The 56,362-nt window shown below is 56.9% G+C and carries 58 protein-coding genes (1 of these 58 cut by a window edge); 17 read left to right on the top strand and 41 right to left on the bottom strand.

What is annotated here, in order from left to right; genetic code table 11:
• On the top strand, window positions 1–185 hold a 185-nt coding region (locus INF68_RS23295; RefSeq protein ID WP_227412903.1), incomplete at its 5' end, for a hypothetical protein.
• A 22-nt stretch (window positions 186–207) separates the two neighbouring features.
• Entirely contained in the window at window positions 208–966 is a 759-nt protein-coding gene (tam, locus tag INF68_RS17895; protein WP_126787353.1) for a trans-aconitate 2-methyltransferase, read from the top strand.
• A gap of 4 nt (window positions 967–970) precedes the next feature.
• Here tam and INF68_RS17900 read toward each other — a convergent pair whose 3' ends face one another.
• From INF68_RS17900 to INF68_RS17925, 6 genes are all read right to left on the bottom strand, one after another.
• A complete protein-coding gene (locus INF68_RS17900) occupies window positions 971–2,161 on the bottom strand; it encodes a cytochrome c biogenesis protein/redoxin (protein ID WP_126787352.1) in 1,191 nt (396 codons plus the stop codon).
• Window positions 2,162–2,296: 135 nt separating this feature from the next.
• Window positions 2,297–3,595, bottom strand: a complete 1,299-nt coding sequence (locus tag INF68_RS17905; RefSeq protein WP_126787351.1) for an ATP-binding protein — start codon at window positions 3,593–3,595, stop codon at window positions 2,297–2,299.
• Window positions 3,592–4,332, bottom strand: a complete 741-nt coding sequence (locus INF68_RS17910; protein WP_109844165.1) for a response regulator — start codon at window positions 4,330–4,332, stop codon at window positions 3,592–3,594. Before INF68_RS17910 ends, INF68_RS17905 begins: the two co-directional genes overlap by 4 nt.
• 44 nt (window positions 4,333–4,376) lie before the next feature.
• Window positions 4,377–5,372 carry an alpha/beta fold hydrolase gene (locus INF68_RS17915; protein ID WP_126787350.1) on the bottom strand — a complete coding sequence of 332 codons (996 nt, stop codon included), beginning with the start codon at window positions 5,370–5,372 and terminating at the stop codon, window positions 4,377–4,379.
• A gap of 145 nt (window positions 5,373–5,517) precedes the next feature.
• Window positions 5,518–5,958: a GNAT family N-acetyltransferase gene (locus INF68_RS17920; RefSeq protein ID WP_126787349.1), complete on the bottom strand. Its 441-nt coding sequence runs from the start codon at window positions 5,956–5,958 to the stop codon at window positions 5,518–5,520.
• A 12-nt stretch (window positions 5,959–5,970) separates the two neighbouring features.
• Complete coding sequence (locus INF68_RS17925) at window positions 5,971–6,441, bottom strand: GNAT family N-acetyltransferase (protein WP_126787348.1); 471 nt, start codon at window positions 6,439–6,441, stop codon at window positions 5,971–5,973.
• 117 nt (window positions 6,442–6,558) lie between these two features.
• Here INF68_RS17925 and INF68_RS17930 point away from each other — a divergent pair, with 117 nt between their 5' ends.
• Window positions 6,559–7,107: a GNAT family N-acetyltransferase gene (locus INF68_RS17930; protein WP_126787347.1), complete on the top strand. Its 549-nt coding sequence runs from the start codon at window positions 6,559–6,561 to the stop codon at window positions 7,105–7,107.
• Here INF68_RS17930 and INF68_RS17935 read toward each other — a convergent pair.
• From INF68_RS17935 to sad, 9 genes are all read right to left on the bottom strand, one after another.
• A complete protein-coding gene (locus tag INF68_RS17935; RefSeq protein ID WP_063409653.1) occupies window positions 7,095–8,009 on the bottom strand; it encodes a bestrophin family protein in 915 nt (304 codons plus the stop codon). The two genes, INF68_RS17930 and INF68_RS17935, sit on opposite strands and share 13 nt — an antisense overlap.
• A 200-nt stretch (window positions 8,010–8,209) precedes the next feature.
• Window positions 8,210–9,661 (bottom strand): tagaturonate reductase, encoded by a 1,452-nt coding sequence (locus INF68_RS17940; protein ID WP_126787346.1) that lies wholly within the window; start codon window positions 9,659–9,661, stop codon window positions 8,210–8,212.
• A gap of 118 nt (window positions 9,662–9,779) precedes the next feature.
• Complete coding sequence (locus INF68_RS17945) at window positions 9,780–10,307, bottom strand: GNAT family N-acetyltransferase (RefSeq protein ID WP_023311796.1); 528 nt, start codon at window positions 10,305–10,307, stop codon at window positions 9,780–9,782.
• Between the two features lie 82 nt (window positions 10,308–10,389).
• Window positions 10,390–11,355, bottom strand: a complete 966-nt coding sequence (locus INF68_RS17950) for a sensor domain-containing diguanylate cyclase (RefSeq protein WP_126787345.1) — start codon at window positions 11,353–11,355, stop codon at window positions 10,390–10,392.
• 119 nt (window positions 11,356–11,474) lie between these two features.
• Complete coding sequence (locus tag INF68_RS17955) at window positions 11,475–12,914, bottom strand: GGDEF domain-containing protein (RefSeq protein WP_126787344.1); 1,440 nt, start codon at window positions 12,912–12,914, stop codon at window positions 11,475–11,477.
• 113 nt (window positions 12,915–13,027) lie between these two features.
• Window positions 13,028–13,384 (bottom strand): DUF4186 domain-containing protein, encoded by a 357-nt coding sequence (locus INF68_RS17960; RefSeq protein WP_045354969.1) that lies wholly within the window; start codon window positions 13,382–13,384, stop codon window positions 13,028–13,030.
• Window positions 13,384–14,310, bottom strand: coding sequence for a glutaminase B (gene glsB, locus INF68_RS17965; protein WP_023311792.1), 927 nt, complete (start codon window positions 14,308–14,310; stop codon window positions 13,384–13,386). The genes INF68_RS17960 and glsB overlap by 1 nt, the downstream gene beginning before the upstream one ends.
• Before the next feature lie 62 nt (window positions 14,311–14,372).
• On the bottom strand, window positions 14,373–15,962 hold the full coding sequence (locus tag INF68_RS17970; RefSeq protein WP_126787342.1) for a methyl-accepting chemotaxis protein: 1,590 nt from the start codon (window positions 15,960–15,962) through the stop codon (window positions 14,373–14,375).
• 111 nt (window positions 15,963–16,073) lie between these two features.
• Window positions 16,074–17,462 (bottom strand): succinate-semialdehyde dehydrogenase, encoded by a 1,389-nt coding sequence (sad, locus tag INF68_RS17975; RefSeq protein ID WP_126787341.1) that lies wholly within the window; start codon window positions 17,460–17,462, stop codon window positions 16,074–16,076.
• A gap of 98 nt (window positions 17,463–17,560) precedes the next feature.
• On the opposite strand from sad, the gene INF68_RS17980 reads away from it, so the two are divergent.
• Window positions 17,561–18,439, top strand: a complete 879-nt coding sequence (locus INF68_RS17980; protein ID WP_109844174.1) for a LysR family transcriptional regulator — start codon at window positions 17,561–17,563, stop codon at window positions 18,437–18,439.
• On the opposite strand, the gene INF68_RS17985 is transcribed toward INF68_RS17980, so the two are convergent.
• The 3 genes from INF68_RS17985 to INF68_RS17995 all read right to left on the bottom strand — a co-directional run bounded on the left by INF68_RS17985 (window position 18,393) and on the right by INF68_RS17995 (window position 20,567).
• On the bottom strand, window positions 18,393–18,875 hold the full coding sequence (locus INF68_RS17985) for a GNAT family N-acetyltransferase (RefSeq protein WP_126787340.1): 483 nt from the start codon (window positions 18,873–18,875) through the stop codon (window positions 18,393–18,395). The two genes, INF68_RS17980 and INF68_RS17985, sit on opposite strands and share 47 nt — an antisense overlap.
• A gap of 84 nt (window positions 18,876–18,959) precedes the next feature.
• Window positions 18,960–19,751, bottom strand: a complete 792-nt coding sequence (locus tag INF68_RS17990; protein WP_109844175.1) for a PhzF family phenazine biosynthesis protein — start codon at window positions 19,749–19,751, stop codon at window positions 18,960–18,962.
• A gap of 27 nt (window positions 19,752–19,778) precedes the next feature.
• A complete protein-coding gene (locus INF68_RS17995; protein WP_126787339.1) occupies window positions 19,779–20,567 on the bottom strand; it encodes a PhzF family phenazine biosynthesis protein in 789 nt (262 codons plus the stop codon).
• 177 nt (window positions 20,568–20,744) lie between these two features.
• Here INF68_RS17995 and INF68_RS18000 point away from each other — a divergent pair, with 177 nt between their 5' ends.
• Window positions 20,745–21,941 (top strand): sugar transporter, encoded by a 1,197-nt coding sequence (locus INF68_RS18000; protein WP_126787338.1) that lies wholly within the window; start codon window positions 20,745–20,747, stop codon window positions 21,939–21,941.
• Window positions 21,942–21,984: 43 nt separating this feature from the next.
• Here the strand turns inward: INF68_RS18000 and INF68_RS18005 are convergent, their stop codons facing one another.
• Window positions 21,985–22,650 (bottom strand): MarC family NAAT transporter, encoded by a 666-nt coding sequence (locus INF68_RS18005; RefSeq protein ID WP_109844177.1) that lies wholly within the window; start codon window positions 22,648–22,650, stop codon window positions 21,985–21,987.
• Window positions 22,651–22,905: 255 nt separating this feature from the next.
• On the opposite strand from INF68_RS18005, the gene marR reads away from it, so the two are divergent.
• The 3 genes from marR to marB are packed head-to-tail and all read left to right on the top strand — an operon-like array spanning window position 22,906 to window position 23,992.
• A complete protein-coding gene (gene marR / locus INF68_RS18010; protein WP_008502236.1) occupies window positions 22,906–23,340 on the top strand; it encodes a multiple antibiotic resistance transcriptional regulator MarR in 435 nt (144 codons plus the stop codon).
• Between the two features lie 20 nt (window positions 23,341–23,360).
• The gene (gene marA / locus INF68_RS18015) at window positions 23,361–23,741 is read left to right on the top strand and encodes an MDR efflux pump AcrAB transcriptional activator MarA (protein WP_008502237.1); all 381 of its coding nucleotides are present in this window, start codon (window positions 23,361–23,363) and stop codon (window positions 23,739–23,741) included.
• Between the two features lie 32 nt (window positions 23,742–23,773).
• Window positions 23,774–23,992, top strand: coding sequence for a multiple antibiotic resistance protein MarB (gene marB, locus INF68_RS18020; RefSeq protein WP_029741246.1), 219 nt, complete (start codon window positions 23,774–23,776; stop codon window positions 23,990–23,992).
• Window positions 23,993–24,024: 32 nt separating this feature from the next.
• On the opposite strand, the gene eamA is transcribed toward marB, so the two are convergent.
• On the bottom strand, window positions 24,025–24,927 hold the full coding sequence (gene eamA, locus INF68_RS18025; protein ID WP_126787337.1) for an O-acetylserine/cysteine exporter: 903 nt from the start codon (window positions 24,925–24,927) through the stop codon (window positions 24,025–24,027).
• A 193-nt stretch (window positions 24,928–25,120) separates the two neighbouring features.
• Here eamA and ydeE point away from each other — a divergent pair, with 193 nt between their 5' ends.
• Window positions 25,121–26,314, top strand: coding sequence for an efflux MFS transporter YdeE (gene ydeE, locus INF68_RS18030; RefSeq protein ID WP_063441504.1), 1,194 nt, complete (start codon window positions 25,121–25,123; stop codon window positions 26,312–26,314).
• A 46-nt stretch (window positions 26,315–26,360) separates the two neighbouring features.
• On the opposite strand, the gene zinT is transcribed toward ydeE, so the two are convergent.
• The 8 genes from zinT to INF68_RS18070 form a co-directional block, all read right to left on the bottom strand.
• Window positions 26,361–27,002, bottom strand: coding sequence for a metal-binding protein ZinT (zinT, locus tag INF68_RS18035; protein WP_126787359.1), 642 nt, complete (start codon window positions 27,000–27,002; stop codon window positions 26,361–26,363).
• A 52-nt stretch (window positions 27,003–27,054) separates the two neighbouring features.
• The gene (urtE, locus tag INF68_RS18040; RefSeq protein ID WP_126787358.1) at window positions 27,055–27,753 is read right to left on the bottom strand and encodes an urea ABC transporter ATP-binding subunit UrtE; all 699 of its coding nucleotides are present in this window, start codon (window positions 27,751–27,753) and stop codon (window positions 27,055–27,057) included.
• A 9-nt stretch (window positions 27,754–27,762) separates the two neighbouring features.
• On the bottom strand, window positions 27,763–28,560 hold the full coding sequence (urtD, locus tag INF68_RS18045; RefSeq protein WP_126787336.1) for an urea ABC transporter ATP-binding protein UrtD: 798 nt from the start codon (window positions 28,558–28,560) through the stop codon (window positions 27,763–27,765).
• Window positions 28,560–29,633 (bottom strand): urea ABC transporter permease subunit UrtC, encoded by a 1,074-nt coding sequence (gene urtC / locus INF68_RS18050; RefSeq protein WP_063441508.1) that lies wholly within the window; start codon window positions 29,631–29,633, stop codon window positions 28,560–28,562. The genes urtD and urtC overlap by 1 nt, the downstream gene beginning before the upstream one ends.
• A complete protein-coding gene (gene urtB / locus INF68_RS18055; protein WP_126787335.1) occupies window positions 29,633–31,207 on the bottom strand; it encodes an urea ABC transporter permease subunit UrtB in 1,575 nt (524 codons plus the stop codon). Before urtB ends, urtC begins: the two co-directional genes overlap by 1 nt.
• A 22-nt stretch (window positions 31,208–31,229) precedes the next feature.
• Entirely contained in the window at window positions 31,230–32,501 is a 1,272-nt protein-coding gene (gene urtA / locus INF68_RS18060) for an urea ABC transporter substrate-binding protein (RefSeq protein ID WP_023311766.1), read from the bottom strand.
• Between the two features lie 202 nt (window positions 32,502–32,703).
• Window positions 32,704–33,807 (bottom strand): cobalamin-independent methionine synthase II family protein, encoded by a 1,104-nt coding sequence (locus tag INF68_RS18065; RefSeq protein ID WP_126787334.1) that lies wholly within the window; start codon window positions 33,805–33,807, stop codon window positions 32,704–32,706.
• A gap of 156 nt (window positions 33,808–33,963) precedes the next feature.
• On the bottom strand, window positions 33,964–34,377 hold the full coding sequence (locus INF68_RS18070) for a rhodanese-like domain-containing protein (protein ID WP_126787333.1): 414 nt from the start codon (window positions 34,375–34,377) through the stop codon (window positions 33,964–33,966).
• A gap of 73 nt (window positions 34,378–34,450) precedes the next feature.
• Between INF68_RS18070 and ftrA the strand changes: the two genes are divergently transcribed.
• Window positions 34,451–35,458 (top strand): transcriptional regulator FtrA, encoded by a 1,008-nt coding sequence (gene ftrA / locus INF68_RS18075; RefSeq protein WP_126787332.1) that lies wholly within the window; start codon window positions 34,451–34,453, stop codon window positions 35,456–35,458.
• Between the two features lie 40 nt (window positions 35,459–35,498).
• Complete coding sequence (locus tag INF68_RS18080; protein WP_126787331.1) at window positions 35,499–36,035, top strand: dihydrofolate reductase family protein; 537 nt, start codon at window positions 35,499–35,501, stop codon at window positions 36,033–36,035.
• A gap of 163 nt (window positions 36,036–36,198) precedes the next feature.
• Here the strand turns inward: INF68_RS18080 and INF68_RS18085 are convergent, their stop codons facing one another.
• Window positions 36,199–36,561, bottom strand: coding sequence for a hypothetical protein (locus tag INF68_RS18085; protein WP_109844188.1), 363 nt, complete (start codon window positions 36,559–36,561; stop codon window positions 36,199–36,201).
• Window positions 36,562–36,804: 243 nt separating this feature from the next.
• Between INF68_RS18085 and INF68_RS18090 the strand changes: the two genes are divergently transcribed.
• Window positions 36,805–37,035, top strand: a complete 231-nt coding sequence (locus tag INF68_RS18090) for a DUF2554 family protein (RefSeq protein WP_109844220.1) — start codon at window positions 36,805–36,807, stop codon at window positions 37,033–37,035.
• Here the strand turns inward: INF68_RS18090 and INF68_RS18095 are convergent, their stop codons facing one another.
• Together INF68_RS18095 and INF68_RS18100 are read right to left on the bottom strand one after the other, a co-directional pair.
• Window positions 37,036–39,000, bottom strand: coding sequence for a U32 family peptidase (locus tag INF68_RS18095; protein WP_193525384.1), 1,965 nt, complete (start codon window positions 38,998–39,000; stop codon window positions 37,036–37,038).
• Window positions 39,001–39,080: 80 nt separating this feature from the next.
• Window positions 39,081–39,608 (bottom strand): helix-turn-helix domain-containing protein, encoded by a 528-nt coding sequence (locus INF68_RS18100; RefSeq protein WP_126787330.1) that lies wholly within the window; start codon window positions 39,606–39,608, stop codon window positions 39,081–39,083.
• A gap of 92 nt (window positions 39,609–39,700) precedes the next feature.
• Here INF68_RS18100 and INF68_RS18105 point away from each other — a divergent pair, with 92 nt between their 5' ends.
• A complete protein-coding gene (locus INF68_RS18105; RefSeq protein ID WP_126787329.1) occupies window positions 39,701–40,867 on the top strand; it encodes a benzoate/H(+) symporter BenE family transporter in 1,167 nt (388 codons plus the stop codon).
• Here the strand turns inward: INF68_RS18105 and INF68_RS18110 are convergent.
• Complete coding sequence (locus tag INF68_RS18110; protein ID WP_032657103.1) at window positions 40,847–41,719, bottom strand: helix-turn-helix transcriptional regulator; 873 nt, start codon at window positions 41,717–41,719, stop codon at window positions 40,847–40,849. The genes INF68_RS18105 and INF68_RS18110 overlap by 21 nt on opposite strands.
• Before the next feature lie 174 nt (window positions 41,720–41,893).
• Here INF68_RS18110 and INF68_RS18115 point away from each other — a divergent pair, with 174 nt between their 5' ends.
• On the top strand, window positions 41,894–42,790 hold the full coding sequence (locus INF68_RS18115) for a DMT family transporter (RefSeq protein WP_126787328.1): 897 nt from the start codon (window positions 41,894–41,896) through the stop codon (window positions 42,788–42,790).
• A 34-nt stretch (window positions 42,791–42,824) separates the two neighbouring features.
• Here the strand turns inward: INF68_RS18115 and INF68_RS18120 are convergent, their stop codons facing one another.
• Window positions 42,825–43,499, bottom strand: a complete 675-nt coding sequence (locus tag INF68_RS18120; RefSeq protein WP_033145514.1) for a DUF3313 domain-containing protein — start codon at window positions 43,497–43,499, stop codon at window positions 42,825–42,827.
• A 134-nt stretch (window positions 43,500–43,633) separates the two neighbouring features.
• Entirely contained in the window at window positions 43,634–45,229 is a 1,596-nt protein-coding gene (locus tag INF68_RS18125) for an ABC transporter substrate-binding protein (RefSeq protein ID WP_126787357.1), read from the bottom strand.
• A 111-nt stretch (window positions 45,230–45,340) separates the two neighbouring features.
• Here INF68_RS18125 and pepT point away from each other — a divergent pair, with 111 nt between their 5' ends.
• Entirely contained in the window at window positions 45,341–46,570 is a 1,230-nt protein-coding gene (gene pepT / locus INF68_RS18130) for a peptidase T (protein WP_126787327.1), read from the top strand.
• Here pepT and tehB read toward each other — a convergent pair.
• A complete protein-coding gene (gene tehB, locus INF68_RS18135) occupies window positions 46,567–47,160 on the bottom strand; it encodes a tellurite resistance methyltransferase TehB (RefSeq protein WP_126787326.1) in 594 nt (197 codons plus the stop codon). The genes pepT and tehB overlap by 4 nt on opposite strands.
• A gap of 133 nt (window positions 47,161–47,293) precedes the next feature.
• Between tehB and ydcK the strand changes: the two genes are divergently transcribed.
• Window positions 47,294–48,274, top strand: a complete 981-nt coding sequence (ydcK, locus tag INF68_RS18140) for a YdcK family protein (RefSeq protein ID WP_126787325.1) — start codon at window positions 47,294–47,296, stop codon at window positions 48,272–48,274.
• Here the strand turns inward: ydcK and rimL are convergent.
• The 4 genes from rimL to INF68_RS18160 form a co-directional block, all read right to left on the bottom strand.
• Window positions 48,269–48,817, bottom strand: a complete 549-nt coding sequence (rimL, locus tag INF68_RS18145; protein WP_126787324.1) for a 50S ribosomal protein L7/L12-serine acetyltransferase — start codon at window positions 48,815–48,817, stop codon at window positions 48,269–48,271. The two genes, ydcK and rimL, sit on opposite strands and share 6 nt — an antisense overlap.
• Before the next feature lie 45 nt (window positions 48,818–48,862).
• Window positions 48,863–50,518, bottom strand: coding sequence for a glucan biosynthesis protein D (locus INF68_RS18150; RefSeq protein WP_023311684.1), 1,656 nt, complete (start codon window positions 50,516–50,518; stop codon window positions 48,863–48,865).
• A 242-nt stretch (window positions 50,519–50,760) separates the two neighbouring features.
• The gene (locus tag INF68_RS18155) at window positions 50,761–51,534 is read right to left on the bottom strand and encodes a transporter substrate-binding domain-containing protein (protein ID WP_025756391.1); all 774 of its coding nucleotides are present in this window, start codon (window positions 51,532–51,534) and stop codon (window positions 50,761–50,763) included.
• Between the two features lie 22 nt (window positions 51,535–51,556).
• Entirely contained in the window at window positions 51,557–52,726 is a 1,170-nt protein-coding gene (locus INF68_RS18160; RefSeq protein ID WP_126787323.1) for a pyridoxal phosphate-dependent aminotransferase, read from the bottom strand.
• Between the two features lie 114 nt (window positions 52,727–52,840).
• On the opposite strand from INF68_RS18160, the gene INF68_RS18165 reads away from it, so the two are divergent.
• The gene (locus tag INF68_RS18165) at window positions 52,841–53,683 is read left to right on the top strand and encodes a LysR family transcriptional regulator (RefSeq protein WP_109844199.1); all 843 of its coding nucleotides are present in this window, start codon (window positions 52,841–52,843) and stop codon (window positions 53,681–53,683) included.
• On the opposite strand, the gene INF68_RS18170 is transcribed toward INF68_RS18165, so the two are convergent.
• Both INF68_RS18170 and INF68_RS18175 read right to left on the bottom strand, forming a co-directional pair.
• Window positions 53,670–55,175: a carboxylesterase/lipase family protein gene (locus tag INF68_RS18170; RefSeq protein ID WP_126787322.1), complete on the bottom strand. Its 1,506-nt coding sequence runs from the start codon at window positions 55,173–55,175 to the stop codon at window positions 53,670–53,672. The two genes, INF68_RS18165 and INF68_RS18170, sit on opposite strands and share 14 nt — an antisense overlap.
• A gap of 43 nt (window positions 55,176–55,218) precedes the next feature.
• Window positions 55,219–56,362 carry the 3' portion of a VOC family protein gene (locus INF68_RS18175; RefSeq protein WP_193525385.1) on the bottom strand. It continues 200 nt past the right edge of the window, so only the last 1,144 of its 1,344 coding nucleotides appear in the window; its start codon lies off the right edge, out of view; its stop codon occupies window positions 55,219–55,221.

Below are 56,362 nucleotides of genomic sequence, written 5' to 3' on the forward strand. Positions count from 1 at the left end.
ATCTAATATTTATAGTTTCGGGTACAGAGCGTAAGAAGCACTTAGCCGATAAAAGATTAAAAAACGATAATCATAAAATAATTACAATTAAAGTATTGCCCCTTAAGAATTTAAGGGGTAATATTTCCTTTTTCTTATTTTTTCCCTATTATCTCTGTTCTTACTGCTGTGCTACTCTTGCATAAGCATGCTAAACGGAGAACCAAAATGGCCGACTGGAATCCTTCTCTTTACCTGCAATACGGCGCGGAAAGAACGCGTCCTGCCGCAGAACTGCTCGCCAGAATTCCTCTGGATGAGGTCTCCACCATCGCTGATTTAGGTTGCGGGCCGGGAAACAGCACCGCGCTGTTGAAGCATCGCTGGCCTTCGGCGCACATTACCGGGGTCGACAACTCCCCTGCAATGCTCGAGGAAGCAAGAGCCGCATTGCCTGGCTGCCATTTTGTTGAGGCCGATATCCGCCAGTACAAGCCTGGCCAGCCGCTGAGCCTGATTTATGCCAACGCTTCGCTGCAATGGGTTCCTGACCACTACGATCTCCTTCCTCATCTCGTTTCTTTGCTCACGCTTAACGGCGTATTAGCGATCCAGATGCCTGACAACTGGCTTGAACCCACTCACGTAGCGATGCGTGAAGTGGCGCTGGAGCAAGACTACCCTGACCGCGGCCGTGAACCTCTCCCGGGTGTGCATGCCTATTACGACATCTTGTCGGAGGCGGGCTGTGACGTGGATATCTGGCGGACAACCTATTTCCATAAAATGAGCTCGCACCAGGCCATTATTGACTGGGTAAGCGCCACCGGCTTGCGTCCGTGGCTCCAGGAACTGAACGAGAGCGAGCAGAAACGTTTCCTGAAACGCTACCATGAACTGCTGGAAGAGCAGTATCCGCTCCAGGAAAATGGGCAGATACTGCTCGCTTTTCCGCGGCTATTTATCGTGGCGCAACGCCAACCCTGACGGGTTATGACCTGGCTTCTTTCAGCAGCTGCTGAATGATCTTTTCCTGCTGCGCATAATCTCCTTCGCCAAAGGCGGTATAGCGTAGCTGGCCTTTGGCATCGAAATAGTAATGCGCTGGCCAGTACTGGTTCCCGAAAGCGTTCCAGATTTGATAATTGTTATCCGTCACAACCCGATACGGCAGCTGCCATTTCTCCACCGCATTTTTTACCGACGAAAGCGGTTTTTCCCAGGGGTACTCCGGGGTGTGAACCCCGATGACCACCAGACCCTGAGACTGGTACTTTGTGGCCCAGTCTCGCACGTGGGGAAGCGTATGCTGGCAGTTAATACAATCCCACGTCCAGAAATCAATTAACACCACCTTCCCTCGCAGGGATTCAGACGTGACAGGGTCACCGTTAATCCACACTGTCCCCCCGCTTAACGAAGGCAGCTGGCTGCTGGGCTCTGTCATCACGACCGGCCGGAGCTTCACCGGCGCGGCAGTGGGTTTCGCCAGCGTCAAAAGTGTTGTCTCCAGACGGTCCGCAACGCCGTTTGCTCCTTTCAGAAACGAAGTCATTCCTGTCGCGTTAAATACGACTGCCGCCAGCATCACCACGCCAGCCCCCTGTCGCAGCCTTTCCATCAGCGCCGATTTTGCTCTTAACGGCGCCATCAGCGTGCGGCCTCCTGAAACGAGCAGGCTCAGCATCAGTGCGCATCCGCTGCCGTAGGCCGCCAGCAGCGCGCCCGTCGTAATGGCCGAGTGGCCCGCGATATTAATGCTGAAAATGGCGCCCAGTATGGGACCGGCGCAGGGAGACCAGAGCAGCCCCACCGCGAGCCCGGCCAGAAAAGCCGATGCCAGACCGCGCGTTTGCCCGCTTCGGGTGTTCAGGACATTTCCCGCGCTGACGGCCGGACCCGCAATACGCTGGGCGAATGACGGAAAAATTAAGGCCAGCGCGGCCGTGGCCAGAATAACGAGGGCGATCCAGCGCCCGACGATGGTTGCCTCTGCTATCCACTCGCTGGCGACGGTGACGGCCATCGCCACCAGGGTGAACATCACGATCATCCCCGCGAGCAGAGCCAGAATATGTCGTCGCTGTCCCTGAAAACCGGCGAACAGGAGCGGAATAACCGGGAGAGTACATGGACTGAGCAGGCTTATCATCCCGCCCAGAAAAGCGATTACCAGAAACATAGAAACCTCACAATACAAGTCCTGCGACGCTGCAGTGAGGCTATTTCATCGTGCGGATGTGTTCAGGATATGTGTAAAAACGCAGGTTTTGTCTGGCTCTGTATCACCCAGGCCGGGAGATACAAAGCCGTACAATTAACGGCGCGGTAGCGTAATGGAGACATCCAGTCCGCCTCCGGCCCGGTTCGTCAGGTTGAGCTTTCCTTCAAGCTGAGCGGTGAGCTGCGCGGCAATCGCCAGTCCGAGTCCTGTTCCGCCGGTATCGCGGTTGCGCGATGTTTCCACCCGGTAGAACGGCTGTAAAACCGCCTCAAGCTCGGCTTCAGGGATCCCCGGCCCGTCGTCCGTGATGTGGATAACCACCTCCCGGTCAGACGAATCATCGATGGCTATTACAGCGCGTTCGCCGAATTTGAGCGCGTTATCCAGCAGGTTAGTCATCACCCGGCGGAGCGCCTGCGGACGAGTAACGATCGGTAAGCGAGTATCGCTTGCCTGAAACTGCACGTTTTTACCGATGTCCTGATAATCGCAGGCGATGCTGTTGACCCAGGCGTTTAGCTCCAGCTTCAGCGAGCTCTCTTCCAGCGATTCTGATGACCGGGCATACGCAATCCCCTCCCGCACCAGACGCGTCATGTTATCAAGGTCGTTCAGAAGCTTGTCGCGAAGTTCTGGTTCCCCTGCTATTTCGACACGGAGCTTCATGCGGGTAATCGGGGTCTGGAGATCGTGAGAAATGGACGCCAGGATCTGCGCGCGCTCCCGGAGATAAGACTGAATGCGCGCCTGCATTGCGTTGAAGGCATGCGCTGCACGCTGCACCTCAAGCGGACCTTTCTCCGTCATTGGCGTGCTGGCCGCCGGATCCAGCGAATCCACCGCGCGGGTAAATTCTGAAAAAGGCCGCACCACCTGCCGCACGGCAATCCAGGCGCACGCAGCCAGCAGCAGCAGCTGCAGGATCAGCACTACGGGCAACCAGCTGGCGACCGGCGGCATGCGCGGGATCAGGTCAACGGTCAGCGGCGCGCCGTCGTGCAGCGTCAGATGCGCCTGGATGTGTGAAACGGCACCAGGGACGGCGGTGAAGCTGAGCGGGTACTGTGTCGCGAGCGTCGCTTTTAAGGTTCGGATGGCGTCCTGCGAACGCCTATCCGTCGGCGCGTTGCCGGGCTCTCCCGGCCCCAGAATATAGCGGTAGTTACCCCGTTCGAGGCGCGGAAGCCAGGCCGCGCGTTCGCTGGCCGGTAAGCGGTCTAAAATGGCGACGCTGGTTGCGACGTCGTTTTCCAGATTACCGAGCATCACCGTTCTGGCGCTGTGCATTCGTTCAATCATGACCAGCGTCAGGCTCAGGGCGTTGGCCAGCAGCAGGCCGGACAGCACGACGAGCAGCAAGCGGGCCAGCAGCGAGCGTGGCCAGAACCTCATTCGTTAGCCTCTTTGATGGTGACCGGCATCGTAAAAACGTAGCCTTCGCTGCGCACGGTCTTGATATAGGCGGGCGTGCGGGCATCTTCGTTCAGGCGCTGACGGACCCGGCTAACCAGCAGGTCGATAGAACGTTCAAACAGCTCGGCGTCTCGCCCCTGCGTCAGGTTGAGCAGCTGATCGCGGGACAGCACCCGCTGAGGATGGTCAAGGAAAACGCGCAGCAGGCGATACTCCGCCCCGCTGAGTGCGACGATCACCCCTTCCGGATCGATTAAGTGGCGGGCAACGGTATCGAGCTGCCATTCGCCGAACATCACCAGCCGCCCGGCTTCTGTCACCTGCAGATTGGGCGGCATCGTGCGAAAACGTCGTAAAATCGCTTTGATACGCGCCAGCAGTTCACGGGCGACAAACGGCTTCACCACGTAGTCATCCGCGCCCATCTCCAGACCCAGGATCCTGTCCGTCTCCTCATTGCGGGCCGTCAGCATCAGGATGGGCAGATCTTTATATTTCCCGACGCGTAGCTCTCGACACAGCGTAAGGCCGTCGTCGCCGGGCATCATGACATCCAGCACCACCAGGTCGATATGCTGTTTATCCAGCACGACGCGCATCTCTTTACCGTTGGCCGCGCCCGTCGCGCGATAGCCAGACTTACCGAGATAATCGACAATCAGTTCACGAATATCCCTGTCGTCATCGACGACAAGGATATGATCAATATGCTCCACCGAAATCTCCAGACCGAAGGTTAACGTACTGAAAATAGCACATTTCAGAGCTTGTCCGCGTCAACGACGGCCTTGACGAAATCCTGCGGATCTTCCTGAGGCGGATTGTGCCCCACGTTTGCCCCGAAGGTGCGGTGCTCATATTTACCGGTAAATTTACCCGCGTAGGCCTGCGGTGCCGGATGCGGCGCACCGTTATTCCCGCCTTCAATGGTGATTGTTGGAACGGTGATATTCGGCAGCGTAGCGAGTTTTTGCTCGTAGCTGTCGTATTTGCGCTCGCCTTTTTCCAGCCCTAAACGCCAGCGATAGTTGCTGAGCGTCACGGCGACGTGATCCGGGTTATCGAGGGATTTGGCGCTGGCGTTAAAAACAGCATCGCTAAATTTCCAGTCAGGCGAGGCCTGAGACCAGATTAAGCGCGCGAAGTCATGCGTGTTTTTGGCATAGCCCTCAGCACCGCGCGCGGTGGCGAAATAGAACTGATACCACCACTGCTGCTCCGCTTTTGGCGGCAGCGGCTGTTTGCCAATCTGCTGGCTGCTGATGAGATACCCGCTCACCGACACCAGTGACTTAACGCGCTCTGGCCACAGCGCCGCAACGATATCCGCCGTACGAGCGCCCCAGTCATATCCTGCAAATACCGCCTGCTTAATATTCAGGGCATCCATCAGGTTCACAATATCTTTCGCCATGGCTGAAGGCTGGCCGTTGCGCGGCGTTTTGGCTGACAGGAAGCGCGTGGTGCCGTAGCCGCGCAGAGACGGCACTATTACCCGATAGCCTTTTGCCGCCAGCGCGGGTGCAACCTCGGCGTAGCTGTGAATATCGTAGGGCCAGCCGTGCAGTAAAATTACCGGCTGGCCGTTTTTCGGGCCGATGTCGACATAACCGACGTTCAAATCGCCGGCGTTAATTTGCTGCGGACGATCGAAGGCTGCCGCGAAATTTGTGCCGGTGACTTCAGCCTGACAGGACATCACGGTGCCAAGCGAAACGGTCAGTGCGAGGGTTGAGTACGCGAATTTGCTAAACATGTTGGTATCTCCGGTTGAGTACAATTCACGGGGATATAACAACACGGCAATGTATAGCGGATATGTGCGAAAGCGGGTTTATTGCAAGCCTGTGTATGTATCCGGGACGCAGATACAGTGTGATACAAACACAGGCGTTGTCGTCTTAAAGGGAGAGGCGATAGCGGACGTAGTCGTCAGCCTCAACATATTTGTCATAGAGTTTACGCGCCGGGTTGTTCTCCCGGGTGACCCAGTACAGTTTTGACCACCCTTCGCGCTTGCCTTCCACAATCAGAGCATCAATAAGCGCCTTACCGGCTCCCGCCCCGCGGTCGTCGGCATCAACAAACAGATCTTCCAGGTAGCAGACGGGGGCCGTTGACCAGGTTCCTTCATGCAGAATGCACATCGCGAAACCGATGACCTTTTGGTCCTTCTCGACCACCCGGCAAAACATCCGGGAATGCTCTGAGAGCGCCCTTTCCCATGTCGATGCGGTGACGGATTCCTCGAGGTAGCAATCATAAAAATGGGTATAGCCATCCCAAAGCGGTCGCCATTGGGAGTAATCGTCTTCGCATAGAGGTCTTACCGTGACAGCCATGTGTTCCTCACATTACAAATCGATCGCCATTTCGAAACAGCGTAAATCAGCCCCCGCCATACGCGAGTGATGATAGGTTTCGCTCAGCGTCACAAACCCCAGTTTCTGATAAAACGACTGGGCGTTAGGCGTTGCATCCAGCCTCAGGCGGGCTATCCCCCGGCTGCGGGCCTCATTTTTTAGCGCCTCGATAATCCGGGTCGCCATGCCTTTACCGGATGCAGCGGGCAAGGTGAATATCGCCTCCAGACAGTGGGTATCCAGATCCAGATAGCCGGTTGCCGCAATATCACCCTTTTCATCTTCCACCACGTAAAAAGGGTATTCAATGACCATCTGCCGATAGCGTTCTGGCATGAGATCCGGCGTCCAGCGCGCAATGACGTCGGCGCCGTAGCTGGTTTTACAGCCGTGACGAATCGCCTGATTGCGAATATTCCAGAGTATTTCGGCTTCCTGCGGGTTTGCCCGTCTTAATGCCATGATGACCTCTGCAATTCTTAGTAGTATGGGAAAAGAGCTCACTGGGATAGAGTGCCGTTAAGATGAAAATACCAGAACGCAAACAAAAGCATAACGCTTAAATATGGAGATCCGCGGATGACGATACCGACGCTCACGACAGAACGTGTACTGCTAAAACCGCTGGTTGCCGAAGATGCGCCTCAGATACAAAAGCTTTATCCGCGTTGGGAGATTGTCCGCTATATGGTCTCTTCCGTGCCATGGCCCTACCCGGATAACGGCGCGGAAAACTATGTCAACAACGTGGCGCTGCCGGATATGGCAAAAGGGATCGCCTGGTTCTGGAGCATCCGCCGTCGCGAGGTGCCGGATGAGTTGATGGGTATTATCTGTTTGTATGATGTCGAAGATAACAACCGTGGATTCTGGTTGGCCCCGGAGTTTCAGGGCCAGGGATACATGCGCGAGGCCAGCATTGTCGCGACGGATTTCTGGTTTAATACCCTAAACAAACCCGTATTGCGCGCGCCGAAAGCCGCCACCAACAGCCGCTCCCGGCGTATTTCAGACAGTAGCGGCATGCGGCTTATCAGAACGGAACAAAAAGCCTACGTCAGCGGCATGCTGGATTCTGAACTGTGGGAAATCACCCGCGACGAGTGGAATGCCCGTCAGGTCAGCTGATAATGCTTATCCGGCATCAGCCTTTCCGGAATGTTCTCTTCATCGTTCATCTGCAGCAGATCGCGTTCCATCATGTTGCAGATGGCGTCCAGGGGCAGATCGTTATCTTCTGTGCCGAACGGGTCTTCCAGCTCTTCCGCCAGGGTGTCCAGCGAGATAAAGGTGTAGGAGATCAGCGCCGAGACAAACGGCGTCATGTAGTGCAGATCCACAACCAGCGCGAACGGCAGCATGATGCAGAACAGATACACCGTGCGGTGCAAAATCAGCGTATAGGCAAACGGCACAGGCGTTGTCGCAATGCGCTCGCAGCCGGAAAGGACGATGGACATATCGTTCAGACGGTTGTTCAGGCTGTGGAACAGGATGTCTGAAAGCTGGCCGTTTCGCCGCCGCACGGCCAGCCACTCCCCCATGATCAGTAAAATACGGTTCGCCGGCGAGTTGGCGCTCATCACGTGGCGTAAATCATCCGGAGCAAGATAGCTAGAGAGCTTTTCGGCGTTCAGGTCCCGGCGCAGGGTCATACGCAGGCAGTTGGCAAAAGCTATCTGCAGGCGGACAAATTCCCCCAGATGCTTATCGTCAGGTAAGGTGTTTTTTACCTCGCGAAACAGCGAGCGTGCCGCTATCATCAGCTGCCCCCACAGCAGGCGAGCCTCAACGTAGCGTGAATAACAGGCGTTGTTTCTGAAACCCAGAAAGATAGCGATCGCCACGCCGAGAATGCTAAATGGCGCCACGGTAAATTTGATGCCCAGCGAGGTATACCACGGCAGCATCAGGATAACGGCGATAGAAAGCAGGAAGTTGAGCAGCAGTCGGGTGTAAATTTTGGGAAGTACCGAACCGTGCCAGACAAAAATCAGTTGTAGCCAGTGCTGTTTAGGACGAACAATCATAGTGAGTTTCAGGAAGGAAAAGAGCGTGGCTATTAAACGTGATCTCCCTCACCGTTGCAAGCATGTTAACGGAACATTGAATTTTATGACCTGCTTAGCGATAACCGCACGGTGTTGCATGTGGTTTTAAAAAAAGAGCAAATAGTATGTTGTAACTAAATTAAGATGTAATTAAACCCGGCCGAAGCCGGGTGGCGTCATTAGCACAGGGGTTTCACCGCTGCGCGCATTCCCTTCAGGAGAATGGCGTCAAGATCCAGGGTGACCTGGTCGACAAGTCCGGAGACCTGCGTGAGATCCTGTTCCCAGTGCTCGCTCACGCTCAGCACAGATTGCACCAGCTCACGTGTGCTCAACTGCTGGTCGCGATGCTGTGCCCACAGCTGTTGATAACGTTCCAGCCAGAATGCATCATCCTGAACCGGGTAGTTTTCCCCGTTACGCTCCCCGCGATAAAACGCTATCAATGCAGCCAGCGCAAACGTCAGACGCGCGGGCAGTTGTCCGCTTGCCTTCTGCCCTGCCAGCAGCTGCGGCAGGATGCGGGTGCGGTATTTGGTCATGCCGTTGAGCGCGATGGAGAGCAGCTGGTGTCTGATGTAAGGGTTGCGAAAACGCCCAGTTACCGCGCTGGCGAAAGATTCCAGCTCGTCACGCGGCAGATCGAGGACAGGAATAATCTCCTGATAAATCGCTTTTTCGACGAACGCGCAGAACTCTGCATCATTCATCGCCTCGCCCACCGTATCCAGCCCAGCCTGGAATGCCACCGGCACCAGCGCGGTGTGTGCGCCGTTCAGGATAGCGACTTTGCGCTCTTTGTAGGGCCGGATGTCGTCGACAATCAGCACGTTTAACGGATACTTATCCAGACGGAGTTCCTGAGCAAGGGATGCCGGCCCCTGGATAACGAACAGATAGAAATGTTCAGCCGTATCCAGGAACCCATCGTGATAACCCAGCTCAGCCTCCAGCGTGGCCGCTTCGTCGCGCGGGTATCCGGTCACGATACGGTCGACCAGCGTAGAGCAGAAGCTGTTGGCGTCATTTAGCCACTGAATAAAGGCCGCAGGCAGCGCCCACTCCCGGGCATAGCGCAGGACAAGTTCATGCAGCGCAGCGCCGTTGTAGTCAATCAGCTCGCACGGAATGATGATCCAGCCTTTATCCGCTGCACCGTTGAAGTGGTTAAAGCGCTCAAACAGCAGTCGAGTTAGCTTCGCCGGGTAGCTCACCGCAGGGGCATCGTCGAATCTGTCCCCCGCGTGGTAGCTGATACCCGCCTCGGTGGTGTTCGAGAAAACAAAACGCATGTCCGGATTGTGCGCCTGTTTCAGGAACGCATCATACTGGCCGTAGACGTCGATCTCCCGGTTAACCGAGCGGATAAGACGGCTCTCACTCACCGCTTCACCCTGCCCGTTCAGGCCGCGAATGATAGTGGTATAGAGACCATCCTGAGTGTTCAGCGACGGCGGGAAGTCGCTCTGAATAGGACGAACGATAACCACACCGGCGTTAAGATCGGTATGTTCATTTAGCAGGTCAATTTGCCAGTCGACAAACGCACGCAGGAAGTTGCCTTCACCAAACTGAATAATGCGTTCCGGGTATTGAGCACCGGGAAAATCACGACGGTTGAGCGTGTTCACAAGAGGGTTCCTTTTATGATTAGTCATACAGCCTGATAAGATTGGTACGATAACTTATCAAAACTTAACGACCAGAAACCCTGTTTTGATCAATCCACGGTGTAGTTGTACAAAATAATCATAAGAACTTATAGAACACGGAGGTGGCCGTCATGGCGCCGTCCGGCATCAGGGCATAGCGCGGGATCTCCCCCACCTTTTGCCAGCCGGCGCGCTGGTAGAACGTCTCGGCGCCGCTGCCGGTGGAGGTATCGAGCACCAGAACCGAAATATCTCTGGCCCGCGCCTCCGCTTCAAGCGCTTCCATCAAGGCCATCGCGGCACCTTTCCGGCGCGCTTTCTCGTGAACCAGCAGCTTCGCCACATCGGCGCGATGCGGCTGGTTTTCCGGCTGGTCGACGATCAGCTGCACCGTTCCGATGACGCCGTCCTGCGGGTCGATACTGGCCAGCACGAGGCGCTCGTTGCGCCCTACGCTTTCAGCGATGCCGCGCCAGAACGAACGAGCCTTATCCAGACTAAAGGGAAGCATAAAGCTGACGGATGCCCCGCCGCTCACACAGTTTTCGAGGATCGCGGCCAGCGCATCAAGATGGGTGAGAATGTCGTCTCGGGTGAGGTTTTTAATTTGCAGTGAGGTATTCATTGTTTTTCCTTACGTTGAATACCGTCACTCTGCATTTAACATCTTCTTAACGCAAACGAATCGGACATACGCTTTTGTTATGTTACCGGGCGCGCTGGCGCTGCTGTTTCATGGCATACATCTTTTCATCGGCATCTTTTAACCACTGCTGCAGGTCGTTGCCGTTATGATCGAATTCACTGAGCCCCCACGAGAAATGGAGAGACCAGGGATGTAGCTTGCGGGCGTTATAGTTTTCTACCTGCTCGGCAAGATACTGCATGGCAATCCAGGCGCCCTGCTCATCCGTATCCGCGAACAGCACGGCGAACTCGTCCCCGCCAAAACGCACCAGCAGATCCGCCTCACGGAAAGAGGCGCGCATCAGCTGCGCCATCGCTTTCAGCGCCTTATCCCCCTCTTCATGCCCGAAGCGATCGTTAATTTCCTTAAAGCGATCCAAATCCAGCCAGCCGAGCGTGAGCGGCTCAGCGCGACGTCGGGCAACGGAAAGCGTGAACCGCACGAGCTGATTAAAGCCCCGACGGTTGAATAACCCGGTTAATTCATCCGTGGTCGCCGCGCTGATGGCAGCAAATTCATCCTCTGCCAGCGCGCCAAGGTCCCCCAGCACGGCGAGGTCGGCGGCAGAAAACTCGCGGGGAGCGTAATCAATCAGGCACAGCGAGCCAACGCTTGCGCCGTCGCGCAGGCGCAGCGGGAAGCCCGCGTAAAACCGCACGCGAGGCTCACCGGCCACCAGCGGGTTATCCGCAAAGCGATCGTCCTGAAGCATATCCCCCACCACCAGCGGCGCTTCGGTGAGGATCGTATGCCCGCAAAATGAGATATTACGCGGAACGCTTCCGGGTGCCTGACCGTCGGACGACTTGACGATCAGCGAATGCTCATCGATAAGATTGACCATCGCCAGCGGCACCTGGAAAAAGCGTTTTGCCAGACGCGTTAAGCGGTCAAACGCCGGGGAACTGTCAATCTCAAGCAAACCAGACTCGCGCAGCGAGTTGAGACGTTCCGTTTCATTTTCAGGGGTTGCAGGTGCTTTCATAATGTCTCCTGACGTAAAGCGTTACTAAAAGCGTAGCTTAAACAGAGACATTGTCAGTGTTCTGACGTCCTGTTAAGCCGCTTACTATTCACGTCAATGCCTTATGACGATTAACGCAGCTATGTTTCACTCCCGGAGGGCGCGGCAATCTGCTCGTCCACCACCCGGGCGCTGGTACGGTTTCGACCCGCTTTTTTGGAACGATAGAGATGATCGTCCGCTTCGGCCATGAGCTTGTTGAAGACCTCGGTCAGCTGCCAGGACTCAGCCTTTCCGCTGCCGAGGCCAATGCTGACCGTCAGATAGAGCGTCTGGTGACGCCATGTAAAAGGATGACTGGCAACGGTGGATCGTATACGTTCAGCCAGTTCAAAACCATGCTGCGCGTCGCCTGAATTGACCACCACGGCGAACTCTTCCCCGCCCATGCGCGCCACCATGCCGTCTTCACCGACGACCTGCTGAACCTGTCGGGCAAACGACGCCAGCACGCGATCTCCGCACTCGTGGCCGTAGTTATCATTAATGCTCTTGAAATAATCAATATCCAGCAGCATGACGGTCAGAAAACGCGTATGCCGGTGCGTCTCTTCATGCTTTAACGCCTCATAAAGCCCGGAACGCGAGTAGACGTGCGTTAAAAAGTCATAATCCGCCCTCAGTGAAACCTGGCGGATCAGGGAATTAATCGCCGCCATGCTGACGGAAACCATCACCGGACAGATCGCCATCGTGGCGATCCCCAGCCGGGCTGAAAACATCATTGGCGTCGTAAACGGCGTCGCCACGGCAATATTAATAATCGAGTTGGCGACCAGAATGATTTCAGTGGCGCCCGTGACAAACGTCAGCAGACAGGTCGCAGGCAATGAGTAGCGAACCGCACACCAGATAAGCGCAGGCAGAGGAAACGAGAGGCTCCCCGCTCCGCCAATCACCACCGACGCGATCACCGAGACGATCAGCGCAATTACCGGCAGCAGCTGCTCCAGACGTAACCTGAATTCGCGCACGGGCATGCCTATCGTGAGCATACAGGGCACAACAAGCACGCCGGTTGAGAACTGCTCGCTAAACCAGTCGGCAAACAGCGGCCAGAAGGTATGACTGTCAATCCCGACCGACCCTACCGCGCCGAGCAAGGCGCAAAGCAGCGCGGCAATCAGACAGTAGTTAAACAGGCGTAATGCGTTAAGCGGATCGGGAGTTTTCTTCATCAGCCGCTTGTCGCGCTGAACCAGCACGGCGACGACGACGATAAAGATCATGTTTGACAGGTTGATCGTCACTGAGGCCAACCCCCAGTTGGTCGTTACCGCGTCGTACAACAGCATCGCGACATAACATACCGCATAGTAATGCAGGCGATTCAGATAAACATAGCGGGCGAAGATCCCTGCCATGACGCCGTTCAGCGGCCAGAACAGCGACAGGGCTTCAATGAGCCGTAATTCCGCGCCCACAAAATAGAATAAGGTTGTAAGGATGAAGATCGTCGCTGCATTTCGCAGCGGCGTGTCAACCTGGAACGGCCTGATAGCGGTAAGAGCAGAACGCATTAAATATCATTCCATATGAGAGCTTATGGCAATTATTGCGGTCGTCAGCATGATCGGGACTAACTTGGGATGCATCTATAACACAAATACCACGGGAGTATAACTCGTCAAATTTAGGCGTTCATCTGCAGCACCAGCCAGTGGTGGATGACGCTGACGATATAATTTTGTTGCTGCGCCGTGAGCGTTACGCCCTGTGGAATGTTATGCCACTTTGCCAGACAGCCCCGGCAACAGGTAGCGGTGGCATGCTGGGCGATAAATACCGGGTGACCGCGCATGGGCGTCTGTTTACCGTCGTTGGCGGGGTGCGCGGGCGCAAGGCGCTTTTCGACAAAATCCGCGGCGTGCCGATCAATGGTTTCGGGGCCTTTGTCCCAGCAGTACTGTCTTTCCTTATCGCCTAAGCGAAAGCGCGAGCGAAATGTCGATCGCGCCAGGCGGGAAAAGAGAGGATCCAGATCGGACATCAGTATACGGAACGTCCCAGGCGCTGGGTCAGTTTCTCCAGAACCGCCACGCCGGCAAGGGAATTTCCCGTTTCATCCAGTTCCGGGCTCCAGACGGCTATCGCCATTTCATGCGGCACAATCGCCACGACCCCGCCGCCGACGCCCGATTTAGCCGGAAGCCCAACGCGCCAGGCAAACTCACCGGCGTTTTGATACATCCCGCTGGTGGCCATCAGCGCGTTAACCTGCCGGGCCTGAAGCGGAGAAACCACCTCCTGATCGAGATGCGGCGCGTGCCCCTGGTGCGCAAGGAACAGGAACGTCTGGGCCAGCTCAACGCAGCTCATTTTCAGGGCGCAGTAATGGAAGTAGTTTTGCAGCACGGTCGCCACGTCGTTGTGGAAATTACCGAAGGATTTCATCAGCCACGCGATAGCCGCGTTACGGGCGGAGTGTTCAAACTCCGAGCGTGCCACCACCGCATCATAGGCAATATCGTCAACGCCAGAGAGCTGGCGAACAATCTCCAGCATTCGCTGACGCGGCGCGCTGAGGCGGCTTTGCAGCATATCGCAGACCACCAGCGCCCCGGCATTGATAAAGGGATTTCGCGGTTTACCCTGTTCAATCTCGAGCTGAAGCAGCGAGTTAAAAGGCTGGCCGGAAGGATCTTTACCGACACGCTGCCAGATCTCTTCTTCTTCATACTGGCGCATCGCCGCAACCAGACTCAGCACTTTCGAAATGGACTGAATGGAAAAACGCTCAGTCGCATCGCCTGCCTGGTATCGCTGTCCGTCAATGGTACAGATAGCAATCCCCAGCTTATTCCCGCTCACCGAGGCAAGGGCCGGAATATAGTCGGCAACCTTCCCCTTTCCAATTAACGGACGAACCTGCGCCAGAATCTCGTCCAACATCTCATTATGGATGACCGCAGCCACACTTTGCTCCTTGCCCTCAGGCTAAAACGGGCTGCGAGTATAACAGAGGCTTATGTATTGCGTCAGGCGCTAAGACGAAAACGCGAAACGGCCTGCAATAAAAGATCGGATTGCTTTTGCAGCCGCTCAGAGGCATCCGAGGCGTCTGAGACCAGCAGGTCCGTCTGACGGGAGACCTGATTCAGCGCCTGAAGCTGGCGCGTCATCTGGTGAATACTGTCTCCCTGGCTGAGTGTGGCGGTTGAGATCTCATTAAGCAAACTGCTTAAATTGCCCACCAGACCGGTGACCTGCTGCAGATTTTCTTCCATCAGGTTAACGGCGCGGGAACCGTCTTCAATACCCTGCAGCGAACGGTTGATCAGCTCCTGAATGGTCTGCGCCGAGTGGCTGCTTTTTCTGGCCAAAAGCCCGACTTCCCTGGCGACGACGGCAAAGCCGCGCCCCTGGTTTCCGGCATGGGCCGCCTCGATGGCCGCATTCAGCGCCAGGATGTTGGTCTGAAACGCCACGCTGTCGATCATCGCCACGATCCCGCGCATCTCAGAAGATCGGTCGACGATCGCCTGCATAGACGCATTCACGGTAGACATCATTCGGTCGCCGCCCACGGCCGCCTGACGCGCCTCATCGGCCCGCGAGCTGGCGAGCCTGGCATAGCCGGTATTCCCTTCCACATGGCTTTCCAGCGCCGCAATATGCGCCGTCACATCCTCAAGCTCTTTCGCCTGGCGCGCTGACTGCTGATACAGCTTCTGGTTACCCTGCGCAAGTGAGTCAATGTTCTCCACCATCGTTGCGGTGGCATGGCTGACCTGCGTCACCAGCTGCTGCAGACCGTGCTGCATAGTCGTAATACTGTCGCTAAGCTGACCTATCTCCCGGTTGAAGCGCATGACGTTCGGCGGCGTGCCGGAGAGATCCCCTGCCGCCAGCCGGTTAATATGCGCAATCAACCGACGCAGCGGCGTAATCACCCATCTGGACATGCCGAACCAGACGACAACCGCGATGGCAAGCAACAGCACCGGCGCAAACAGGAACAACGTTTGCAGGGCGGAGAGCTGCGCCATTAAGCTCTGACGCCCCTGCATGGCCTGCTTCTCGCTTGCCTGCTGATAGCGCGCATAGTTATCGTTAAAATCAGACTGAAACGCCTGAGCCGGAACGGCAAAAAACGCGTCGATCGTGTTGGTCTTGAGAAGCCCTTCAGCCTGCTCGTTGATCGCGCCGTAAAAAAGCTGATAGCTGTTCACCAGGGAGTCGTCTTTCGGCGGATTCAGCGCCAGCCAGGCCTTCCACGCCTGCTGAGAAACCGCCAGCGCCTTTTGCGCATCATCCATCAGGCTGTGCCAGCTCCCTTCGGAGCCGGTCTCTTTATCCTGCATAAACCAGACGCCGGAGCGGTTAAGGAGATCGCTTGCGGCCAGCAGAGAGACGCGAGCCAAATCCAGCTTGCTCTGCTGCTGCCAGGCGAGAAGGTTTTGCTGCTCGTTGCGCTGGGCGTCGTTCAGGGAGGCGTTAAGCAGGAATGAGGAGGAGAGCTGCAGCGCGGAGAAAAGGCCGATAATGCAAAAGATACCCGTCAGCAGGCCAAAGTGACGAGGGGTAAGACGCTGCGCAATACGGCGAAAAATTTGCGTTAGGTTCATAATTAGCTTCATTTACAATGCGTTAGACGCGAGCGAGTCTACGAAATGAAAATGACAGAACCATTGCAGAATAGTGACAACGGCCCTCGCGATGAGGGCCGAAATTAAGGATTACACGCGATCCTTCCACACCGTCTGCGCATTACAGAACTCGTGCAAGCCAAAGTGGGAAAGCTCGCGGCCAAAGCCGCTTTTCTTCACGCCGCCAAAGGCTACGCGCGCATCGCTGGCGCTAAAGCCGTTGATAAACACCCCACCGCACTCCAGCTCGCGGGAGAAGGTCTCTGCCAGCGCATCACTGGCGGTAAAGACCGTGGCTGACAGACCAAAATCGCTGTCGTTGGCCAGCATCAGGGCGTGCTCCGCGTCTGTTGCTACCGTAACGGCCGCGACCGGACCAAACAGTTCCTGGCGAAACGCCGTCATCGACGCTGTGACGTTGGTCAGCACGGTTGGCGCGTAGTAATTGCCCTCTCCGCTGATTTTCTCTCCGCCCAGCAGCAGCGTTGCCCCTTCGGCCAGGGTGGCCTGCACCTGCTGATGCAGCTCATCGCGCAGGTCAAAACGCGCCATCGGGCCCAGGTAATTCTCTTCTTCTTCCGGCGCGCCCATCTTTAACGCGGCGACGGCGTCGACGAAGCGGCGGGTAAAGGTCTCTGCGATACCCTCCTCGACGATAAAACGTTTCGCCGCCGCGCACACCTGTCCGGTATTCTGATAGCGACCCGCCACCGCCGCCTTCACGGCAAGATCCAGGTCGGCATCGTTGAGCACGATAAACGGGTCGGAGCCACCCAGCTCAAGAACGCATTTTTTCAGCGCGGCTCCTGCCTGCGCGCCAATGGCCGCACCGGCACGCACGCTGCCGGTGACGGTCACCGCCGCAATACGGCGATCGTTAATCGCCTGGCTTACGCCGTCATTGGTGGCGTTCATCCAGCCGAATACGCCTTCAGGGAAACCGGCATCCGCAAAGATCTGCCCAATAAGATCCGCAGAGCCGAGCACGTTTGGGGCATGCTTAAGCAGATAGCTGTTACCTGCCAGCAGGATCGGCACCGCGCCGCGCAGCACCTGCCAGAGCGGGAAGTTCCAGGGCATTACCGCGAGAATCGGCCCCAGCGGACGGTATTCAATGACCGCGTTGTGGTTTTCCACCAGCGTGGGTTCCGCACGCAGCATCGCCGGGCCATGCTCGGCATACCAGTCGCACAGACCGGCGGATTTTGCCACTTCCGCCCGCGCCTGCAGGATGGGTTTCCCCATTTCACGGGAGATGGTCTGCGCCATCTCTTCTGCGCGGTTTCGCAGCGCTGCGCCGAGATCCCGCAGCTTCTGCGCCCGATGGGATACGCTTTCGCGTCGCCACTGGCGATACCCCGCGTCAGACTGAGAAATCGCGCGTTCAACCTCTTCCGGCGTAGCCCAGGCGAAGGCACCGAGGGTTTCCCCCGTTGCCGGGTTAACGGACAGGGCATGTGTAGCAGATGAATATTTCATGATGTTCTCCACGCATTTCGGTTGATTGATTGTGGCTCACTCTGCTATTTCTTAAAAATGAATAATACTAACCACCTTATTCACGAAACGAGAATGCTATGGACTTAACCCAGCTTGAAATGTTTAACGCCGTCGCGCTGACGGGCAGCATCACCCAGGCGGCGCAGAAGGTGCATCGCGTGCCGTCCAACCTGACGACCCGCATCCGCCAGCTGGAAGCCGATCTTGGCGTTGAGCTGTTTATTCGTGAGAACCAGCGTTTGCGTTTATCCCCTGCCGGGCATAACTTCCTGCGCTACAGCAGGCAGATCCTCGCCCTGGTGGATGAAGCGCGCATGGTCGTCGCGGGTGATGAGCCGCAGGGGTTATTTGCCCTCGGCGCGCTGGAAAGCACCGCCGCGGTGCGCATTCCCGAAACGCTGGCGCAGTTTAACCAGCGCTATCCGCGCATCCAGTTTGCCCTTTCTACCGGGCCATCCGGGACGATGATTGATGGCGTACTGGAGGGAACCCTCAGCGCCGCCTTTGTCGACGGGCCGCTGTCGCACCCGGAGCTGGAGGGCATGCCGGTCTACCGGGAAGAGATGATGCTGGTCACGCCTGCCGGGCACGCGGAGGTCGCCCGCGCTACGCAGGTCAGCGGCAGCGACGTTTATGCCTTTCGCGCGAACTGCTCGTACCGTCGACATCTGGAAAGCTGGTTTCATGCGGACAGAACCACGCCCGGCCGCATTCATGAGATGGAGTCCTATCACGGCATGCTCGCCTGCGTCATTGCGGGCGCGGGCATCGCGCTGATGCCGCGCTCGATGCTGGAGAGTATGCCGGGACATCATCAGGTTGAAGCCTGGCCGCTGGCGGAAAACTGGCGCTGGCTTACAACCTGGCTGGTGTGGCGGCGCGGAGCGATGACCCGCCAGCTGGAAGCCTTTATAGCGCTGCTAAACGAACGTCTTCAACCAGCGCCTTCTCCATAAACAGGCTGAGCGGATCGTCAGCGTACGGAGCAAATGCCGGACGCAAATCGTACCCGCACTGCTCGTACAGACGAACCGCAGCGCGCTGTTTGATGCCCGTCTCCAGCCTTACCGTGTGGCAATGGCGGCTCAGGGCCTCATCTTCCAGGGCGGCCAGCAGCGTCTCGCCGAGATGTTGCCCGCGATGGGCCGGGTCGATATAGACCCGCTTCATCTCCCCCGTTCCGTCGCCGTTGAGCACGATGGCTCCGCAGCCTACGGCATGAAGCTGCTGGTCACGAATAACCATCAGGATCAGCGAGGTTTCCGGCAGCGCAGACAGGTCGAGCAGATGATTGCTTTCGGCGGGATAGAGTTCGCTCTGATAACGGTCAAGCGCCGCGATCAGCGTGAGAATGTCCGGATGACGTGCAGATTCAGAGGTAATGGAATACATGGCAGGCTCCTTGCTGTTTTTATATCAACATAGCTCAGGCCTGCCGGGGTGGTTCATAGTATTAACTTATAGCGCGTCTCTCAGCTAGCGCAGGAAGATTCGCCCTTTCAGATACAGCGTAGCCTGGCCGCCAATCAGCACGCGGTCGCCCTTCAGCTCGCAGCGCAGATCCCCGCCACGGTATGACACCTGGCGGGCATTGAGTGACGTTTTGCCCAGTATTTCACTCCAGTAAGGGATCAGCATGCTGTGGGCGGATCCGGTGACCGGATCCTCCGGCACCCCTTCGCCAGGGCAGAAGAAGCGGCTGACGAAGTCATATTCTTCTCCCGGCGCCGTCACGCAGACCATTTTATCCAGCGGAAGCATGGCTCCGATATCCGGCGTTAACGCTTCCACCTGCTGCTGGCTCTCCAGCACCACCATGTAATCGCGTCCGACGCGCACCTCTTTTGCCTCCGTGATGCCCAGCGCGCTAAACAGCACTTCAGGTGGGTTCTCGACGATTTCCGTCGACCACGCGGGGAAGTTCAGCGTCAGCCAGTCGCCGCTGCGTTTGACGGTCAGCTCGCCGACAAAGCGGGTGGTGAAGGTGATTTCGGTATGCGGATAATCAAGGTATTCGAAAATGACGTGCGATGCGGCAAGCGTAGCGTGACCGCAGAGGTTAATTTCATCCAGCGTGGTGAACCAGCGCAGCTCAAACCCGCCGTCGGTGCGCACGAAAAAGGCGGTCTCAGACTGGTTATGCTGCTGCGCCATTTTGAGCAGCGTTTCGTCCGGCAGCCACTCTTCCAGAGGACATACCGCTGCGGCGTTGCCGCCAAAGGTTTTATCGCTGAAGGCATCCACCAGATAAAAATCAATTTCCTGCATTGTCTCTTCCTCTCTTGTTATGGGGTTTTAGCGCAGAAAAACTGTGCCTTTCAGATAAAGCGCGGCCTGCCCGCTCATCAGCACGCGCGAACCTTTCAGCTCGCAGCGTACGTCGCCGCCGCGCGCTGAAACCTGACGGGCAAACATCGTGGTTTTGCCCAGCTTTTCGCTCCAGTAAGGGATCAGCATGGTGTGCGCGGAGCCGGTGACCGGATCTTCCGGGACGGAAACGCCCGGTGAGAAAAATCGGCTGACAAAATCATATTCCCCCTCCCCGCGCGCCGTAACGCTGACCTTATGCTCGCCTGGCGTCATCGCCGAGAAGCGTGGCGCAAGCGCTTCAACCTGCTGGCGATTCTCCAGAACGATCAGCCAGGCGCGCCCTTTACGGGCTTCAACGTAGCGGCTGATACCCAGCGCCGAGAGCATCTCCGGCGGGGGTGTCTCCTGATGGGTTGGGCATGCCGGGAAGTCCAGCGTCATCCACTCCCCCTCCCGGCTGACCGTCAGGCGGCCAGAGGCGGTATCAAAGTGGATCCGCGAATCCGGGTAATCCAGCTCGGTAAACAGCACGTGCGCGGCCGCAAGCGTAGCGTGGCCGCAGAGATTGACTTCGGTAAGCGTGGTAAACCAGCGTAGCTCAATGCCCCCTTTACTGCAGACGAAAAAAGCCGTCTCCGACTGATTATGCTGCTGCGCCATTTTCAGCAAGGTCTCATCGGGTAACCATTCCTTGAGCGGGCAAACGGCGGCCGGATTGCCGCCAAACGAGGTGTCGCTGAACGCATCTACCAGATAAAAATCAATCTCCTGCATTGTCTTACCGCCTGTTTTTATTGTGTTGTTCTTTTATATTCAATGAAAACGACGTTCCCGGCTACCGCTTTCATAAGGTAAATATTGAGATCTGCATCACATAATGGTTGAGTTTTCGCCGTTCGACGTTTTAAGATCGTCTTCTCTTCTTTTCAGCAACGAATCTCCGACATCCCTATGACAACGAACACAGTTTCCCGCAGGGTTGCGTGGCTACGCGTGGTCACGCTGGCCATTGCCGCGTTTATTTTTAACACCACAGAATTTGTTCCGGTTGGGCTGTTGTCTGACATCGCTGAAAGTTTCCAGATGGAAACGGCCCAGGTGGGCATAATGTTGACCATCTACGCCTGGGTAGTGGCGCTGATGTCCTTGCCGTTTATGCTTTTGACCAGCCAGATCGAGCGGCGCAGGCTGCTGATCGGTCTGTTTGTGCTGTTCATCGCCAGCCATGTCCTGTCGTTTATGGCGTGGAATTTTACGGTGCTGGTCATCAGCCGCATCGGCATTGCCTTTGCCCATGCGGTGTTCTGGTCGATCACCGCGTCGCTGGCGATTCGACTCGCGCCAGCGGGTAAACGCGCGCAGGCGCTGAGCCTGATTGCCACCGGTACCGCACTGGCGATGGTGCTGGGTCTGCCGATTGGCCGCATCGTAGGGCAATACTTCGGCTGGCGTACGACCTTCTTCGCCATTGGTATGGGCGCGCTGGTTACGCTGGTATGCCTGATTAAGCTGCTCCCCGCGCTCCCGAGCGAACATTCCGGCTCGCTGAAAAGCCTGCCGCTGCTGATGCGTCGCCCGGCGCTACTGGGTATCTACCTGCTTACCGTCATTGTGGTGACGGCCCATTACACGGCGTACAGCTACATTGAACCCTTTGTTCAGGTGGTGGCGGGCTTTAGCGCCAACTTTGCCACCGTCCTGCTGTTGATCCTCGGCGGAGCGGGCATTATTGGCAGCGTGCTGTTCGGTAAGCTGGGTAACCGGCATGCGTCGACGCTGGTGAGCTGCGCTATCGGTCTGCTGCTGGCCTGCCTGCTGCTGTTGATGCCTGCCGCAGGCAGTGAAAGCCATCTGGCGATCCTCAGCCTGTTCTGGGGCGTGGCGATCATGATTATTGGTCTGGGCATGCAGGTGAAAGTCCTGGCCCTGGCGCCGGATGCAACGGACATCGCCATGTCGCTGTTCTCAGGGATTTTCAATCTGGGGATTGGCGCGGGCGCGCTGGTGGGAAATCAGGTAATACTGCACGTATCAATGTCGGCGATTGGCTATCTGGGCGCCATTCCGGCCCTGGTGGCGCTGGTCTGGTCGGTGCTGATCTTCCGTAAATGGCCGGTGGCGCTGGAGGAACAGGGTCAGCACGGGTGAGTCTTCTTGCCGGGTGGCGGCTTCGCCTTACCCGGCAATCACATCAATGATAGGTCTTAATAATTTCCAGCACGCCGTTAATAATAAACTGCACGCCCATACAGACCAGTAAGAAGCCCATCAGACGGGAAATCGCCTCGATACCGCCCTTGCCTACCCAGCGCATAATGGCGCCAGAACTGCGCAGCGACGCCCACACGATAACCCCGATAATCGCAAAAATCAGCGGTGGCGCAACCGTCAGCACCCAGTCCGGGAAGGTTGCGCTGTCCCGCACCGTTGAGGCGGAGCTGATGATCATCGCGATGGTACCCGGCCCCGCCGTGCTCGGCATGGCAATCGGCACAAAGGCGATATTCGCAGTCGGTTCGGTTTCCAGCTCTTCCGATTTGCTGGCCGCTTCCGGCGACTCATGCGCTTTTTGCGCCGGGAACAGCATGCGGAAACCGATAAAGGCCACAATCAGCCCCCCGGCGATACGCAGGCCGGGGATGGAAATCCCGAAGGTGTTCATCACCACCTGTCCGGCATAGTAAGCCACCATCATGATGGCAAACACATACACGGAGGCCATCATCGACTGATGGTTGCGCTCGGCGCTGTTCATATTCCCTGCCAGCCCGAGGAACAGCGCCACCGTCGTTAACGGGTTAGCCAACGGCAGCAAGACCACCAGCCCAAGGCTGATTGCTTTTATTAAATCCAACATAGTGCGTTGTCGTCCTTATCCATATTTAACACAGCAATTATAGGGTGAAAGTGTGACATTGAGCCATGGGCGCAACGCAACGATTATGTCCGTCCTGGAAAGATAACTCACAGTTATCTATATGATTTGAAAGACCTCAAAAAAAGTTCATGAAACGTTTTAGCAATTCGTGGCATCGGCTGCCTCATTCAGTTGACTTATACTTGCCTGAGCAATAATATCTGCCGTGACTAACTACTTGCCAGGGCAACCATTGTGAAAAGCACCAGTGATATCTTTAACGACGTTGTTCCGCTGGGTCGTCTTATTCATATGGTAAATCAGAAAAAAGATCGCCTGCTCAATGACTATCTGTCACCGCTGGATATCACCGCAACACAGTTCAAAGTGCTGTGTTCCATTCGCTGCGAAGTGTGTATCACACCGGTTGAGCTGAAAAAGGTGCTCTCTGTCGATCTGGGCGCGTTAACCCGCATGCTCGATCGTCTCGTCTGCAAAGGATGGATAGAACGAAGCCCTAACCCGAATGACAAACGCGGCGTACTGGTGAAGCTAACCAGCGATGGCGCGGCCATGTGCGAGCAATGTCATCAATTGGTAGGACAAACACTGCATCAGGAACTAACAAAAAACTTAACGGCAGATGAAGTGGCAACCCTTGAGCTTTTACTCAAGAAAATACTGCCGTAAACAGAAAAAGAGGTATGACGATGTCCAGACGCAATACTGACGCTATCACCATTCATAGCATTTTGGACTGGATCGAAGATAACCTGGAATCGCCGCTCTCCCTTGAAAAAGTGTCAGAGCGTTCAGGTTACTCCAAATGGCACCTGCAACGGATGTTCAAAAAAGAGACCGGTCATTCATTAGGTCAATACATTCGCAGCCGCAAGCTGACGGAAATTGCCCAGAAACTGAAAGAAAGCAATGAGCCGATCCTTTATCTGGCGGAGCGTTACGGATTTGAATCGCAACAAACCCTGACGCGTACGTTCAAGAACTATTTTGACGTGCCGCCTCACAAGTACCGAATCACCAGCGTGCCGGGCGAATCCCGCTACCTGTATCCGTTAAAACACTGTAGTTAATCATCGCCTGTAAAGACGTAACCGAGGAAATCATGAAAGTTACCGCCTCCGCCGCCCTCGCCTTGCTGGTGCTGTTCTCCAGTCAGACCTTCGCGGAGCAAACCCCTCGTGCAACGCAGCAAAATAATCCTGATACGATGATTTTGCCGTCCGCACATGACCAGTCGCCTTATGATTTCAATCATATGGGTGCTGGTAGCGACAAATCCGACGAATTAGGCGTGCCTTATTATAATCAGCACGGCCTCTGATTCGTTTTTGCCCCGCAGACGCGGGGCTTTTTTTATGCCTTTCTTACCCGCGTCGCCCGACGAACCCGCAGGCCAAAGACGTTAATGTACAGTCCGGCCATGATCAGCACGGCGCCAATCAGCTGCAGCGCGCTTAGCGTTTCACCCAGCAAAATCGCTGCGCTGGCAAGCCCTACCACCGGCACCAGCAGGGATAACGGTGCCACGCGCCAGGTTTCATAACGCCCCAGCAGCGATCCCCAGATCCCGTAGCCCACAATGGTGGCGACAAAGGCCAGATAGACAAGAGAAAGGATTGTGGTCAGATCGATTTCGACCAGACTGTTCAGCATCACATCCGGACCATCCAGAATAAACGACGCCGCCAGAAACGGGATTATCGGGATCAGCGCGCTCCAGACCACCAGAGACATCACCGCCGGGCGCGCCTCGTGCTGCATAATCAGCTTGTTGAAGATATTCCCGCAGGCCCAGCTCAGCCCCGCCGCCAGCGTCAGCATAAAGCCGAGCAGCGCCACATGCTGACCATTCAGGCTGGCTTCAATGAGCACCAGCACGCCGAACACCGCCAGCGTAATGCCCGCCAGCTGTTTGCCCTGTAATCGTTCGCCAAACACGAAGGCGCCGAGAATAATGGTAAAGAACGCCTGCGCCTGCAGCACCAGCGAGGCAAGACCGGCCGGCATCCCGAACTTGATGGCGCAGAAGAGAAAGGCGAACTGGCCGAAGCTGATGGTCAGACCGTAGCCCAGCAGCAGATTAAAGGGGATCTTTGGACGCGCCACAAAGAAGATGGCCGGGAATGCGACCAGCAAAAAACGCAAACCGGCCAGCATCAGCGGCGGCATGTTGTGCAACCCCAGCTTGATGACCACAAAATTGAGCCCCCATACTACGACCACCAGCAACGCCAGCAGCCCGTCTTTACGCGTCATACCCTGCCCCTGAATTATTAATTATTTGTTAACACTTCAAGGTAACAGAAAAAAGCGCGCGGCGAGAAGATCATTAATTCTGGCAGTCAGGCGAAGCACTTACGGATAAATTGGGCGCTATACAAGCCCCTTATGTCGTGATACTCCTTTTAGGACACAACATAAAAAGCATAAGCAACTGTCGGGCAGGAATATGAAACCATCTCTCAGGCGCTCAACCGCAGCGCTGCTGGCATCGTCATTGTTATTAACCATTGGTCGGGGGGCAACGCTGCCGTTTATGACCATTTATCTCACGCGCGTCTACAGCATGAGCGTTGAGAATATTGGTTATGCCCTGACGATTGCGCTGACCATCGGCGTAGTGTTCAGCCTGGGATTTGGCATTCTTGCCGATAAGTTTGATAAAAAGCGCTACATGCTGATCGCGATCGTGGCCTTCATCGCCGGATTTGTCGCGATCCCGCTGGTCGATAACGTCACGCTGGTGGTACTGTTCTTTGCGCTGATCAACTGCGCCTATTCCGTCTTTTCGACGGTGCTGAAGGCCTGGTTCTCCGACGTGCTCACCGCAAGCCAGAAAGCGCGCGTCTTCTCGCTTAACTACAGCTTCCTGAACATTGGCTGGACGATCGGGCCGCCGATTGGCACCCTGCTGGTGATGTACAGCCTGCAGCTGCCGTTCTGGCTGGCGGCCTTCTGCGCCGCGCTGCCACTCGGATTCATCCATTTCTTCGTGCAGAAAAGCGTTGCGCTGGATACCGCCGAGGAGAAGATGCCCTGGCAGCCGTCGGTATTGCTGAAAGACCGCGCGCTGTTCTGGTATACGCTCTCTGGCCTGCTCGCGTCATACGTCGGCGGATCGTTCGCGACCTGCATTTCGCAATACGTTCTGGCCGCGCATGCAGACAGTAATTTCGCTGAAAAGGTGGTCGCCGTGGTATTGCCCGTCAACGCCGCCGTGGTGGTGACGCTGCAATATGCGCTGGGCCGCAAGATCTCTGCCAGCAATATTCGCCCGCTGATGACCCTCGCCACCCTGTTTTTTATTGTGGGGCTGGGTGGATTTATGGTCTCTGGAGAAAACCTGGTCTACTGGGGCATCGCTGCCGCCATCTTTACCCTGGGTGAGATTATCTATGCACCGGGCGAATACATGCTGATCGACAACATTGCCCCGCCGGGGATGAAGGCAAGCTATTTCTCCGCGCAGGCGCTGGGCTGGCTCGGCGCGGCGGCAAACCCGATGATCACCGGTATTATCCTGACCAACCTGCCGCACTGGTCGCTATTTGTCATCATGATGGTCGCCATCGTCATTGCGTGGCTGATGATTTTGCGCGGGATGAGCGTGAAGGCGTGGTGTGAAACGCCCAACGTGGCGTAGCGCTTCCAGGCCGGGTGAGGCGTAGCCGCCACCCGGCAATAAAGCATCAGTGGTGCAGCATTTCTTCTACCACCTGCTCTTTGTACATCTCATTCGGATAATAGGTCGGCCAGTTATCCATCTCTTTCAGCAGCGCCTCGTGGGAGGTGTTGCCCATGAAAATATGGAAATGGGAAGAGGCCTTCGGGGCGATGGTGTGGTCGCTGAACTGAACAAACTTCGGTGCCTTGCTGCCGGCATCCTTACACTCAAACAGGTAGCGAACGCCTTTTTTGCCCGATGCGTAGGTCAGTATTTTGTAGCCGCTGTAATCATACTGACAGCGGCTGACCGCTTTGCCCTTATGAAATTCCATCACGTTATTTTCGATGCCGATGGCATCCACGTCCGTCGCATAGCCCGTGCGGTAGTACGCTTTCACCTCGTCAAAGGTTTTGCTTTTGTCTTTCTGCGCTTTCTGTTTAAACACCGGATCCAGAGAGCCGTCCAGCAGGAACGGATAGACCGACTGCCAGGTCCCGTCCCAGTCTGACAGCGCTCTGTCCTTGACGTCTTTATCCTCAAACACTCCGTTTGCCGCCCTCTGTTCCGCTTCGGTCATCTGATGGCCGTGCGAGTGAGCAAACAGCTGTCCGCTGACCAGCAGCGCCCCCAGAGTCATGGCAAATTTCCCAATATGTGCAGCCAACATAACACCCTCATTCCGTTTTGTAAGAATGCGGATGTTATATTATAACATTTTAAATCGCAACCAGCCCGCGAACGCCCTCCTGCTCCATGTTTTCACCCCGCCCGCGCTGGATAATGGTACCGCGCGACATTAGCAGATAGCTGTCGGCCAGCTCGGCGGCAAAGTCGTAAAACTGTTCAACAAGCAGGATCGCCATGTCGCCTCTGTTCGCCAGGGTTCGGATCACATGACCAATTTCCTTTATGACAGAAGGCTGTATGCCTTCCGTCGGCTCGTCCAGTATCAGCAGCTGCGGACGGCTCGCCAGCGCGCGGCCAATCGCCAGCTGCTGCTGCTGTCCACCGGAGAGATCGCCCCCGCGGCGATGCTTCATCTCTTTAAGGACTGGAAACAGCTGCCAGATCTCATCCGGTACCTGCTTCGCCTCGCGGGCGGAAAATCGTGATAGCCCCAGCAGGAGGTTCTCCTCCACGGTCAGGCGCGGGAAAATCTCGCGGCCCTGCGGGACGTAAGCCACGCCAGACTGCACCCGCTGGTGCGGCCTGCTGTGGGTGATCGTTTTACCCTGCCAGATGACCTCCCCGGTTTTCGCCGGGATCAGCCCCATCAGACACTTCAGCAGCGTGGTTTTCCCGACGCCGTTGCGCCCCAGCAGGCAGGTGACTTCTCCGGTGACGGCCTCAAAACTCACGCCGCGCAGGATATGGCTGCCGCCGTAATACTGATTCAGTTCGTTAACCTGTAACATCATCGCTCCTTAGCGCCCCAGATAGACCTCAATCACCTGCTCGTTGGCCTGCACCTCGCGAAGCGAACCTTCCGCCAACACGCGTCCCTGATGCAGCACCGTGACGTGGTCGGCGATAGTCTCAACAAAGCCCATATCGTGCTCCACCACCATCAGGGAATGCTTACCCGCCAGCGTTTTGAACAGCTCGGCGGTGTATTCGGTTTCCGCGTCGGTCATCCCAGCGGCCGGTTCATCCAGCAGCAGCAGGTGCGGATCCTGAACCAGCAGCATACCGATCTCCAGAAACTGTTTTTGCCCGTGCGAAAGCAGCCCGGCGCGGCGGTCGCGCTCGCTGCTAAGGCGCAGCAAAACCAGCATCTCATCAATGCGGTCGCGCTGCTCACCGCTGAGTTTTGCCCGCAGGCTCGCCCAGACGGATTTATCGGTTTTCATGGCGATCTCCAGGTTTTCCCACACCGTCAGCGCTTCAAAAACCGTGGGCTTCTGGAATTTACGCCCGATCCCCTGGCGGGCAATGGCCGCAGGCTCCAGCGCGGTCAGGTCGATGGACTGATCGTAAATCGCGCTGCCGCTCTTTGGCCGAGTTTTACCTGTGATAACGTCCATCAGCGTGGTTTTACCGGCGCCGTTAGGGCCAATCACACAGCGCAGCTCGCCCACGCCGATATTCAGCGAGAGATCGGTCAGGGCCTGAAACCCATCAAAATTGACGTTAATGGCCTCAAGCTGCAGCACCGGGTCGGTCTGTTCACGGTAACGATCGCCCGGCAACTGGCGGGTAAATAACCCTTCGGCTGGCTGCATTATTTGTCTCCCTTTCGAAACAGACCGTAGACGCCGCGCGGTAAAAACAGCGTGACGGCGATGAAAATCAGCCCCAGGAACAGCTGCCAGTATTCCGGCATCGCGACGGTGAAGAAACTCTTGGCGCCGTTTACCAGCGCCGCGCCAATCACCGGCCCGACCAGCGTGCCGCGCCCGCCCAGCGCCACCCAGATCGCGGCTTCAATCGAGTTGGTCGGCGACATTTCACCGGGGTTGATAATGCCCACCTGCGGGACGTACAGCGCCCCCGCCAGGCCGCACAGCACGGCAGAAAGCGTCCATACCAGCAGCTTGAACCCGCGCGGGTCATAGCCGCAAAACGTCAGGCGGTTTTCTGCGTCGCGAACGGCGGTCAGGATGCGGCCAAACTTGCTCTTCGCCAGGGCAAATCCGGTGCCCAACGCCAGAATCAGCAACAGCACGGTCGCCAGAAACAGCGCGATACGGGTGGTCGTTTCCGTCACCGAAAACCCGAGCAGCGTGGTGAAGCCGGTAAAGCCGTTATTGCCACCAAAACCGGTTTCGTTGCGAAAGAACAGCAGCATCCCGGCATAGGTCAGCGCCTGGGTCATAATCGAGAAATAGACCCCTTTGATCTTTGAGCGGAAGGCGAACCAGCCGAACACCAGCGCCAGCAGGCCCGGTACCATCACAATCAGCACCAGCGCCCAGGCAAAATGCTGGGTTCCCCACCAGAACCACGGCAGTTCGCTCCAGGAGAGAAACGACATAAACGCGGGAAGACCGTCACCCGCGGCCTGGCGCATCAGGTACATGCCCATCGCGTAGCCGCCCAGGGCGAAGAAGATGCCGTGCCCAAGAGAGAGCATCCCGGCGTAGCCCCACACCAGATCCAGCGCCACCGCAACGATGGCATAGCAGAGGATCTTGCCAATCAGCGTCAGCATCCAGGTTGACAGCGCCAGCGGATGCGTCGCAGGCAGTAAGGCGAAAAACGGTAATATCAGCAGACACACCACCAGCAGGCTGCCTGCAAGTTGCGTTGTGCGCGGCGCTTTGCGCGCCAGCGTTAAGGTCAGCGGCTGGCTCATCAGTCAATCACCCTCCCTTTCAGCGCAAACAGCCCCTGAGGGCGTTTCTGAATAAACAGCACGATCGCCACCAGAATCACGATCTTGCCCAGCACTGCCCCCATCTGCGGTTCAAGAATTTTATTGAAAATACCCAGACCAAACGCCGCGGCCACGCTGCCTGCCAGCTGGCCTACGCCACCGAGCACGACCACGAGGAAAGAGTCGATGATGTAGCCCTGGCCCAGCTCCGGCCCGACGTTACCGAGCTGCGATAGCGCCACGCCGCCTAACCCCGCAATTCCTGAGCCAAGCCCAAACGCCAGCATATCGACGCGGCCTGTCGGTACCCCGCAGCAGGCGGCCATGCTGCGGTTCTGCGTCACCGCGCGCACGTTGAGCCCCAGACGGGTTTTATTCAGAATGAGCCAGGTAAAGAACAGCACCAGCAGCACGAAGCCCAGCACCACGATGCGGTTCCACGGCAGCGTCAGGTTGGCAAAAACCTGCACCCCGCCGGACAGCCATGCCGGGTTGGCCACCTCCAGGTTCTGGGCGCCAAACGTCATGCGCACCAGCTGGATGAGCATCAGGCTGATCCCCCACGTTGCCAGCAGCGTTTCCAGCGGGCGACCGTACAGATGGCGGATCACGGTGCGCTCCAGCACCATTCCGATGCCCGCCGTCAGGCAGAACGCCACCGGAAGCGCGATAACGGGATAGAGCGCCAGCCACTGGGGCGCAAGCCCGGCCATCGCCTGCTGCACCATCCAGGTGGCATACGCCCCCAGCATCAGCATCTCGCCGTGCGCCATATTGATAACGCCCAGCAGGCCGTAGGTGATGGCAAGCCCCAGCGCCGCCAGCAGCAGCACCGAGCCCAGGGAGAGCCCCATAAACGCCTGGCCCAGCAGATCGCCCCACATCAGTCGATGCTGGATCTGGCTCAAACTATCCTGCGCGGCAGCGCGAACCCCGGCATCCGGCTCTGTCTGTGCCTGGGTAAACGGGGTAAGTCTGGACTCCACGTCCGGATCGTCGGACTGCCCTAATAACTCGACGGCCTTGCGGCGCACCTCTGCCTGCGGGCTGGCTAGCTGGAGATTCGCCACCGCCAGTAATAGCGCCTGACGTGCCACCGCGTCCGTTTCATCGTTTACCCGCTTTTCCAGAAACGCGAGCATTCCGGGCTGGGCATCCCGTTGAAGCTGACGAGCCGCCGCCCGCCTTTCTGTGACACTGTCACTCACCAGCTGATGCGTAGCGATGGCCGTGGCGGCCAGAACCCGCAGCCGGTTGGTCAAACGAACGGCTTTGGCTGCCCCTTCGATCGACTTAGCGTCACCGAGCGACACCATTTGACCGCTGCGCTGCGCAAAGGCGTGCTTTTGACTGTCGGTATAGAGATTTTCTTTTTGCAGTGCCTGCAGCAGCGGCAGCCTCGCGGCGTCCGGCGCTGCGGCCCACTGCGTCAGCAACTCCGCCTGCTGGCTGCGGCTGGCGGCAACAAAACGATCGGCATCCGATGCCTGCGCCATCCCTGGCAGCAGTCCGGAAAGCCATACAAGAGCGATGAACATGCGCATGGCGTTCATGACGTTTCTCCCTGGTGATGGCTTAGTTGCTGGCGGTTTTCATCGGCTGGTCGGGCTTTTTGTCATTCCCGGCGATGAACGGGCTCCACGGCTGGGCGCGCACCGGCTGTTCCGTCTGCCACACCACGTTGAATTGACCGTTGCCTTCGATTTCGCCGATCATGACCGGCTTATGCAGATGGTGGTTGGTGGCATCCATGGTGAGCGTGAAGCCTGACGGCGCCTTAAAGGACTGGCCGGCCATAGCCGCACGCACTTTATCCACGTCGGTAGTGCCCGCTTTTTCCACCGCCTGCGCCCACATATGAATCCCCACGTAAGTCGCTTCCATCGGGTCGTTGGTCACCACGGTATCGGCGTTAGGCAGCTTGTGCGCTTTGGCATAGGCTTTGTAATCCGCCACGAAGGCCTGGTTGGTCGGGTTATCCACGGATTCAAAGTAGTTCCACGCCGCGAGGTTGCCGACCAGCGGTTTGGTGTCGATCCCGCGCAGCTCTTCTTCTCCCACGGAGAACGCCACCACCGGCACGTCGGTCGCCTTCAGACCCTGGTTAGCCAGCTCTTTGTAGAACGGAACGTTGGAATCGCCGTTGATGGTCGATACCACGGCGGTTTTACCGCCCGCAGAGAATTTCTTGATGTTGGCGACGATGGTCTGGTAGTCGCTGTGACCGAACGGGGTATAAACCTCCTCGATGTCCTTATCCTCCACCCCTTTCGAATGCAGGAACGCGCGCAGGATCTTGTTGGTGGTGCGCGGATAAACATAGTCCGTGCCCAGCAGGAAGAAGCGCTTCGCCGCGCCGCCGTCTTCGCTCATCAGGTATTCCACCGCCGGGATGGCCTGCTGGTTCGGCGCCGCACCGGTATAGAAGACGTTTGGCGACATCTCTTCGCCTTCATACTGCACCGGATAGAACAGCAGACCGTTCAGCTCCTCGAAGACCGGCAGCACGGATTTGCGCGATACCGACGTCCAGCAGCCGAATACCACCGCCACTTTATCCTGACTTAACAGCTGGCGCGCCTTCTCGGCAAACAGCGGCCAGTTTGAGGCGGGATCCACCACCACCGGCTCCAGTTTTTTACCCAGCACGCCGCCTTTCGCGTTGATCTCGTCGATGGTCATCAGCGCGACGTCTTTCAGCGGCGTTTCGGAGATGGCCATGGTGCCGGAAAGAGAATGCATGATCCCCACTTTGATGGTCTCGGCCGCCTGCACGCCAAAACTCATTCCCATCGCCACGACGGACGCGGATAACGCAAAGGCTTTTAATAAGGTACGACGCTGCATATTTTCACTCCTGAAAAAGAACGCTATGCGAAAACGTCCGTTACGGCGTGGACGCGGAAAAAAATGTGTCAGCGAAGCAGGAGCAAAAAGGATGCCAGAATGGAGGAAGCGCTATTTCAGGAGGGGGAACGCAGGATGTAAAGAGAACGTCTCAGAATGGCACAGCGCTGCACTTTTATAATGCAGCGCTGTGGAAGAGGATTTACCAGACTTCGCTGGCGATCTGCGTGACCAGACGGACTTTGTCCCACTGCTGGGATTCACTCAGGCTGTTGCCCTCTTCGGTAGAGGCAAAGCCGCACTGCGGGCTGAGGCAAATTTGCTCTTTTGCCACGTATTCCGCCGCCTCTTCCAGACGAGCTTTAATCCCCTCCGGGTTCTCCAGCTCGCCGTTTTTAGTAGTGATAAGGCCGAGCACCACCTGCTGCTTGCCCGGGCGAATGAAGCGCAATGGCGCGAAATCACCGCTGCGGTCGTTATCGTATTCAAGGAAGAACGCGTCAACGTTGACCGTGCCGAACAGCACTTCCGCCACCGGCTCGTAGCCGCCTTCGGAAATCCAGGTTGAACGGAAGTTACCGCGACAGACGTGCAGGCCGATAGTAAGATCTTCCGGCTTGCCTTCCAGCGCCTTGTTCAGTACGCGGGCATAGATGCGTGCCAGCTCATCGGCATCATCGCCGCGCTCGCGGATCTGACGGCGCTGGTCGTCCGAACACAGATAGGCCCAGACGGTGTCGTCCAGCTGCAGGTAACGGCAGCCCGCGTCGTAAAATGCGCGGATGGCGTCGCGCCAGGTGGTCGCAAGATCGTCGAAATAGTCATTTAGATCCGGGTACACCGTCGCATCGATGTCTTTACGCCCGCCGCGGAAATGGAGCACGCTCGGGCTGGGAATGGTCATCTTCGGCTGAGCATTGCCGCTGATGCTTTTCAGGTAGCGGAAATCTTCAAGCATCGGATGGTCGCCAAAGCCCAGCTTGCCGGTGACGCGCACGCCGTGGGCTTTGGTTTGTACCCCGTTGAACTGAATGCCCTGCTGTGAATCGTATCGCTCAACGCCCTGCAGACCGTCAAAGAAGTCAAAGTGCCACCAGGCACGGCGGAATTCACCGTCGGTGACCACATGCAGGCCGCATGCACACTGCTGCTCAACGACGTGGCGGATGGCATCATCCTCTACCGCGCGAAGCTGTCCGGCGTCAATTTCGCCGCTGGCGAACTTCAGGCGAGCCTGTTTGATGGCATCCGGGCGTAAGAAACTGCCGACTACATCGGCGCGGTACGGGGCGTGCTGTCGTTGCATGGAAATCTCCTCAGTCTGCCGACGATAATTGCCAGCAGTGATAATTCATCATTTGAAGCTTTAGACTTCTGGATGTCTAAATGTCCAAAAACAATGTCATACCTCACTGGCACCGGCAAACGAGAAAATTTCACGGGTGTTGAAAAAAATTCATGTTCACAGCGCGACGGCGGTTTCGCTGCTGGCAAAGGCGAAATTTTCATCCTCCCATCCGGTGATCCCCCCGAGCATGATTTTGACCGGCAGCCCGAGGCGCGCAAGCTTGAGCGCGGCTCTGTCCGCGCCGTTACAGTGCGGCCCTGCGCAGTAAACGACGAACAGCGTGCCTTCAGGCCATTCGGCCATGCGCTCGGCGGTAATCTGGCTCCGCGGCAGGTGCAATGCGCCAGGTACGTGACGGCGGGCAAACTGCTCCGGGCTCCCCACTACGTGCAGCAGCACGAAGTCCTGCTCATTATTGGCGATGGCGTGATGCACATCCGCGCAGTCGGTTTCAACGCTCAGGCGGCGCAGAAAATGGGTAACGGCTTCCTGCGGCTCGGCGGCCGGAAATTCAGTAACATAGCTCATGATCCTTCCTCATCTTTGGCGTTTGTGTTAACACTACTCTATCCACAAATTCAGCCCGTGAATGCGTTCGCTTATGCCAGAAAACAGCAAAAAGATGACAAACTTAAGACAAATTGCCCGCCCGCAGGTGGTGGTGCTGGCGTATGACGGTCTGTGCACCTTTGAGTTTGGCGTAGCGGTGGAGATCTTCGGCCTGCCGCGTCCCGAGCTGGGCGACGAGTGGTATCGTTTTGCGGTGGCGAGCATGGACTGCGGTGAACTTCGGGCAACAGGCGGGATCCGCATCGTTACCGATGGTGATTTAAGCCTGCTTGCGTCTGCGGACCTGATTGTGGTTCCCGGCTGGCGGGGGATAGATTCACCGGTTCCGGACGCGCTCTGCGAGGCACTACGCCAGGCCAGCGCGCGAGGATGCCAGCTGCTCTCCATCTGCTCGGGAGTGTTTGTGCTGGCCGCAACGGGGCTATTGAACGGCCGCAAAGCCACGACGCACTGGCGCTACATTGACGCGCTAAAAGTCCTCTACCCTGACATCGACGTGGTTGAGGATGTACTCTACCAGGATGAAGGCGATATTCTGACGTCCGCTGGCAGCGCGGCGGGAATCGATCTCTGTCTGCACGTTGTGCGGCGGGATTATGGCATGGAAACCGCCAACAGCGTGGCGCGTCGGCTGGTCATTCCCCCTCACCGGGATGGTTCACAGCCACAGCAGCTGAGCCGTCCGGTAGCCCAGCTGCGGGAAAGCCAGCGTCTCGGCCAGCTGTTTGATTTTCTGCACACGCATCTTATCGAGGCGCACAGCGTCGACTCCCTCGCGCGTCGGGTCGGAATGAGCCAGCGCACCTTCCTTCGTCGCTTCGAGGCGGCAACGGGGACGACGCCCGCACGCTGGTTAATCAATGAGCGCCTGCTGAGAGCGAAAGATTATCTGGAAAGCAGCCGGTTAAGCATCGACAGCATCGCTGAACAGACCGGGTTTGGCCAGGCGTCGACACTGCGTCATCATTTTCGCCAGCAGTTCGCGCTTTCCCCGGCTCAGTATCGTAAACAATTTTCACGTCCTGGTACTGCACGCTGAGGCGTCAGTTTAAGGGCTACACTGGTACACGGAGCACCTGATGGTTACCACACACGTTTTTATCGCGGTCAGTCTTGATGGTTACATTGCCCGACAGAATGACGATATCGACTGGCTGCTGCAGCGCGACGATCCAACGGAAGATCATGGCTATGAGGCATTCATCGCGGACAAAGAGTGGATCGTGATGGGCCGGGGTAGCTATGAAAAGGTACTGACCTTTGACGCATGGCCTTACGATCGTCCCGTGCTGGTGCTCTCCCGACAGCTGGCCGGTACGCCCGTGCCTGAGGCGCTAAAGGGAAAAGTGCAGTTTTCATCCCGGACGCCAAAGGAGGTGCTGGACGATCTCGCTGCGCAGGACGTACATCGCGTCTATCTTGATGGCGGACAGGTGATACAGTCGTTCCTGCGCGAAGGACTGGTAGCCGATATGGTGATCACGACCGTACCTGTACTGCTCGGGGAGGGAAAACCGCTGTTCGGAACGTTGTCCCGGGATATTGATTTGACACTGGTATCAAGCCGCAGCTTCCCTTCGGGCCTGGTGCAGTCGCATTATCGCCTGACGCCATAACCCTATCGCGACGGTCTGCGCAAAAAAAACCGCCAAAAAATGGCGGTAAATGCTTGCATGGATAGATTTGTGTTTTGGTCTCTACGTCCCGACACTCCATGGCCGGGCAGCGGATCTCATACAACCTAACACCTGTTGTCTTAACGAACGCTAAACAACCTTATTAACCAGTATGGGTATTGATCTGCAAATAACGCATAAGGCCCTGCTCAGCGCTCTGTTTTGCATCGTCATTAATGGCTTCCAGATAAAAGGAGCGAGCGACACCATAAGGTGCTTTTTCAGAGGGATACACCGCAAACTGGAATGTTTTTCCTCTCGCCTGATGAGTGCAGTCTAATTCCCAACGCTGATCGTTCACTTTTTTGCTGGCGCAGGCAACGCTACCATAATCGCTGGTTAAATAAGAACCCACGCGAATTTCTGCAGATTGAATATATTCTGGTTCGTCATTACCTGCATAACGAACCCCTGCAGCGACTCCAACAGCCACTACCAGAAGCGCAAGCGCTATTATTTTTTTCATTTATAAATGACCTGTTCCTTAGCCTAAGATAACTATTATATAAGATTAATCCTTAATGCATACCTCCAATTGTGGACCAGAAATGGTAGTTTACAAAGATTCAGATGTTTTTAGGAACTGTCCTAACCGCTATTTCGAACGCACATTATTTGACATTTTCTTTGCGCTAATTTTAATTTTTGAATAATAACCCTAAGAAATAATCGACATGATTATTCCGCATTGTTTTTCAGCGGTGAATCCATGATTAAAAAAGGGTTATCTTTCGTCATGCTTATTTGTGCGCTGTTTTCAGGGCAGCTTATGGCCGGACACAAAGGACACGAATATTTATGGGTCAAGAATGTAGGGCATCAGCTTCGTCATGAAGCCGACTGCGATGAGTTGCGAAGCGCTGCAGAAGAGTCGGCGGAGGGTTTGCGCGAACACCACCTGTGGCAGAAGTCGCGCAAACCGGACACGCACGTTCGGTAATTAGCTGCCCTTGCGTTTTGGCAGGGTTTTCATCAGATCGTCCGGACTGACGGACGCCACAATACTGCCGGGCTGCGGCATTTTGAAGATGTGGTTTTTCATCTTACCAATCACATGCATTTCGCAGGGACGGCAGTCGAACTTGAGAGTCAGAACTTCATCGCCGTTTACCAGCTGCATGGGAGTGGCCTTCCAGCTCTTAATGTTCCCTTTCGCCTGTTTAGGACACAGGTTAAACGCAAAGCGCAGGCAGTGCTTGGTGATCATCACCGGCACATCGCCCTTCTCTTCATGCGCTTCATAAGCTGCGTCGATCAGCTGCACGCCGTGGCGATGATAGAATTCACGCGCTTTATGGTTATAAACGTTGGCCAGGAAGGATAAATGTGTCTCCGGGTATACGGGTGCAGGGACGGCTTCCGCTTTTCGGCTAGCGCGCGGATACTGTGCCAGGCGCGCGGCGTCCAGCATCTCTGCCGTTTCACGGCGGAACTGGTTAAGCAGGCTGTTTGGTACAAACAGCGCGTCCGGCAGATTCACGTCGATAGCGCGCGCGTAGTAAATCGTCTGGCCCAGCTTCGCCACGCCATCCTTCAGGCTGTTAAGCGCTTTTTCGGCGTTGTTTGCCACCTCGAAAAGACCATCGAGCGTATGCGTCACGCTAATTCCGTCTTCGCAGGTCATCGTCAGAATCAGTTGCTCTTCCCAGCCGCCCAGCTCAATATCCACGGCGATACGGCGTTCGCTGGAGGTTTTCAGCAGCGCCTGCTGCCAGTTATGATCGAGGTTACGGTTAAGGGCCGCGTTTGGCCGCGCCTTGTAGAGATCGGCGGGCATTTCATTCGGCCAGACGCGGTAACGGTTCTCGCCGGTTTTCTCGACCGTATTGGCACGGAAGCCCACGACCTCACGCTTAATCATCACGTTAAGGCCATCGCCGTTCGCCAGCGGCTCCGTCACTTCGACATCAAGGTGATCTTTCGCCACTTTCAGCACTTCGCCCACCGGTAAACCGATAAACTTCGGTGAGTCAAACGCGCCGATATCCCCTTTACGGGCGTTCACAAAATAGTCCGTGCTGCCGCGGTGGAACGTTTTGTCCGTCGACGGAATAAAGAAATGCTCGGTGCGCCCGGCCGACGCGCGCGCCAGGTCACCGCGATCGTCGATAATGGCGTCCAGCATCTGGCGATAGTGCGCGGTGATGTTCTTCACGTAGCTCATATCTTTGTAGCGCCCTTCAATCTTGAAGGAACGCACGCCCGCGTCGATCAGCGCGCCCAGGTTGGCCGTCTGATCGTTATCCTTCATGGAGAGCAGGTGTTTTTCGAACGCCACGACGCGGCCCCGATCGTCTTTCAGGGTATACGGCAGACGGCAGGCCTGAGAGCAGTCGCCGCGGTTGGCGCTGCGGCCCGTCAGCGCGTGGGAAATATTGCACTGACCGGAGTAAGCGACGCACAGCGCACCGTGGATAAAGAATTCAATCGTCGCGTCTGTCGCCTGGTGAATATCGCGGATCTGATTCAGGTTCAGCTCGCGCGCCAGAACGATCTGCGAAAAGCCGACGTCGGAGAGAAACTTCGCCTTCTCGACCGTGCGGATATCGCACTGGGTACTGGCATGCAGTTCAATGGGCGGAATATCCAGCTCCAGAACGCCCATGTCCTGAACGATCAGGGCATCCACCCCGGCCTGGTAGAGATCGGTAATCAGACGTTGCGCAGGCTCAAGCTCATCATCATGCAGAATGGTGTTCAGGGTCACGAACACTTTCGCCCCGAAACGGTGGGCGAACGGCACCAGTTCAGCAATATCGCTCAGGCTGTTGCTGGCGTTATGGCGGGCACCGAAGCCTGGGCCGCCAATGTAGACGGCATCAGCACCATGAAGGATCGCTTCACGGGCAATGGCGGCGTCGCGGGCCGGGCTTAAAAGTTCAAGATGATGGGATTGCAGGCGCATACTTCGTCGTTATCCGTTATGGTCAAAATGGCGGCTATTGTAGTCAGAAGTATGCGTCAGCGAAACAGTTTTGCGTAGCGTCAGCGGGGATAATGAATCAGGGAGTGAAAATGCACCGTCCGGTCGCTGCTGTTGCGGTAGGCGTGCGGTTTATCGCCGGCGAAACGGACGCCCGAATCGGCAGAAATCGTCTGCCACGTGCCGTCAATCTTCATTTCCAGCTCGCCGCTGACCACCACCACATGTTCAATCACCCCGGCCTCATGCGGCGTGGATTCACTCAGCGCGCCGGGTGCCAGCGTGATGGAGAAATAATCAAACCCGAGCGTCTCGTCCCACGGAAAGAGCGGCTTGACGACCATCGCATGCTGCTGCGGGTCAAACACCGCCTGCCGGTCCGCCTCTGGCGTGATGAACGCGGAAAACGGCACGTTCAGCCCGGTGGCTATTTTCCACAGCGTCGACACCGTCGGGCTGGATTCATTGCGCTCGATTTGCCCCAGCATCGCTTTTGACACGCCGGTCTCGTCCGCGAGCTTCGATAAACTCCAGCCGCGCGTCTGGCGCAGCGTTTTCAGCGTTGTTGCAAGGTGTAGTGTGATGTCCATGGTCCCTCCTGATGGCGATCAGCATACCACTTGTACGCTATAGCGCACAGTGTTACCTTATATCGGACGTTATAACGCACAAAGGAGTTTTCATGCGCCCTTCCTCTCACCTTGTTCCAGTCGCCCTTGCTGGATTTGTCGCCGTGCTGGTCGGTTACGCCAGCTCGGCCGCCATCATCTGGCAGGCCGCCGCGGCGGCTGGTGCCAGCGCACAGCAGATCGCAGGCTGGATGACCGCGCTGGGGATTGGGATGGGCGTCAGCACGCTGGCGATTTCCTGGTGGTACAAAGCGCCGGTGCTGACCGCCTGGTCAACGCCCGGCGCGGCGCTGCTCGTCACCAGCCTGCAAGGCGTAACGCTGGCCGAAACGATCGGCGTGTTCATCTTTGCTAACGCGCTCATTTTACTTTGCGGCATCACCGGGCTCTTCGCCCGTCTGATGAGGCTGATCCCCCATTCGCTTGCTGCCGCCATGCTGGCAGGCGTGTTGCTGCAGTTTGGCCTGCACGCGTTTGCGCATCTTGAGGGTCACTTTCTGCTGTGCGGCAGCATGATTGCGGCGTGGCTGATCGCAAAAGCGCTGGCGCCGCGCTACGCCATCGTGGTCACGCTGCTGGTCGGCGGTATCGTGGCATGGGCGGGCGGTGACGTTGTCACTGATAAGCTCACGCTCTCGCTTGTGATGCCCGAGTTTATTGCGCCCAGGTTCACCTTCACCAGCCTGGTGAGTATTGGCGTGCCCTTCTTCCTGGTAACCATGGCCTCGCAAAACGCGCCGGGGTTCGCCACGATGAAAGCATCCGGTTACCCGCTGGCGGTCTCGCCGCTCATCATCGTTACGGGAGCGCTGGCGCTGCTGTTTTCCCCTTTTGGCGTCTTTTCTATCTGTATCGCGGCCATTACTGCCGCCATTTGTCAAAGCCCGGATGCGCATCCGGATGCCGGTAAACGCTGGCTGGCGGCCATCGCAGCCGGAGGGTTTTATCTGCTGGCGGGGATTTTCGGCGGCTCGATTACCGGGCTGATGGCCGCTCTGCCGCTCAGCTGGATCCAGACGCTGGCCGGTCTGGCGCTACTGGGCACCATCAGCGGGAGTTTATATCAGGCACTGAGCCACGAGGCGGAGCGCGACGCGGCCATCGTCACGTTCCTGATGACCGCGAGCGGCGTCACGATCCTCGGGATCGGTTCGGCATTCTGGGGGCTAGTGCTGGGCGGCATGTGCTATGCCCTGTTTTCACGCGCTCGCCGCGCGTAGCTGCGAAGGCGTCATGCCCGTCGCGCTGCGAAAGCGGTTGCTGAAGTGGCTGGCGGAGTTAAACCCGCAGGCAAGGGCGATGTCCGTTAGCGGCGTCGCCGTGTTCTGCACAAGGGCCTTCGCTTTTTCCATTCGCCTCTGCATCACGTACTGATGCGGCGCCAGCCCCGTCGACTGGCGGAACATGCGGGCAAAATGGTATTCGCTGAGGGCGGCCTGCGCCGCCAGTTCAGCCAGCGTCAGAGGTTGCCCGAGGTTCTCTTCGATAAAGGCCAGCACGTTACGCAGTACGAATGGCGATAGCCCGCCGGTGACGACCGGCAGCTTCCACTGAACGTTAGAGTAGTTTTGCAGCAGATGGGTCAGGAGCAGCGTAGAGGCCGTGCTAAGGGTGAGCTGGTTAGCGTGCTGCTGCCAGTCGCAGCCGAGCAAAAACTGGCGATACAGCGCGGTGATTTTCGGATCGCTACCAAAAATGCGCTCGTCGAGCGTCAGCGAAAGCGGGCGCTTGTCCCAGATCTTTTCCCCCACGTCGCGCAGGTGTTCATCGGTGCAGTAGAGATGCACAAACGACAGGTCATCACGGATATCCCACGTCGATTCGCTCTCTTTTGGCATCAAACAGAAGCGGTCCGGCCCCCCGCCGTTCTTCCAGCCGCCCGGCGTTTTTTGGTAGCTTTCGTAGCCGTCCGCCACGTACAGGCTCAGAGTATGATGGTTACTTTTTACCGTTATCGTATCGTGCTTGTTGTACCACGCTGCCAGCTGAATGCCCGAATTCAGCGAGACGGTTTCCCGCAGGACCGCATTCTGTTGGCAAAGCGTTTCAAAGGTATCGTAAGCGTGAGACATGACCGTAAGCGCGTGATTGACAGGAATATCAGTCTAAGAAGAGTTGTCTCCCGTTGCCAGCCCCCGGGAAAGAAAAAAGCGCAAGATTTTGCAAGTCGACCGCAAGCCGGTGAAAGCCCCTGACCGATCTCGGCGCCATACTGCGGGCTTCCGTGGTTTGAGAAGAGAAAAAGTATGAACGCATTATTATACGGACTGGTGGTGGTCATCTGGGGAACCACCTGGATTGCGATTTTCCTGCAGCAGGGTCCCGTAGCGGCGCCCGTCTCGATTTTCTGGCGTTTCGCCTTCGCCAGCCTCACGATGATGGTGGTGTTAATCGCCCTGCGCCGCCTGCGCAAGCTGGCGCTGCGGGATCACCTTTTTTGTATGCTCCAGGGATGCTGCGTTTTCTGCTTTAACTTCTGGTGTTTTTACGCCGCAGCCTCGCACATCAACACCGGGCTGGAATCGGTGATCTTTTCCATGGCCGTACTCTATAACGCCATTAACAGCTTTATTTTCTTCGGGCAGCGCCCGCCCGCGCGTTTCTGGACGGCGGCGGCACTGGGCCTGACTGGGATCGTCACCCTCTTCTGGGACGATCTGCTGGCCAGCGGCTGGAGCGCGTCGCTCCTGACCGGGATTGGCCTCTCCGCGCTCGGCACCTACGGCTTCTCGCTGGGCAACATGATCAGCATGCGTCACCAGCGCAGAGGCCTTGAAACCATGACCACCAACGCCTGGGCGATGCTCTACGGCACGCTGGTGATGGGCTGCATTGCCCTGTTCAGAGGCGACAGCTTCGCGCCAGAGTGGACCATCAGCTACATTGGCGCGCTGCTCTATCTGGCTGTATTTGGTTCGGTGATTGCGTTTGGCGCCTATTTCACGCTGGTGGGACGCATCGGTCCGGGCAAAGCGGCCTACAGTACGCTGCTCTTCCCGCTGGTGGCGCTGACCATCTCCACGGTGTATGAAGGCTACGTCTGGCATATCAACGGTATCGTGGGATTAGTGCTGATTCTGGGGGGAAATATGGTGATGTTTACCAAACCAGAAACCTGGTTCAGACGCTTACGAATGGCGTAAATAAAAAGGCCTGCATTACGCAGGCCGTTTTATTTTATTTCGCGGTCTTTTTCACATCAAACATGGTGGCGTCCGTCGCCATGTCATCAACTACCTGCTTCAGCGTCGCAAAGGTCATAGGCGTACTTTCGTTGTTCAGATCTTTACCTTCGCCTTTACGCACCACCTTCATGACCGGTTTGTTGGTGGCCGCATCGATCAGCTCGCCTTCAAAGAAGAGATGCGTATCCATGGTGCGATGTCCGGTTGCCATCTGCGTACCCGCTACTACCAGCGCGACCGGCACCACTTCATAGAACTGCAGACCTTCTTTCTGCGAACTCACCCCGGTAATTGCACCGCGGAAAATCAGGCTGTGTTTACCCGGCGTGGTCACAACTGGCTTGCGGGTACCAATAGCAGTTTTCATTTTGTTATTGGTGTAATTCAACAGCTCATCAAGCGTTTTTTGACCAATTTGAGTGGTCGGTTTAGGTGCAGGATAATAAGTAATCGGCGTCCAGAGAATACTGTCGTAATTAGCTTCGTTATAAGAAGGATCAACCCAACGCAGCGTTGGTTTTCCCGTCGCAGACGTCGTCTGCTGCAAGCCTGAATAGTCTTTTAAAAAGCCAGAATATTGTTCGGGAGCCGCGACTTTTGAAGAACAGCCCGCCAACGCCAACAGACCAGTAAGCACTGCAACTTTAAAAAAAGTTTGAGTACGCATGATAGTTTTCCATGTTATCTGCAAGTATGCATTTGAAGTTATAGCAAAAGACCGACGGGTTTGTTGTGACAAAAAATGATGCGGAGAGCACAAATTGCGAAAAGACTGCCCGGAAGCGTGCCGGGCAGTAAAAATTACTGATTTATATCCAGTTGCCAGAACAGATGTTTGCCAAACGGGTCAATTTCATAGCCCGTCACCTCCTTGCGCACCGGTTCGAAAATGGTTGAATGCGCAATCATCACCGCCGGCATTTGATCATGCATCATTTGCTGAGCCTCTTTATACAGCGACACGCGTTTATCGCGATCGGTGGTTGATTTTGCTTCCGCAATAATTTTATCGAAGGGCTTGTAGCACCATTTCGCCGAATTTGAGCCACCGTTTGCCGAGGTACAGGTAAATAGCGGACCAAAAAAGTTGTCGGGATCGCCCGTTGCGGTCGTCCAGCCCATCAGCGCGGCCTGGTGTTCCCCGCCCTTCACGCGCTTAAGGTATTCGCCCCACTCGTAGGTGACGATTTTGGTCTGTACGCCGATTTTCGCCCAGTCGGCCTGAATCATCTCCGCCATGCGTTTCGCATTCGGATTGTACGGACGCTGCACCGGCATCGCCCACAGGTCGACGCTCACGCCGTTGGCAAAACCGGCCTCTTTCAGCAGCGCTTTCGCCTTTTCAGGATCGTAATCGTAATCCTTAAGCTCGCTGTCTGCGCTCCAGACGCCCGGCGGCAGCAGGTTCTTCGCCGCAGTGCCGGTGCCGTGGAAAACCGCATCAATAATGGCAGGTTTATTGATGGCCATCGCCAGCGCCTGACGGACTTTAACGTTATCCAGCGGCGGCTTTTGGGTATTGAACGCCAGAAAGCCGGTATTCAGTCCGGCTTTGCTCATCAGGTTGATGTCTTTGTTCGCCTTCATGCGCGGCAGGTCCGCCGGGTTCGGGAACGGCATCACCTGACATTCGTTCTTCTCAATTTTGGCAAACCGCACGGAGGCATCCGGTGTAATGCTAAACACCAGCCGATCCAGCTTCGATTTCCCCTGCCAGTAGTCGTCGAAAGCCGTAAACAGGATCCGCGAATCCTTCTGATACTGCGCCAGCTTAAACGGCCCGGTGCCTATAGGCTCCATATCCACCTTCTCCGGCGTGCCCGCTTTGAGCATCGCGTCGGCATACTCCGCGGACAGGATGGAGGCAAAATACCATGCCAGATCGGCGACAAACGGCGCTTCCGGGTGCGCCAGGGTAAAGCGCACGGTGTGGTCATCAACCTTATCAATGCCGGTAATCAGGCTGCCGAACTCCAGACTTTCGAAGTTAGAGTAGCTGCCGTTAGAGACGTTGTGATACGGATGATTCACGTCTTTCTGGCGCATAAATGAGAAAATCACATCGTCTGCGTTAAGGTCGCGGGTCGGCGTGAAGGATTTATTGCTCTGGAATTTAACGCCCTTACGCAGATGGAAGGTATAAACCTTGCCGTCGTCGCTCACCTCCCAGCGCTCCGCCAGGCTTGGCACCAGCTCCGTGGTGCCGGGTTTGAAATCAACCAGCCGGTTATAGACCGGCACGGCGCTGGCGTCCACGCTGGTTCCCGAGGTGTATAGCTGAGGATTAAAGTTTTCAGGCGATCCTTCGGAGCAATACACCAGCGTTTTCGCGGCAACGGTGGAACTGACCGTGAGTGCAGCAAGCGCCAGCGCTAAAGTTGTGAGTTTGCTTTTCATCATTTATTCCTGTCTTTTTAATTCGACGGCTAATTAATTCTTTTGCCATTTCATAAATAACATTAAAGTGATGTGGCAAACACCCGAAAAATAAATAAGGAACAAATCACTATGGGCTCGCCGCTTTCCAGACAATTAACGCACCGTTTTTTCCGCTATCTCGCTATCACCAGCCAGAGCGATCCAAAAGTCAAAACCCTGCCCTCAACGCCGGGCCAGCATGACATGGCGCGGGAGCTGGCGCAGGAGCTGACACAGCTGGGTTTAGACGACATTGTGATTGATGAATTTGCTACGGTAACGGCGGTAAAAAAAGGCAACGTGCCCGGCGCGCCGCGCATCGGCTTTATTACCCATATTGATACCGTGGACGTGGGATTATCACCGGATATTCATCCACAAATATTAACGTTTACCGGTGAAGATCTCTGTCTGAATAAAGAGAAAGACATCTGGCTGCGGGTTAAAGAGCATCCTGAAATTCTGGCTTATCCGAATGAGGAGATTATTTTCAGCGACGGAACCAGCGTATTGGGCGCGGATAATAAATCGGCGGTCACGGTGGTCATGACGGTGCTGGAAAACCTGACGGCGGAACATCAGCACGGGGATATCGTCGTGGCGTTTGTTCCTGACGAAGAGATCGGTCTGAACGGTGCAAAAGCGCTGGACCTTAAGCGCTTTGACGTCGACTTCGCCTGGACCATCGACTGCTGCGAGCTGGGAGAAATTGTCTACGAGAACTTTAATGCGGCAGCCGCTGAAATCCGCTTTACCGGCGTAACGGCGCACCCGATGTCCGCCAAAGGCGTGCTGGTGAATCCCCTGCTGATGGCGACTGACTACATTAACCATTTTGACCGCCAGCAAACGCCGGAGTGCACCGAGGGACGTGAAGGCTATATCTGGTTTAACGGCATTCAGGCCGGGCAAAACGAAGCCATTCTTAAGGCCAATATCCGCGACTTTGACAAGGACAGCTTTGCCGCCCGCAAGCAGCAGATTGCCGACGTTGCCGCGCTGGTTGCCGCCCGGTATCCAACGGCCAGGGTGGACTATCGCATTGAAGATACCTACAGCAATATCAGCAATGCGATTGGTGAGGACCGGCGCGCCATCGATCTGATGTTCGAGGCGATGGAATCGCTCGGCATCACGCCGAAACCGACGCCCATGCGCGGCGGCACCGACGGTGCGGCGCTCTCGGCAAAAGGGCTGCTCACGCCGAACTTCTTCACCGGGGCGCATAACTTCCACTCGAAGTTTGAATTCCTGCCGCTGTCGTCGTTCGAAGCGTCTTACAACACGGCCCTGCAGATCTGCCTGCTGGCCGTCCGTTAAGCGGGCTTGCGCGCCAGCATCGTGGCAAAGCGCAGCTTGATGCGGTTGCCGTTTTCGTCGGTGCGGTGCAGTTCGCCAACGTCTTCGTTGTATTTGAGCAACTCCCAGCCTTCGTAGTAGTTGCTCAGCTCACCGCTTTTGAACGCAAACGGGAAGCCGACGGTGCACGGGTAATCCGCCGTGTCCATCGCGGCAACAATCAGATTGTAGCCGCCGGGTTTGGTGCAGCGCTGCATGTTGGCGATAAGTCCCGGGATGGTTTTTGACTCCAGGAACATCAGCACCACGGTGGAGAGAATAAAATCGTACTCGCCGTCAAAGCTCAGATTGTTGAGATCTTTAATCGCCGTATGGAGGTTGTCGATCCCTTCTTGCGCCTTGATGCGCTCGATATTCTCGATGCTCATCGGGTTCTTATCCCACGCGGTGACATCGTGGCCGTTGGCTGCAAGATAGAGGCTGTTGCGGCCATTGCCGCAGCCCAGATCCAGCGTTTTACCGGGTTTCACAATCTCCGCGCTGTACAGCACCTCTGAATGGGTACGGGTTAAGCCATATTTCTCTGTGAAGTAATTCTCATCGACAGTCATTGTTTTCCTGCGTTCTCATAAAGTGAAAGTGCATCCTGGATGCTATTTTAAGGCGTTTACCGTCTGGTTGCCAGCCGCTCGAAATGCGAAAACTTTGCTACGTTTAGTTGAGACGCTTATCAGAGACCTAAAGATGAAAAAATATCGCCTTAGCGACGAAACACGCCTCTGGCAATGGAAAAATGGCGAAACCAGCCACGCCACTACGCTGCGGCAGATTATCGCCACGGCGGACTTTAACGACGTGACTGTCGGGACGAGAGGTGGCTGGATTAACGATGAGCGCGCCCTCGCGCAGGACGGCCACTGCTGGATCTACGATGAAAACAGCGTGGTGTTCGCCGGAGCGACCGTGTCCGGCAACGCGCGTCTTACCCTGCCGTGCGTCGTGAGCCATGATGCCCGTATCGGTGACAGCTGCTGGCTGGACGGCGCAGAGGTCAGCCACGGGGCGCGAATAAGTGACAACGTCACCATTCAGCAATCCTGCGTGCGGGGCGAGTGTCATATCTACGGCGAAGCGCGCGTGCTGCACCACAGCGTGGTCATTGCTGCCAAAGGGCTTACGCCGGACCATGAACAGATCCTGCAAATCTACGATAAGGCAACGGTGATCCAGTCGAGGATTGTGCACCAGGCGCAAATCTACGGCGAGGCGATGGTTAATTTTGCGTTTGTTGAGCACCGCGCCGAAATATTCGACAACGCCATCCTCGAAGGTAACGACTTAAATAACGTCTGGGTCTGCGACTGCGCAAAGGTCTATGGCAACGCCCGCGTGATTGCCGGTTATGACGACGATGCTATTCCGACAGTGCGCTACAGCTCTCAGATTGCGGAGAATGCCGTGGTGGAAGGAAACTGCGTCATCAAGCACCACGTTCTGATTGGCGGTCAGGCATGGCTGCGCGGCGGGCCGATCATGCTGGACGATAAGGTGGTGATCCAGGGACGCGCGCGGATAAGCGGGGATGTGCTCATCGAGCACCGGGTTGAAATCACCGATGATGCGGTCATCGAAGCCTTTACCGGGGAGAGCATTCACCTGCGCGGCGAAAAAGTGATTAACGGCGACCAGCGCATCACCCGCACCCCGCTGCTGGGGGCGTTATAGGGCGTAGATCTTCCCGTAGATGTTCACATCGTCAAAGCGACCGTTCAGGTATTCCGCTTCCCGCAGGCACCCTTCCAGCGTAAAACCGTTGCGTACGGCAACGCCGTTGCTGTGCTGATTCGCCACCCGACACTTGATCACAAAACGGCGGATCTCCCCGCGTTCAACGTAGTAGCGCATAAACGCCTGCAGGGACCGGGAGAGGATCCCCTGCCCCTGGTGGCCTTCATCCAGCCAGTAGCCGATGTACCCGGTCTTGTTCGTCGGTTCAATCGTGTTGAACGACAGCACGCCGACCAGCGCATCATCCTTGAAGATCAGAAACATTTTGGCGTAGCCGCGCTGGTGCAGCATCTGGTTACTCTGCACGTTGCGGCGGGTATCCTCTTCGCTGCCCACGTGCTGCGCCCAGTCAAAGGCGGTTTGCAGAAAGGTTTTGTTTTTGACGACGAGATTGTGCAGTTCGGCGGCGTAGCGCTCTTCGACGGCGCGAAGCTCGAGAGCGTCAGATACCGGGATAATTTCGTTTTTTGCTGCGGTCATTGCCCCTCACCCTAACCCTCTCCCGAAGGGAGAGGGTATCGATCGTTAACGCATTATCCGGTCGTCAACGTAGTTACGTTTATCCGGCGCCGGTGGGAAATACTGGTACAGCCAGGTTTCGCTGATGGCATCGCCCTGGCAGCGCAGGAACAGGCGCATATCCACCGGCTCCGTCGAATCCGAGGTTGGGTACCAGTCAAACAGGATGCGATAGCCGTCAAACGGCTCAACGTAGAGGATCTCAACCTGCTTCGCTTCACCGCTGGAGAGCGTAATCACCGGCTCAATGCCTTTTGGCGCAGCGGCCTTCAGATCGCCACCGACGAAGTCGATAGCAAAGCGACGGGCCCACACTTTCGGGTAATTTTCCCCCGGTGCCCAGCCTTCCGGGAAGCCGCCCATGCCGGTACGGGTGGCGAAGACGTTGGCCAGCGGAGAGCGCACCGGCGGCATGGCGCTCCAGTACAGACGATATTTAAAGTCCAGCTCGTCGCCCGCTTTCACCGCTTTTTCCGGCTGCCAGAAGCAGACCACGTTATCCAGCGTTTCGCCGGTGGTCGGGATCTCCATCAGGCCAACCGCGCCTTTACCCCAGTCGTTACGCGGTTCAACCCACAGGCTCGGGCGTTTGTTATACCAGCCCATCACGTCCTGATAGTGCGAGAAATCGCGGTCGAGCTGCAGCAGGCCGAACCCTTTCGGGTTTTTGTCCATATACGCGTTAAACTGCAGCTTCTGCGGGTTGTTCAGCGGACGACAGATCCACTCCCCGTTGCCGCGCCACATTGCCAGGCGGTCGGAGTCATGAATTTGCGGGTGAATGGTGTCACACATGCGGCGTTCGTTATTGCCGCAGCTGAACATACTGGTCATCGGCGCAATGCCGAGCTGCTTGATGTCCTTCCGCGCGTAGAGGTGGTTTTCCACCTCCATGATCACCTGGCTCTTCTCGCAGTGGATCACGAATTTATAGGCACCGGTGATGCTCGGGCTGTCGAGCAGCGTATAAACGGTAAAAGTCGTGTCGCCTGGCTTGACGGTTTCAAACCAGAAGGAGGTAAAGTCCGGGAACTCTTCCGGCGTGTCGGTAAAGGTGTCTACCGCCAGACCGCGCGCGGAAAGGCCGTACTGGTAGGTGTCATCCACCGCGCGGAAATAGCTCGCGCCCAGGAAGGAGACGATATCGCGACGTGCCAGCTCAGGTGCCTTAAAGGCGCGGAAGCCCGCAAAGCCGAGATCGCTTTGCCCTTCCAGCTGTTTGGTATCCACACCCGTTTCACCGTAGCTGAACAGCTCCGGACGGAAGTGGATCTCGCGCGCCATAGAGGTCGACTGGTCCAGCGAGAACATCCGCACGCGGCGGCGGAACCCCATCCCCATATGGAAGAACTGCACGTCCAGCTGACGCCCTTCAATGTTGTTCCACAGTGACTGTTTTTCATCGTAGCGGATGGCGTTGTACGCCTGCGGCGTCATGGTGGCCAGCGTCTCCGGCAGCGGGCGCGGCGCGCCACCCCACGGGGTTTTTGCCAGGTCATGCGCCATGGATTGCAGTACGGAGAAGTCGAAACGACGGCTCTGGCCGTCAGCAATGTCAGAGTCGGCAGCGTATGCCGCTTTGGAAAACAGGGAAGCAAGGCCAGATGTGCCGCTCAGGGCTGCCACTGCCAGCGAGCCTTTTAGAAAACGTCTGCGATTCATGCCTGGAAAAACGTCCTTATGGTCGTGTGAATGTGTTCCGCGCTCGGCGAAATGACGGCAAGAAAGAACGCACAGCCTAAACAAAAATGGTTAAGAATCCAATTGTTGGCCGGTGATTATATGAACAAAGTGAGAAATATTTTCTGTCGACCAGAACGGCCCGAAAGTGGTGTAAAGAAAGCCTGGAAAATGTGTAGAAAAATGCCCCGGCGCGACATCGTTCGCCGGGGCTAATGAGGCGGTTATTTTACGCTGACATCGATACCCGGGAAGTACTTATCAGCGAGTTTAGCGATCGTGCCGTCGGCACGTACTTTATCGATCGCGGCATCAAGCTGCTTTTTGGTGGCCTCGTCACCCTTACGCAACCCAAAACCGATCCCACTGCCGAGGATAGTGTCGTCAGACACCGGTTTGCCGATGAAGCCAAACCCTTTCCCCTGCGGCTTACTGAGGAAACCTGCCTGCCCGGCCGCGGACATGACCAGCGAGGCGTCGATACGGCCATTCAGCAGATCGCCCCAGGCCATATTCTGATCTTTATAAGACACCACGGTGACACCCTGCTTTTCCCAGTGCTCTTTGGCATAGGTTTCCTGGATGGATCCCTGCAGCACGCCGATGGTTTTGCCCTTCAGCCCTTCTGGCGTTGCCTCAACCGCCGTGCCGGCCTTGCCGACCAGCTGCGACGGAATACGGTAGATCGGCTGGGTAAAATCAATGCTCTTGCGGCGCTGCTCGGTGATGTTCATCGCCGAGTTGATGGCGTCAAATTTCTTCGCCACCAGGCCCGGGATCAGCGCATCAAAGGAGGTTTCAACCCAGCTGCACTTCAGCGCTGCCGCTTTGCAGATGGCATTTCCCAGCTCAACGTCAAACCCTTCCAGTTCGCCCGCCGCATTGCGGCTCTCAAACGGCGGGTATTCCGCTTCCAGACCGTAACGCAGCTCGGTGGCCGCGAAGGAAGAAAAAGTACACAGCAATCCCATGCCGACAACTAACGCGCGTAATTTCATCTACAACTCCTCAGAGCCTATCTTAGCGTGGTTTAACCCGACACAGGGCCTGGGCACCTGCCCGTAACGTCGCCTCATCTTTCGCAAAAGAGAGACGAATCAATTTATTATCCGTACCGTCCGCATAAAACGCCGACAGCGGAATGGTGGCAACGCCGTACTCAACGATCAGCCGTTTCACCAGCTCGCTGTCGCGCTCGTCGCTGAACTGGCTGTAGTCCGCCAGCATGAAGAACGATCCGGCGCTCGGCAGCAGCGTAAACGGCGAATCGGCCAGCAGGCTGTGCAGCAGATCGCGCTTGCGCTGGTAAAACGCCGACAGCGACAGCCAGGTTTGCGGGTCGACCATATGCTCAGCAAACGCGTGCTGCATTGGCGTATCGGCAGAAAACATTAAAAATTGATGGACTTTACAAATCTCGTCCATCAGTACCGCCGGTGCAACACAGTAACCCACGCGCCACCCGGTGACGTGATAGGTTTTTCCGAAAGAGGAAATAATCACGCTGCGCTCCGCCAGCTGCGGGTGCGTGGCCATCCCGTGGTGTGGCTCGCCGTCAAAAACGACGTGTTCGTACACTTCGTCAGACAAAATAATGATGTCGGTATTGCGCGTCAGCGCCGCCAGCTGCTGCAGGTCATTGGCGGAGAAGACCTGGCCGCTCGGGTTGTGCGGCGTATTGATGATGATCATGCGCGTGCGCGGCGTGATCGCGGCGCGAACCTCATCCCAGTTGACGGTAAAATCCGGCACGGTGAGCTTGATGGCAATCGGGGTTGCCCCCTGCAGACGGACAATCGGCGCGTAGCTGTCAAAGGACGGCTCAAAGTAGATCACCTCATCGCCCGGGTGCACCAGCCCGCTAATCGCCGAATAGAGCCCTTCGCTGGCGCTGGCGGTCACCAGCACCTCGCTGGCAGGGTCGTACTGCGTGCCGTATAGCGTGGCAATTTTATCGGCAATACGTTCCTTGAGCGGCTGCAGGCCGGTCATCGATGCGTACTGGTTATGCCCCGCCTCCATTGCGCGGGTGACGCCCGCAATCAGCTTCGGGTCGCAGGAAAAATTCGGTGCGCCCTGAGAAAGGTTAATCGCGTTATGCTGCGCCGAGAGCTGGCCGATAACGGTAAAAATGGTGGTTCCCACATCCGGCAGTTTGGAGCGCGTTTGCACAGGCGTTCGTAAAGTCATCCTCTTTCCCTTCTCATGGACATTGCATAACTATTCAAACAACATCTGTGCTGTCGGGACAATCGAATTGTTGTCATAATAGCCATGAGAAAAATGCATAGCTGAGGTGTTTTTATGTCGCGCCGTTCGCTCCCCCTTAATGCCATCGACGCATTTTTAGTCACCGCGCGTCACCTCAATCTTACCCATGCCGCCGCCGAACTGTGTCTGACGCAGGGGGCAGTGAGCCGCAAGATTGCCTCCCTTGAGGCGTGGTTTGGCTTTCCGCTTTTTGAACGCCACGCGCGCGGGCTGCGCCTCTCACCGCAGGGCAGCGCCCTGCTTCCGGAGCTGCAGTCCGCTTTCGAGCAGCTGCTGTCCGTGGCCGACCAGGCCCGCAGCCAGCACAGGGTGATCCGGCTGAAGGCCCCCACCTGCGCCATGCGCTGGCTGGTGCCGCGCCTGCTGGAGGTGGAGCGGGAGCATCCTGATCTGCAGATCGCGCTGACCACCACCACCGATCACAACGTCAATTTCAAAACCGAATCTTACGATGCGGCCATCGTGTTCGGCACGCACATGAGCGCAGGCGATCTGCTGTTCGAAGAGGCGCTCACCCCGGTGATAAGCCCGGTGCGGGCGGGGGCAACGCTGGGATCGCTGACGTTCCTTCACCCCACAAGGGATAAGACGGACTGGTCGCTGTGGCTGACGAAACAGGAAGGCCCGGGCTTTGCCATGCACAAAAATCAACACTTCGACACGATGGATCTCGCCATTACGGCCGCCATTCAGGGGCTGGGCGTCGCCATCGCCGACGAAACGCTGGTGGCAGAAGATATTCACGCTGGAAGGCTGGTACGGCCCTATGAGACAAGCATTAAAACTGGCGCAAGCTACCGGCTGGTGCTGCGCGAAACGCCAGGCGAGGAAAATGGTCTCGCGGCGTTTCGCGCCTGTTTGCTTAATCGAGGCTGACGTGGTGCTTCATTACCCGCTTGAAGAGGCTCATACGGGCGCGCATAAAGCGGTTTTCAAGCCTGAACGCTGCATGTTTATTCACACCAATGCGTAACAGAACGTCCCGACCTTTGCGGCACGCGGGCCAGTGCGTCGGCCCGGGCAAGCTGTCGCGAGGACCCGCGTCACGCGCAAAGCTCACCCAGTAATCCGCCACGTGGGCAGCAAACTGCAGATCTCGCTCATTGACGTACTGACGTGAAGGCTCCACCTGACCGAGCGTATCGAAGACGTAGGGAACTTCGTTGCCGTGCCAGGCACCGTTGATGTACGTGGCATGTTCCGCCTCTGCGACATAGTCAAACCAGTAGCGCCAGCACAATCCGCCGACGCGCTGCTGGGCCTGCATCACCACGTAGCCCATGGTGGTAAACGCCATGTCGCGGCACACCTGCCTGCCCAGCTCTTCATCGCCTTTCACGCCCGGATAGAGCAGTTTAATCAGCCCGAGCCCGAAGCGGCGTTCGCGCCGAAGCTTCTGAATTTGTCCGGCGAGATCGATGCCAAACACCGCCATCACGCTGGCCTCATCGCTGTTGGAGCCAATCATTACCGGCACCGGATGCTGACGGGCGGCGAAAAAGACGTCCAGCATGGCTTCCGGCAGAACACAATCTCCAGCGATAGGCGCCGGGGCGACGTTCAGCGGCGCGGTCAGCGGCCAGAACGCCTCGGGCGGAATGGCGCGCAGCTGCCCGGCGGTCGCATTTTCCAGGCCGAAATGGGCGGCCAGCGCTTCCCCTTTTTGCAGGGCCTGCTCGCGCGGCGTGTCAGGCAAGGTGTATCCGCTTTGTACAATCGCCTTATGGAACAATCCAGCTGCCAGCGGAGAGGCCAGCAGCGAGAGCACGCTGCGCGCGCCAGCGGATTCGCCAAACAGGGTCACATTAGCGGGATCGCCGCCAAACCCGGCGATGTTATCCCGCACCCATTCGAGCGCGGCGATCTGATCCAGCAGGGCAAAATTATGCACCACGCGCCCTTCCTCGCCTTCCAGCGCGGGATGGGCGAAAAAGCCGAGATGGCCGAGACGGTAGTTAATCGTGACCACAACCACGCCGCGCGCGGCCAGCGCTTTGCCGTTATAAGGCGGCAGGCCTCCGGCACCAATCGTAAACCCGCCTCCGTGCAGCCAGACCATAACCGGCAGCGGCTCGGCCCGCTCTGCAGGAGACCAGACGTTAAGGTAGAGGCAATCTTCGGAAAACTGGCCCGGATCGCCGCCGCCTAGCTCCTGGCAGTACTCGCTGCTTTGCCAGCTTGAGGGCGAGAAGGCCGTGGCCTCGCGCAGGCCATCCCAGCGTTCAGGCGGCCGGGGCGAGCGCCAGCGCCACTCCCCCACGGGCGGCGCGGCGTAGGGAATACCGCACCAGACGTGAACGTTTTCATCGGTTAAACCAGACAGTGCGCCCTGGCGCGTTTCAACCACAGGGGCGGAAGGATTTTGCATAACGACCTTAATTTTTCCATCACACCCCAGCAGAGTAACGATTTCAGAGCAAACCGCAACGCTGTTTGCTGCGCGTTTCAGCCTCCTGGTAGAGCGTAAACTCGTCATACACCGGGCATCCCAGCGCGTCTTCAAACGCATCGCGGCTGGCGTTACCGTGGCTGCGGGCCTGGGTTTCGTTCCCGAGGTTGGACTGGAAAATCCCCGCGGCGCTGACCGGGAGGAAATCTTCGTAGGTGATCGGCTGGGCAACCACCCATCCGCGCTCGATCAGCGGCTGCGGATCGTCTCCGGGACGAAACGCATGCCGATGCGCTTCCCCGGCTGGCGTCAGGCGGTAGCGGAAATAAGCCAGCTCCTGACGGCGCATGAGCATTTCGCTGTCCGGGAAGGCGTTAAAAATCTCCCGCAGATGCAGCTGATGGGTCAGGTTATCTTTACCGGTACCGGCCTGGGCGAGGAGGCTATCGTACAGTTCACGGCCTTTCGGGGTCAGCGCCACGCCGCGCTGTTCAATCTCACCGAAGCGCGCGGTGTGGGTGCCTTTATGTTCACCGGCAAACAGCACCGGCTCTTCCAGCGCCTTGAAGCTGGTTTGACGCAATAAAACGGGCACCTCGCGACGCGGCGGCCCTTCGATCAGAATTTTTGGTTCGATACCGTACTTCGGCATCATTTCCTGCACCCGGTCAATGTCCAGCGTGCGAGGCGTGAGATGGTTAATGTGGCAGCCCGGGAAGCAGACCACGTCGGCAATCAGACGGTGCTCGTTGTGCAGCGCCAGATAGGTTTCCTGATCGACCGTCGCATGGCGGTGCCAGCGGAAGGTTTCTAACGCTTCCTGCACAAACTCATGGGCCTGTGCGTCAGTAAACTCCCCTTCCGACTCGTGCAGGTCGATCAGTTCCAGGCAGCGCCGGGTGAAGATGTTGCGGTGAGACAGGATCTCCGCGGCACGCTCGCGCAGCGCGACGTTTTCAATCAGCTCAAGACGCAGCAGCGAGGTAAAGATACGAAACGGATTCCGGCACAGCGCCGCATCCTCTATCGGACGAAACGCCGTTGAGTGGACGGGCACTCCCGCCTGAGAGAGATCGTAATAGCTGACCGGGAACATACCCATAATGGCAAACATACGGCGCAGGGTTGAAAGTTCCTGTGCCGTGCCGACGCGGATCGCCCCGTGA

Source organism: Enterobacter cloacae complex sp. P16RS2 (genome assembly GCF_014982155.1).
Taxonomy (GTDB): Bacteria; Pseudomonadota; Gammaproteobacteria; order Enterobacterales; family Enterobacteriaceae; genus Enterobacter; species Enterobacter cloacae_M.

Coding starts and splice junctions, on each gene's coding strand:
- tam (WP_126787353.1), top strand. CDS start 208: ATGGCCGACTGGAATCCTTCTCTTTACCTGCAATACGGCGCGGAAAGA.
- INF68_RS17900 (WP_126787352.1), bottom strand. CDS start 2,161: ATGTTTCTGGTAATCGCTTTTCTGGGCGGGATGATAAGCCTGCTCAGT.
- INF68_RS17905 (WP_126787351.1), bottom strand. CDS start 3,595: ATGAGGTTCTGGCCACGCTCGCTGCTGGCCCGCTTGCTGCTCGTCGTG.
- INF68_RS17915 (WP_126787350.1), bottom strand. CDS start 5,372: ATGTTTAGCAAATTCGCGTACTCAACCCTCGCACTGACCGTTTCGCTT.
- INF68_RS17920 (WP_126787349.1), bottom strand. CDS start 5,958: ATGGCTGTCACGGTAAGACCTCTATGCGAAGACGATTACTCCCAATGG.
- INF68_RS17925 (WP_126787348.1), bottom strand. CDS start 6,441: ATGGCATTAAGACGGGCAAACCCGCAGGAAGCCGAAATACTCTGGAAT.
- INF68_RS17930 (WP_126787347.1), top strand. CDS start 6,559: ATGACGATACCGACGCTCACGACAGAACGTGTACTGCTAAAACCGCTG.
- INF68_RS17935 (WP_063409653.1), bottom strand. CDS start 8,009: ATGATTGTTCGTCCTAAACAGCACTGGCTACAACTGATTTTTGTCTGG.
- INF68_RS17945 (WP_023311796.1), bottom strand. CDS start 10,307: ATGAATACCTCACTGCAAATTAAAAACCTCACCCGAGACGACATTCTC.
- INF68_RS17950 (WP_126787345.1), bottom strand. CDS start 11,355: ATGAAAGCACCTGCAACCCCTGAAAATGAAACGGAACGTCTCAACTCG.
- INF68_RS17955 (WP_126787344.1), bottom strand. CDS start 12,914: ATGCGTTCTGCTCTTACCGCTATCAGGCCGTTCCAGGTTGACACGCCG.
- INF68_RS17960 (WP_045354969.1), bottom strand. CDS start 13,384: ATGTCCGATCTGGATCCTCTCTTTTCCCGCCTGGCGCGATCGACATTT.
- INF68_RS17970 (WP_126787342.1), bottom strand. CDS start 15,962: ATGAACCTAACGCAAATTTTTCGCCGTATTGCGCAGCGTCTTACCCCT.
- sad (WP_126787341.1), bottom strand. CDS start 17,462: ATGAAATATTCATCTGCTACACATGCCCTGTCCGTTAACCCGGCAACG.
- INF68_RS17980 (WP_109844174.1), top strand. CDS start 17,561: ATGGACTTAACCCAGCTTGAAATGTTTAACGCCGTCGCGCTGACGGGC.
- INF68_RS17985 (WP_126787340.1), bottom strand. CDS start 18,875: ATGTATTCCATTACCTCTGAATCTGCACGTCATCCGGACATTCTCACG.
- INF68_RS17990 (WP_109844175.1), bottom strand. CDS start 19,751: ATGCAGGAAATTGATTTTTATCTGGTGGATGCCTTCAGCGATAAAACC.
- INF68_RS17995 (WP_126787339.1), bottom strand. CDS start 20,567: ATGCAGGAGATTGATTTTTATCTGGTAGATGCGTTCAGCGACACCTCG.
- INF68_RS18000 (WP_126787338.1), top strand. CDS start 20,745: ATGACAACGAACACAGTTTCCCGCAGGGTTGCGTGGCTACGCGTGGTC.
- INF68_RS18005 (WP_109844177.1), bottom strand. CDS start 22,650: ATGTTGGATTTAATAAAAGCAATCAGCCTTGGGCTGGTGGTCTTGCTG.
- marA (WP_008502237.1), top strand. CDS start 23,361: ATGTCCAGACGCAATACTGACGCTATCACCATTCATAGCATTTTGGAC.
- marB (WP_029741246.1), top strand. CDS start 23,774: ATGAAAGTTACCGCCTCCGCCGCCCTCGCCTTGCTGGTGCTGTTCTCC.
- eamA (WP_126787337.1), bottom strand. CDS start 24,927: ATGACGCGTAAAGACGGGCTGCTGGCGTTGCTGGTGGTCGTAGTATGG.
- ydeE (WP_063441504.1), top strand. CDS start 25,121: ATGAAACCATCTCTCAGGCGCTCAACCGCAGCGCTGCTGGCATCGTCA.
- urtE (WP_126787358.1), bottom strand. CDS start 27,753: ATGTTACAGGTTAACGAACTGAATCAGTATTACGGCGGCAGCCATATC.
- urtD (WP_126787336.1), bottom strand. CDS start 28,560: ATGCAGCCAGCCGAAGGGTTATTTACCCGCCAGTTGCCGGGCGATCGT.
- urtC (WP_063441508.1), bottom strand. CDS start 29,633: ATGAGCCAGCCGCTGACCTTAACGCTGGCGCGCAAAGCGCCGCGCACA.
- urtB (WP_126787335.1), bottom strand. CDS start 31,207: ATGAACGCCATGCGCATGTTCATCGCTCTTGTATGGCTTTCCGGACTG.
- urtA (WP_023311766.1), bottom strand. CDS start 32,501: ATGCAGCGTCGTACCTTATTAAAAGCCTTTGCGTTATCCGCGTCCGTC.
- INF68_RS18065 (WP_126787334.1), bottom strand. CDS start 33,807: ATGCAACGACAGCACGCCCCGTACCGCGCCGATGTAGTCGGCAGTTTC.
- INF68_RS18070 (WP_126787333.1), bottom strand. CDS start 34,377: ATGAGCTATGTTACTGAATTTCCGGCCGCCGAGCCGCAGGAAGCCGTT.
- ftrA (WP_126787332.1), top strand. CDS start 34,451: ATGCCAGAAAACAGCAAAAAGATGACAAACTTAAGACAAATTGCCCGC.
- INF68_RS18080 (WP_126787331.1), top strand. CDS start 35,499: ATGGTTACCACACACGTTTTTATCGCGGTCAGTCTTGATGGTTACATT.
- INF68_RS18085 (WP_109844188.1), bottom strand. CDS start 36,561: ATGAAAAAAATAATAGCGCTTGCGCTTCTGGTAGTGGCTGTTGGAGTC.
- INF68_RS18090 (WP_109844220.1), top strand. CDS start 36,805: ATGATTAAAAAAGGGTTATCTTTCGTCATGCTTATTTGTGCGCTGTTT.
- INF68_RS18095 (WP_193525384.1), bottom strand. CDS start 39,000: ATGCGCCTGCAATCCCATCATCTTGAACTTTTAAGCCCGGCCCGCGAC.
- INF68_RS18100 (WP_126787330.1), bottom strand. CDS start 39,608: ATGGACATCACACTACACCTTGCAACAACGCTGAAAACGCTGCGCCAG.
- INF68_RS18105 (WP_126787329.1), top strand. CDS start 39,701: ATGCGCCCTTCCTCTCACCTTGTTCCAGTCGCCCTTGCTGGATTTGTC.
- INF68_RS18110 (WP_032657103.1), bottom strand. CDS start 41,719: ATGTCTCACGCTTACGATACCTTTGAAACGCTTTGCCAACAGAATGCG.
- INF68_RS18115 (WP_126787328.1), top strand. CDS start 41,894: ATGAACGCATTATTATACGGACTGGTGGTGGTCATCTGGGGAACCACC.
- INF68_RS18120 (WP_033145514.1), bottom strand. CDS start 43,499: ATGCGTACTCAAACTTTTTTTAAAGTTGCAGTGCTTACTGGTCTGTTG.
- INF68_RS18125 (WP_126787357.1), bottom strand. CDS start 45,229: ATGAAAAGCAAACTCACAACTTTAGCGCTGGCGCTTGCTGCACTCACG.
- pepT (WP_126787327.1), top strand. CDS start 45,341: ATGGGCTCGCCGCTTTCCAGACAATTAACGCACCGTTTTTTCCGCTAT.
- tehB (WP_126787326.1), bottom strand. CDS start 47,160: ATGACTGTCGATGAGAATTACTTCACAGAGAAATATGGCTTAACCCGT.
- ydcK (WP_126787325.1), top strand. CDS start 47,294: ATGAAAAAATATCGCCTTAGCGACGAAACACGCCTCTGGCAATGGAAA.
- rimL (WP_126787324.1), bottom strand. CDS start 48,817: ATGACCGCAGCAAAAAACGAAATTATCCCGGTATCTGACGCTCTCGAG.
- INF68_RS18150 (WP_023311684.1), bottom strand. CDS start 50,518: ATGAATCGCAGACGTTTTCTAAAAGGCTCGCTGGCAGTGGCAGCCCTG.
- INF68_RS18155 (WP_025756391.1), bottom strand. CDS start 51,534: ATGAAATTACGCGCGTTAGTTGTCGGCATGGGATTGCTGTGTACTTTT.
- INF68_RS18160 (WP_126787323.1), bottom strand. CDS start 52,726: ATGACTTTACGAACGCCTGTGCAAACGCGCTCCAAACTGCCGGATGTG.
- INF68_RS18165 (WP_109844199.1), top strand. CDS start 52,841: ATGTCGCGCCGTTCGCTCCCCCTTAATGCCATCGACGCATTTTTAGTC.
- INF68_RS18170 (WP_126787322.1), bottom strand. CDS start 55,175: ATGCAAAATCCTTCCGCCCCTGTGGTTGAAACGCGCCAGGGCGCACTG.